General features: G+C 43.6%; 47 protein-coding genes (1 of these 47 running past the window's edge). 37 read left to right on the top strand and 10 right to left on the bottom strand.

Annotated elements, in window-relative coordinates; translation table 11 throughout:
* Positions 1-1,094, top strand: the 3' portion of a protein-coding gene (locus tag AC58PV_RS25205; RefSeq protein WP_497435490.1) for a nicotinate phosphoribosyltransferase. The gene continues 352 nt to the left of window position 1, outside the view; the window shows 1,094 of its 1,446 coding nt (coding positions 353-1,446); the start codon falls outside the window, past its left edge; it ends in the stop codon at positions 1,092-1,094.
* Between the two features lie 153 nt (positions 1,095-1,247).
* Positions 1,248-2,087: an aldo/keto reductase gene (locus AC58PV_RS25200; RefSeq protein WP_497435336.1), complete on the top strand. Its 840-nt coding sequence runs from the start codon at positions 1,248-1,250 to the stop codon at positions 2,085-2,087.
* A 508-nt stretch (positions 2,088-2,595) separates the two neighbouring features.
* Here AC58PV_RS25200 and AC58PV_RS25195 read toward each other — a convergent pair.
* Together AC58PV_RS25195 and AC58PV_RS25190 are read right to left on the bottom strand one after the other, a co-directional pair.
* Positions 2,596-3,387, bottom strand: coding sequence for a hypothetical protein (locus AC58PV_RS25195; protein WP_497435334.1), 792 nt, complete (start codon positions 3,385-3,387; stop codon positions 2,596-2,598).
* Between the two features lie 153 nt (positions 3,388-3,540).
* Entirely contained in the window at positions 3,541-3,753 is a 213-nt protein-coding gene (locus tag AC58PV_RS25190) for a hypothetical protein (RefSeq protein ID WP_157264600.1), read from the bottom strand.
* Between the two features lie 239 nt (positions 3,754-3,992).
* Between AC58PV_RS25190 and AC58PV_RS25185 the strand changes: the two genes are divergently transcribed.
* The 4 genes from AC58PV_RS25185 (at position 3,993) to AC58PV_RS25170 (ending at position 7,736) form a co-directional block, all read left to right on the top strand.
* Entirely contained in the window at positions 3,993-4,940 is a 948-nt protein-coding gene (locus tag AC58PV_RS25185; protein WP_497435333.1) for an ABC transporter ATP-binding protein, read from the top strand.
* A complete protein-coding gene (locus AC58PV_RS25180) occupies positions 4,937-6,040 on the top strand; it encodes an ABC transporter permease (RefSeq protein WP_497435332.1) in 1,104 nt (367 codons plus the stop codon). Before AC58PV_RS25185 ends, AC58PV_RS25180 begins: the two co-directional genes overlap by 4 nt.
* Before the next feature lie 156 nt (positions 6,041-6,196).
* Entirely contained in the window at positions 6,197-6,787 is a 591-nt protein-coding gene (locus tag AC58PV_RS25175) for a DUF1989 domain-containing protein (RefSeq protein WP_497435331.1), read from the top strand.
* A 175-nt stretch (positions 6,788-6,962) separates the two neighbouring features.
* Entirely contained in the window at positions 6,963-7,736 is a 774-nt protein-coding gene (locus AC58PV_RS25170; RefSeq protein ID WP_497435329.1) for a YqcI/YcgG family protein, read from the top strand.
* 94 nt (positions 7,737-7,830) lie between these two features.
* Here the strand turns inward: AC58PV_RS25170 and AC58PV_RS25165 are convergent, their stop codons facing one another.
* Entirely contained in the window at positions 7,831-8,469 is a 639-nt protein-coding gene (locus AC58PV_RS25165) for a spore coat protein (protein WP_497435328.1), read from the bottom strand.
* A gap of 195 nt (positions 8,470-8,664) precedes the next feature.
* Between AC58PV_RS25165 and AC58PV_RS25160 the strand changes: the two genes are divergently transcribed.
* Complete coding sequence (locus AC58PV_RS25160; protein WP_497435327.1) at positions 8,665-9,231, top strand: Uma2 family endonuclease; 567 nt, start codon at positions 8,665-8,667, stop codon at positions 9,229-9,231.
* 53 nt (positions 9,232-9,284) lie between these two features.
* Here AC58PV_RS25160 and AC58PV_RS25155 read toward each other — a convergent pair whose 3' ends face one another.
* Complete coding sequence (locus tag AC58PV_RS25155; RefSeq protein WP_497435326.1) at positions 9,285-9,461, bottom strand: YjfB family protein; 177 nt, start codon at positions 9,459-9,461, stop codon at positions 9,285-9,287.
* A 683-nt stretch (positions 9,462-10,144) separates the two neighbouring features.
* On the opposite strand from AC58PV_RS25155, the gene AC58PV_RS25150 reads away from it, so the two are divergent.
* From AC58PV_RS25150 to AC58PV_RS25120, 7 genes are all read left to right on the top strand, one after another.
* The gene (locus AC58PV_RS25150; RefSeq protein WP_497435324.1) at positions 10,145-10,492 is read left to right on the top strand and encodes a hypothetical protein; all 348 of its coding nucleotides are present in this window, start codon (positions 10,145-10,147) and stop codon (positions 10,490-10,492) included.
* A 37-nt stretch (positions 10,493-10,529) separates the two neighbouring features.
* Positions 10,530-10,904: a DUF4357 domain-containing protein gene (locus AC58PV_RS25145; protein WP_497435323.1), complete on the top strand. Its 375-nt coding sequence runs from the start codon at positions 10,530-10,532 to the stop codon at positions 10,902-10,904.
* A gap of 495 nt (positions 10,905-11,399) precedes the next feature.
* On the top strand, positions 11,400-13,052 hold the full coding sequence (locus AC58PV_RS25140) for a dynamin family protein (protein WP_497435322.1): 1,653 nt from the start codon (positions 11,400-11,402) through the stop codon (positions 13,050-13,052).
* Complete coding sequence (locus AC58PV_RS25135) at positions 13,036-15,006, top strand: dynamin family protein (protein WP_497435321.1); 1,971 nt, start codon at positions 13,036-13,038, stop codon at positions 15,004-15,006. The genes AC58PV_RS25140 and AC58PV_RS25135 overlap by 17 nt, the downstream gene beginning before the upstream one ends.
* Entirely contained in the window at positions 14,957-17,206 is a 2,250-nt protein-coding gene (locus tag AC58PV_RS25130) for a dynamin family protein (protein ID WP_497435319.1), read from the top strand. The genes AC58PV_RS25135 and AC58PV_RS25130 overlap by 50 nt, the downstream gene beginning before the upstream one ends.
* 208 nt (positions 17,207-17,414) lie before the next feature.
* Positions 17,415-18,176, top strand: coding sequence for a hypothetical protein (locus AC58PV_RS25125; RefSeq protein ID WP_497435318.1), 762 nt, complete (start codon positions 17,415-17,417; stop codon positions 18,174-18,176).
* Positions 18,177-18,194: 18 nt separating this feature from the next.
* Positions 18,195-19,379: a hypothetical protein gene (locus AC58PV_RS25120; RefSeq protein ID WP_497435317.1), complete on the top strand. Its 1,185-nt coding sequence runs from the start codon at positions 18,195-18,197 to the stop codon at positions 19,377-19,379.
* A 45-nt stretch (positions 19,380-19,424) separates the two neighbouring features.
* On the opposite strand, the gene AC58PV_RS25115 is transcribed toward AC58PV_RS25120, so the two are convergent.
* Positions 19,425-20,858: a SpoVR family protein gene (locus AC58PV_RS25115; RefSeq protein WP_497435316.1), complete on the bottom strand. Its 1,434-nt coding sequence runs from the start codon at positions 20,856-20,858 to the stop codon at positions 19,425-19,427.
* Entirely contained in the window at positions 20,855-22,012 is a 1,158-nt protein-coding gene (gene yhbH / locus AC58PV_RS25110) for a sporulation protein YhbH (RefSeq protein WP_068662927.1), read from the bottom strand. The genes AC58PV_RS25115 and yhbH overlap by 4 nt, the downstream gene beginning before the upstream one ends.
* Positions 22,013-22,198: 186 nt before the next feature.
* Between yhbH and AC58PV_RS25105 the strand changes: the two genes are divergently transcribed.
* The 11 genes from AC58PV_RS25105 (at position 22,199) to AC58PV_RS25055 (ending at position 41,708) form a co-directional block, all read left to right on the top strand.
* Entirely contained in the window at positions 22,199-22,765 is a 567-nt protein-coding gene (locus tag AC58PV_RS25105; RefSeq protein ID WP_497435314.1) for a Uma2 family endonuclease, read from the top strand.
* 300 nt (positions 22,766-23,065) lie between these two features.
* Positions 23,066-24,592 carry a replicative DNA helicase gene (locus AC58PV_RS25100; protein WP_497435313.1) on the top strand — a complete coding sequence of 509 codons (1,527 nt, stop codon included), beginning with the start codon at positions 23,066-23,068 and terminating at the stop codon, positions 24,590-24,592.
* Positions 24,576-25,337 carry a DUF6063 family protein gene (locus tag AC58PV_RS25095; RefSeq protein ID WP_497435312.1) on the top strand — a complete coding sequence of 254 codons (762 nt, stop codon included), beginning with the start codon at positions 24,576-24,578 and terminating at the stop codon, positions 25,335-25,337. The genes AC58PV_RS25100 and AC58PV_RS25095 overlap by 17 nt, the downstream gene beginning before the upstream one ends.
* On the top strand, positions 25,321-29,751 hold the full coding sequence (locus tag AC58PV_RS25090; protein ID WP_497435311.1) for a coiled-coil domain-containing protein: 4,431 nt from the start codon (positions 25,321-25,323) through the stop codon (positions 29,749-29,751). Before AC58PV_RS25095 ends, AC58PV_RS25090 begins: the two co-directional genes overlap by 17 nt.
* 38 nt (positions 29,752-29,789) lie before the next feature.
* Complete coding sequence (locus tag AC58PV_RS25085) at positions 29,790-30,818, top strand: DUF7309 domain-containing protein (RefSeq protein WP_497435309.1); 1,029 nt, start codon at positions 29,790-29,792, stop codon at positions 30,816-30,818.
* Between the two features lie 202 nt (positions 30,819-31,020).
* The gene (locus tag AC58PV_RS25080; protein WP_497435308.1) at positions 31,021-31,854 is read left to right on the top strand and encodes a (2Fe-2S)-binding protein; all 834 of its coding nucleotides are present in this window, start codon (positions 31,021-31,023) and stop codon (positions 31,852-31,854) included.
* A 76-nt stretch (positions 31,855-31,930) separates the two neighbouring features.
* Positions 31,931-34,576: a winged helix-turn-helix domain-containing protein gene (locus AC58PV_RS25075; protein ID WP_497435307.1), complete on the top strand. Its 2,646-nt coding sequence runs from the start codon at positions 31,931-31,933 to the stop codon at positions 34,574-34,576.
* Between the two features lie 113 nt (positions 34,577-34,689).
* Positions 34,690-35,937: an NAD(P)/FAD-dependent oxidoreductase gene (locus AC58PV_RS25070; protein WP_497435305.1), complete on the top strand. Its 1,248-nt coding sequence runs from the start codon at positions 34,690-34,692 to the stop codon at positions 35,935-35,937.
* Positions 35,938-36,018: 81 nt separating this feature from the next.
* On the top strand, positions 36,019-37,881 hold the full coding sequence (locus AC58PV_RS25065; RefSeq protein WP_497435304.1) for an FAD-dependent oxidoreductase: 1,863 nt from the start codon (positions 36,019-36,021) through the stop codon (positions 37,879-37,881).
* A 711-nt stretch (positions 37,882-38,592) separates the two neighbouring features.
* Positions 38,593-39,549, top strand: coding sequence for a 3'-5' exoribonuclease YhaM family protein (locus AC58PV_RS25060; RefSeq protein ID WP_497435302.1), 957 nt, complete (start codon positions 38,593-38,595; stop codon positions 39,547-39,549).
* Positions 39,550-39,800: 251 nt separating this feature from the next.
* The gene (locus AC58PV_RS25055) at positions 39,801-41,708 is read left to right on the top strand and encodes an ATP-binding protein (protein WP_497435301.1); all 1,908 of its coding nucleotides are present in this window, start codon (positions 39,801-39,803) and stop codon (positions 41,706-41,708) included.
* A 41-nt stretch (positions 41,709-41,749) separates the two neighbouring features.
* Here AC58PV_RS25055 and AC58PV_RS25050 read toward each other — a convergent pair whose 3' ends face one another.
* The 3 genes from AC58PV_RS25050 to AC58PV_RS25040 all read right to left on the bottom strand — a co-directional run bounded on the left by AC58PV_RS25050 (position 41,750) and on the right by AC58PV_RS25040 (position 45,284).
* Positions 41,750-41,989 carry an NHLP leader peptide family RiPP precursor gene (locus tag AC58PV_RS25050; protein WP_497435299.1) on the bottom strand — a complete coding sequence of 80 codons (240 nt, stop codon included), beginning with the start codon at positions 41,987-41,989 and terminating at the stop codon, positions 41,750-41,752.
* A gap of 74 nt (positions 41,990-42,063) precedes the next feature.
* Positions 42,064-43,002, bottom strand: a complete 939-nt coding sequence (locus tag AC58PV_RS25045; protein ID WP_497435298.1) for a hypothetical protein — start codon at positions 43,000-43,002, stop codon at positions 42,064-42,066.
* Positions 43,002-45,284 carry an AraC family transcriptional regulator gene (locus AC58PV_RS25040; RefSeq protein WP_497435297.1) on the bottom strand — a complete coding sequence of 761 codons (2,283 nt, stop codon included), beginning with the start codon at positions 45,282-45,284 and terminating at the stop codon, positions 43,002-43,004. The genes AC58PV_RS25045 and AC58PV_RS25040 overlap by 1 nt, the downstream gene beginning before the upstream one ends.
* A 273-nt stretch (positions 45,285-45,557) precedes the next feature.
* Between AC58PV_RS25040 and AC58PV_RS25035 the strand changes: the two genes are divergently transcribed.
* The 8 genes from AC58PV_RS25035 to AC58PV_RS25000 all read left to right on the top strand — a co-directional run bounded on the left by AC58PV_RS25035 (position 45,558) and on the right by AC58PV_RS25000 (position 53,370).
* Complete coding sequence (locus tag AC58PV_RS25035; protein WP_497435296.1) at positions 45,558-46,481, top strand: ABC transporter permease; 924 nt, start codon at positions 45,558-45,560, stop codon at positions 46,479-46,481.
* Between the two features lie 12 nt (positions 46,482-46,493).
* Positions 46,494-47,384, top strand: a complete 891-nt coding sequence (locus AC58PV_RS25030; RefSeq protein WP_068662913.1) for a carbohydrate ABC transporter permease — start codon at positions 46,494-46,496, stop codon at positions 47,382-47,384.
* Between the two features lie 75 nt (positions 47,385-47,459).
* Positions 47,460-49,058, top strand: a complete 1,599-nt coding sequence (locus tag AC58PV_RS25025; RefSeq protein ID WP_497435488.1) for an extracellular solute-binding protein — start codon at positions 47,460-47,462, stop codon at positions 49,056-49,058.
* Between the two features lie 135 nt (positions 49,059-49,193).
* Positions 49,194-49,634 carry a MarR family winged helix-turn-helix transcriptional regulator gene (locus AC58PV_RS25020; protein WP_497435294.1) on the top strand — a complete coding sequence of 147 codons (441 nt, stop codon included), beginning with the start codon at positions 49,194-49,196 and terminating at the stop codon, positions 49,632-49,634.
* 39 nt (positions 49,635-49,673) lie between these two features.
* The gene (locus AC58PV_RS25015) at positions 49,674-50,594 is read left to right on the top strand and encodes an AEC family transporter (RefSeq protein WP_497435293.1); all 921 of its coding nucleotides are present in this window, start codon (positions 49,674-49,676) and stop codon (positions 50,592-50,594) included.
* A gap of 99 nt (positions 50,595-50,693) precedes the next feature.
* A complete protein-coding gene (locus AC58PV_RS25010) occupies positions 50,694-50,996 on the top strand; it encodes a hypothetical protein (protein WP_497435292.1) in 303 nt (100 codons plus the stop codon).
* 35 nt (positions 50,997-51,031) lie between these two features.
* Entirely contained in the window at positions 51,032-51,400 is a 369-nt protein-coding gene (locus AC58PV_RS25005; RefSeq protein ID WP_497435487.1) for a DUF423 domain-containing protein, read from the top strand.
* 110 nt (positions 51,401-51,510) lie between these two features.
* Positions 51,511-53,370: a putative bifunctional diguanylate cyclase/phosphodiesterase gene (locus AC58PV_RS25000; RefSeq protein WP_497435290.1), complete on the top strand. Its 1,860-nt coding sequence runs from the start codon at positions 51,511-51,513 to the stop codon at positions 53,368-53,370.
* 45 nt (positions 53,371-53,415) lie between these two features.
* On the opposite strand, the gene AC58PV_RS24995 is transcribed toward AC58PV_RS25000, so the two are convergent.
* Complete coding sequence (locus AC58PV_RS24995) at positions 53,416-53,910, bottom strand: hypothetical protein (protein ID WP_497435289.1); 495 nt, start codon at positions 53,908-53,910, stop codon at positions 53,416-53,418.
* Between the two features lie 588 nt (positions 53,911-54,498).
* Between AC58PV_RS24995 and AC58PV_RS24990 the strand changes: the two genes are divergently transcribed.
* The 4 genes from AC58PV_RS24990 to AC58PV_RS24975 all read left to right on the top strand — a co-directional run bounded on the left by AC58PV_RS24990 (position 54,499) and on the right by AC58PV_RS24975 (position 57,280).
* Positions 54,499-54,801: a YunC family protein gene (locus AC58PV_RS24990; protein WP_056624253.1), complete on the top strand. Its 303-nt coding sequence runs from the start codon at positions 54,499-54,501 to the stop codon at positions 54,799-54,801.
* Positions 54,802-55,075: 274 nt separating this feature from the next.
* Entirely contained in the window at positions 55,076-55,816 is a 741-nt protein-coding gene (locus tag AC58PV_RS24985; protein ID WP_497435486.1) for a basic amino acid ABC transporter substrate-binding protein, read from the top strand.
* A gap of 83 nt (positions 55,817-55,899) precedes the next feature.
* Positions 55,900-56,547 carry an amino acid ABC transporter permease gene (locus tag AC58PV_RS24980; protein WP_497435288.1) on the top strand — a complete coding sequence of 216 codons (648 nt, stop codon included), beginning with the start codon at positions 55,900-55,902 and terminating at the stop codon, positions 56,545-56,547.
* Between the two features lies 1 nt (position 56,548).
* Positions 56,549-57,280 (top strand): amino acid ABC transporter ATP-binding protein, encoded by a 732-nt coding sequence (locus AC58PV_RS24975; protein WP_497435287.1) that lies wholly within the window; start codon positions 56,549-56,551, stop codon positions 57,278-57,280.
* Positions 57,281-57,671: the final 391 nt, after the last annotated feature.

Raw genomic sequence — 57,671 nt, 5'->3', positions numbered from 1 at the left:
GTATCTTCGAAGCGCAGCTTGTTGAGACGGCGATTCTCAACTTCGTGAACTTCCAGACACTCATCGCGACGAAAGCTTCGCGGATGAAAGGAGTTGCTCCGCACGATGTGCTGATGGAGTTCGGCACACGCCGTGCCCAGGAGGCAGACGCGGCCATCTGGGGCGCAAGAGCTGCCTATATCGCGGGATTCCACGCGACATCGAACCTCAGAGCCGGGATGCTGTTCGGCATCCCGACCAAAGGCACGCACGCGCACGCGTGGGTGCAGGCCCACGACACGGAAGCGGACGCCTTCCGTGCGTACGCGGAGGCCCTGCCCGAGCAGGTCACGCTGCTCGTGGACACCTACGACACGCTGCGCAGCGGCGTGCCGAATGCGATTGAGACAGCGCGGCAGCTCGCGAGCCGCGGCAAGCGCTTGAACGCCATTCGCCTCGACAGCGGCGATTTGGCGTATCTGTCCCAGCAGGCGCGGCGCCTGCTGGATGAGGCGGGCTTTCCGGAGGTGAAGATTGTGGCATCCAATGACTTGGATGAACACATCATCGCCGGGCTGAAAGCCCAAGGGGCCAAGATCGACAGCTGGGGCATTGGCACCCAGCTGATTACAGCCGCCGACCAGCCGGCGCTGGGCGGGGTGTATAAGCTTGTTGCCCGTGAGAAGGACGGCACGCTGGTGCCGGTCATTAAGATTTCGGGCAACCCCGAGAAAGTGACGAATCCTGGCTTCAAGGAAGCCTACCGGATTATGAATAAGGCGACGGGCAAAGCGGAAGCGGATTATTTGGCTTTGCAGGATGAGGTGGATATTCGGAAAGGGCAGCGGATTAAGTTATTCGATCCCATCCATCCCTACCTGTTCAAATTTATCGAGAATTATGAGGCGGTTCCGTTGTTGAAACCGATTTTCGAAGGCGGGAAGTTGGTGTATGAGCTCCCTACCTTGGAAAGCATACGTGACTACCATGCCGAGCAAATGCAAACGGTTTGGCCGCAATATTTGCGCATGTTGAATCCCGAGGTATATCGCGTTAATTTGAGTGCTGCCTTGTGGCAGCTGAAAATGGATTTGATCCATGCGCATCAAGACTAGCTAACTATAAGAAGTGCGAGTCTTTCCACTTGCAGTTCCAGCCGTCAGCAGAGCGCAACATTTGGGAATATCCGACTTCAATGGTATGATTAATAGGAGCTACACGGTAAAGATGCGCTCATTCTAATCTTATTCCGATGGAGGTTATTGCGAATGTCTACGAAAGCGAATCAAGCATTGACGGCTGGGGTTACACTCAACAATGGTATTCATATGCCTTGGCTAGGTCTCGGTGTTTATAAAACCAAGGAAGGCCAAGAGGTTATCGGGGCGGTTCAAACCGCTTTGCAATTAGGTTATAGAAGCATTGATACAGCTGCAGTTTATCGCAACGAAGAAGGCGTTGGTCAAGGTCTGCGTCAAAGCGGTATACCGCGTGACGAGATTTTCGTAACCACGAAGGTGTGGAACGCGGATCAAGGTTACGAGTCTACGCTGCAAGCGTTTGAAGCAAGCCGCAAACGGCTTGGTCTGGAAACGATTGATCTCTACTTAGTGCACTGGGCCGTCTCCGCAACGTACCGTGAAACGTGGAAAGCGTTGGTTCACCTTTACAAAGAAGGCCATGTTCGTGCGATTGGTGTGAGTAATTTCCAGATCTCTCATTTGGAGCATGTGATTGAAGACACGGGTGTAGTGCCCGCAGTTAATCAAGTCGAGTATCATCCGGAGTTGTCTCAAAAGGAATTGCTCGCATTTACGCGTGAACATGGTATTCAATTGGAAGCGTGGAGCCCGCTTATGCAGGGCAGACTGGATCAGCCCGTATTGGCGCAGCTTGCGGCTAAATACGGCAAATCTCCCGCACAAATTGTGCTGCGTTGGGATATTCAGCAGGGTGTCGTTACGATTCCGAAGTCTGTGACGGAACATCGTATTCGCGAGAATGCGGACATTTTCGATTTTGAGCTAAGCGCTGAGGATATAGCTTTGGTGGATGCTTTGAATATCAACAAGCGTATCGGTCCGGATCCTGATCACGTGACGTTCTAGGATTGTTTCAATTGGCAAGAGGAAACGCCTGTAAGTTGGGGGTTTCCTCTTTTTATGTTTTGTTATGATTGATTATCGGTGTTGGAGTTGCGTCGGTTCGGCTATAGGTGCACTCATGGAATCTCGCTTAAATGGATTTTATGTAGCTAATTTTGCTGATTTGCTCCCGTTACGAGCAATAAATGGATTTCCTGCAGTTAATTTCAGCGAAAACCTACTAAACAGAAAAAGTCGTCAAGATTAGCTGTACTTTTTCCATCTAATCGCAAAATCACAGGTGAAATGGGGATTTTAGCTGTAGATTTTACAGTTAATTGAAGGCTAGCTACTTAACTGACTCTCCTTCTGCTTCTACTCATTCAACTGCTACTGTCACTTCTACTTCTGCTAATTCAACTGCCACTTCAATTAATCTTCTTCAGTGGTGCTAAGAGCAAACTAAATAACTGGAAAATATACAGTTATTGGGATCGCAACGCGTGTAGAGTGTCTGCTGACCTCCCTCCACTCACTTCAATAAAGCGATCATCTGGTACACCTCGCGGTGGTCACCGGGCAGCAAGAAATTCGCGACCTTGAGCTGAGAAGAACCATCGCCGTCCAGGAAAAGCCCATCGACTAGCTGCTTCTCGCCTACCTGCTCTTGCACAGCTGTACGGAATTCTTCGCCTGTGCATGGGGTAGGTGCTACGACCAGATACACGTTGTTCATTCGATCATACACAATGCCGGAGCGCATGCGCTTCTCGTTAATGACAGGCATTTCTTCGGAAATGGCCTGCTCGGCCCACCCCGATGGATTCGTGAGCCCCATGCTCACGCCTCCCTGCGCCCAATACCGGGTGCGATCTTGCACCTGTAGTTCACTCGCATTTTCGACAACTTGGACGGTAAAGGTTTGCGCCTTCTCATCCCACACAAGTGTTCCACGTTTCCGATCCGTGTTGTACCATCCCGAGCCGTAGTCGCCAGGTTGCCCCTTCACTGGGAGATCATTGGTCACGGCAATGCTTAGCAAATACCCCTGCCAGAAAAACCCGCCATTAATCCCATTGTCCTGTCGGTCGGTCACATTGGCCGTAATGGCTTTTAGCCCGATATTCTCAGGTGTGGTTTGGATAACATGAAGAAGTACGCCGTTCGTAGCGGGTTTGATACTATACTTGGCACTTGTTTGTGGAAGCGGCCCTGTGGTGGTGTGAAGTCCCCAAATTAAGGTCCAGACGAAACTGATGATCACGATAAGGAGATAGATTAGTAGCTGAGCAGCATGTGCTTTGAATAAGCGAATAAGGTACATTGATTTCTCCATCCCAGCTGTAGTGATCTTATTTCTATTAGTCTATGAAAAAATAGTAGGGATATGCCTATTTATCTACGAAAAAAAACGCTTACGAAGGAATCTGCCATTCGTAGGCGTTAGTCACGCAACATCTATGTTACACATTTAAAATTAGAAAATCGGAATACGTGCTTTATTTCCATCCTTGGCATATAAAATCGCTTCTGAGCTGAATAAATCTACTCGCTCTAACGAATTAACTAAATTCATGACGGTGAATTTGTTATGGCGAAGTGCGTTGATCAAAGAGGGAATTAACTTATGGTCCGTACCGACGAAATTAACGGAAATCGGCTTCTTATTGAATAAAATATTCATTCTCACTTCAACACATCTCCTTCTGGTTTTGTTTATTTAGTAGATATTAAGATTATCATAGCTTTCTCAATAAGTTCGTCGATTGACGTTGTCGGAATTCCACTAGTTCTGTCAGTTGATATGTTTATTCTATTAAGTTGCTATAGGTGACCATTGGCGCTTGCGACCCTGGATGGACGGTGTAGACGTTTATTTTGTATGATAGGGTGGGTTACGTAAAATTTGGAAGCGAAGGGGCTAACTTGATGGAGTCTTCTCATATCGTGATTGAAGCGGATGGTTTAATTAAGAATTATGGATCCTTCCAGGCAGTGCGAGGCGTTAATTTCCAAGTCTATCAAGGCGAGGTATTCGGTCTGCTCGGACCTAATGGTGCCGGGAAAACGACTACGATGGAAATGATCGAAGGGCTGCGGAAGCCTGACGGTGGTCGAGCTATTGTCGCTGGATTTGATACGCAGAAGGATTTGGGCAAGGTGAAGGAAGTTATTGGTGTTCAATTGCAATCAACATCGTTATTTGAGTTATTGACGGTTGAGGAAATTATGCGGATGTATGCTAGTTTCTACCCTAGCTCTGTTCCGATTGGTCCACTGTTAGAAGATATGACGTTAGTTGATAAAAGGAATGGCCGCGTCAAGCATCTATCCGGTGGGCAAAAGCAGAGGCTTGCCATTGGTCTTGCGCTGCTGAATGATCCTAAGGTCATCTTCTTGGATGAGCCTACGACAGGGTTAGATCCGACAGCAAGACGTACCCTATGGGAGATTATTTTGAAACTGAAGGAGCGAGGCAAAACAATTGTGCTATCCACGCATTATATGGAGGAAGCGCACGTGCTTTGTGATCGTATCTGTTTAATGGATCAAGGGAAAGTCGTCGCCTTGGATACGCCTCGTAAACTAGTAAGCTCCTTGCAATCAGATAGCGCGATTGAATTTCGGCTGCAAGACTTGGCAGAAGCGGACCAAACCGCTGTCCTACAAGAGCTCCGCGATATTCGTGAAGTTAAGGGCATCGACGTGCGTAAGGATGTGTTCGTTCTTTATACGGATAAGCTGCAGGAGTCACTCATTGATCTCGCTCAGAAAAGCGCTGGCGGCAGATGGCAATTGGCTGACTTGCAAACACGAACGGCTACGCTGGAAGATGTGTTTATTTCCATGACGGGAAGGAGCTTGAAAGCAGAATGAATGCCTATATTCAACTGACGTTAAGCCAGCTTCGGTTTTTTGTTCGTAATCGACAAGTGCTCGTGTTCACCTTGTTCATGCCGCTTTTCTTCATGATTATGCTCGGCTCCTTTCTCGGCAAAGGAAATGATATCATCGTCGATGGCGTCGTCATTGATCAGGATCAAAGTGTGGAATCGAGAGTCATGGTGGAGGCGCTGCAAGCGAATCCTATTTTGAAGCTAAAGCCTGCAGAGGATATGGATAAGTCACTCCAGCAGCTCAAGCACGGGGATCAGAAGTTAGTTGTCGTTATTCAGAAAAATTACGGTGAAGCTGTTGCGAAAAAAGGAGCGGACAGCTCGAAGGCAAGCTTCTTGCAGGTATATTACGATCAGACGAACCAGCAGAGTGCACAGATCGGTCTGCAAACGATAGGTCAAGTGGCCGATGGCGTTTCTAAGCAAATGTCCAATTACATGCCTATTGTCAAAGTTGAGCCAGTTGGCGTGCAAGCTCTGCAGCTTCGCTACATTGATTTCCTTGTACCGGGCATTCTGGCGATGATGATCATGACCAACAACTTAAATGGCGTCTCGGGACAAATAGCTTCATGGCGTGAGCGCGGTGTGCTGCGACGTATGCAAAGTACACCACTGAAGGCATCGACATTTATCGCCGCGCAGATTACTGCACGCCTTGTGATGAACACGGCGCAAGCCTTAATCGTGCTGCTTGTCGGTGCTTTGATTTTCGGCACACAGGTGAATGGCTCATGGTGGCTACTCTTGTTGTTCGTTGTCATGGGGACATTGACGTTCATGTCGATTGGTTTCATCATTGCTGGTTTAGCCAAAACCCCAGAGAGTGTAGGGCCGATTTCTGGATTGATCTCATTTCCCCTCATGTTCTTGGGCGGTGTGTTCTTCTCGATCTCCAGCATGCCAGAGTTCTTGCAGCCCATCGTGAAATCGATTCCGATCACCCAGCTCAGTACTGCCCTTCGGCAGATTATGAATGTCGGCGCGGGCATTGGGGATCTGTGGCAGGAAGGGCTGTTTCTGGCCATCTGGCTAGTCGTATCGTTCATTGTGGCGACATTTACGTTTAAGTGGGAGTAGGCGAAACGGGCTGCCTGCGAAGAGAAAGTTCAATCTCTCTGAGGTTGGGCTTTCTCTTTTTGTCACCGAAGGACTTAAGATAGAAGTTTTTCTCATAAATCCACAAATGATATGCCATACTGTATGGTGAACTTACCTATGAGCAGGAGGACTTGAATGAGCAAACAGCATTGGCAAATCCCAGCTACAGAGGGTCTCGGTCTCCATCTCAAGAAGGGCCAAGTGATTCGGGTTACGGATGTAGAGGGAGAACAAGTTGCCGACTTTGTAGCTTATCGTGCGGATGATAGCAGTGAGCGGCTTGACCCGAGTGTTACCATGGACGCCTTACATACAATGAAAGTAAAGCCCGGGGATACCATCTACTCCAATAAATATACACCCATGCTCACGATTATTAAGGATACAGTGGGGCAGCATGACTGGATTAACTCGGCTTGTCGGCCGGAAATGTACGAGCTGCTTTACAATAAGCAAGGCCACTCCAGCTGTTATATGAACTTAAATGCTGCACTGGCACCCTTTGAGATCCCTGCCCCCGATCAACATTATGCGTTTAATATATTTATGAACACTGTTATTCAGCCTTCTGGACAAATTAGTGTTGAGAAACCGCTGTCTAAAGCTGGAGATTATATTGATCTTCGTGCAGAAATGGACCTTATTGTAGCGATATCGGCATGTCCATGCTCAGAAAGTCTTTGCAATGGGTACAATTGTACACCTATTCACGTTGATATCTTATGAGATCTTTCTAACGAACTTGAGCAGCTCATACAACCTATCGGTCGAATTAAGCAGCTAACTAGATAACCAAAGGTCAATACGCCATTTAGCTTCATCTACCTCCAAACCGCGATACTCACCCATCTAACCTCCTTCGCATAGTATGCTTCGTACTCACGAAGGAGGTTATCTCGACATGGCTGATCTCTACGCCAAAGATTGGCTTGATGCACATATAAACACCCTTGCCCCATGGGAACAGGATGCTTTCCGTCAATTCGGCACTATGATTGCCGATTCAGGCAATACGTATCCTTGTATTCCCGGACGTCAAGGATTTCTTACCAACAACCTGCGCTTTGGCTTCGCAGCGGATCCAAGATCAGAACAAGCTGCGCTTGACGTATTGGAGCTCCTGCAAGCATATGGCCGTTGCTCAAGGGAAACGGGGAAATTTGCTTCACTGGTTATCTTTTTCCACACACCTACAGACATGCTGAATAGCTTCTCAGTAGAAGACTATGAGGAGCTATTTTGGTCTGTTCTAAGTGATGTCAGCGCCAAAGATGAGGTACCATGGCCTGCGCATATTTCGAAGGATCCTTCGCACCATTCTTGGGAATTTTGCTGTGATGGGGAGCCTTATTTTTCTTTTTGCGGAACACCTGCCCACATGGTAAGAAAGAGCCGCATGTTTCCGCATTTCCTCATTGCCTTCCAACCGCGATGGGTTTTTGAAGAAATCAATGATTCGACCCCTTTTGGACGCCAATTAAAGAAGCGCATTCGCCAGAAGTTAGAGGCATACGACGGAATCCCGGCACATCCTTCTCTGAAATGGTACGGGCAAGAGGACAACCACGAATGGAAGCAATACTTTTTACGTGATAATGAAAGCGTCCCATCTAAATGTCCTTACACGTATATGAAAAACAAACTAAAAGCCGTAGGTGTGCTTTTTCATAAATAGATATCGTTATGTAAGTTCTTCATTTCTCTAGCTAAAATATGAAAAAGCCCAAACAGCGGCCTTAAGGCCGCTACTGGGCTTCATAAGCTGCTAACTAGTGCACAGACGATGCCCCTCTGTTATTAGGTGGCATTTGTGGTGCTCCCGTTGCAGGAACGAAAGTTGTCAGCATGCTTTGCATATCCGAAGCGCCTAATTGTGGCACCTGATAATAAGCCAGTCTATTTTGATATAGGAAGATTTCATAAGCCATTTCTATGAAATTTTGCACCTGAGAAGCTAATACACGCCGAACAACGGGATTCGTCACTTCTACAGCTGTCATGGTTAGCAATGAGGCATGTGTTTTGACCAGACCAAGCATATGCCCGCTTATTCCTGCATCTTTCACATCAGCGAGCGACTGATTTGGCTTTTTCGGTTGGGATGGCTGAATGCCATAGATCGGATCCGATAAGTTCCGAATCATATACGTAGACGTTTCTTGGCTTGGCTTTTGTCCAGTGGTGAAACACTCAGCAGTTAAATTGTACTGAGCCAGTGTGAACTGGTATTGGCGATCCAGAATATCCAGCAGCTCGCTGTCTTGTACAAACTGTCTGAACATCATGAATTGATCCAGCACATTAATGGTACAGGCCAACACTTCATGTAAATCAAAAAGCTCATGCCCCCCATGGTTGGTAGGCGGCGAAGTTTGCGTTGGATAATTGGGCTGTATTTGCTGTTGCATAACGAAGTCTCCTTTGATGTTGAGGTGATGTAACTTCGTTAATGTTGGTTTTAGTTCGTTGGTTTATGCATGGTTGCGATATCTGAAGGCAATGCTCAGAAATATAGGGGCCCCGAGTGTGAAAATTGGCAACTGCTTACTTGATCGTGCTACAATTAGTACACGATAAACATAATCAGAAGGAGGCCCAACATCGTGTCAAATCCAGATGAGAAGAAATTTCACACCTATCAAGATTGGCTGACATGGGACGGAGCATGGGAGTTAATTAATGGCAAAGCCTATAACATGTCACCGGCTCCGACATCATTGCATCAATACATTGTAGGAGAGCTTTATTATGCTCTACGGACTTTTTTACAGAATCGGAATTGCTTCGTTTTTGTGGCTCCATTCGATGTTTTTTTTAGCGAAAGTGAAGAATATGAGTCGCCTGATCATGTCGCTCAACCCGATCTCTCGGTCGTTTGCTCGAAGGATCAAATTGCAAAAAATGGCTGCCAAGGTGCTCCAACTTTAATCATTGAAGTGCTGTCCCCATCTACGGCATTGAAAGACTTTAATGAGAAGTTCAATTTATATCAGAAATATGGCGTACAGGAGTATTGGATTGTCGATCCAGGAAATCGAACAGTTCACGTATACTGGCTGAAGGATGGCAGCTACCAGGTACAGCATTTATATACAGAAGGGGATACAATCCATTCCTTCATATTTAAAGATTTGCAGATGCCGCTAAATACGTTATTTAGCCTAGAATAAGGAGAAATAAGGGATCTACATCGCCGAAGGCGAACGTAGATCCCTTATTTGTTTTAAACTTTTATATCAAGATTGCCACCTAAGTTCGGCTGTACACTGCGTTCAATTAATTGGACCATTTGCTGGCCTTGTTCCGTCATTTGTTCTTTCGCCATTTTCATTACGCTTATTCCAACAGCTTGGGATAAATTGTTTTGGGCAAATGACATTGACATAGCTGGAATGTCCATGAGGTTCCTCCTTAATTTCTGAGTATCTGACCATTCCTATATCGGAATATTGGTTTGGTATTTTTAGTGAAACTAATTGTATACTTGTAGTTACTTTGAATACAGACACAACTCAAAGAGCGTGCCCTTTGCCATTTTCATGGCTTATGCGACACCCTCTTCGTTATTGACCCATACATAATATAATGACTTCCCGCGATATAACTGGATTTTCTCCATCTATTTGAAACGGATAGAGCGAATTCGGATGATTAACTGTATTTCTTGTAGTTAAATTTCTCTAATTGTATCCATTTTTCAAATTTCATAGAATTTACCTGTAGTTTTTCCATCTAATCACGAAAATACCTCAATTTCGAGCACATTAGCTGTAGTTTTTACATCTAAAAGTGATCCGGCAGTGAGACAGGCTCTTCTCTCACAGGAACCGTCGATGATGCTTCTTCCCATCAAAACTAAACAACACCGGCTTATCCTCCACCATCGTATGAATATGAATGATCTTACCCCACAGCTTGTGAAAATACGGCAGGAAGCCCAGTCTTCGTTGAGCTTAAGTACTTATGATGTCAATCACATGATATTTCAAAAAGAAAAATAATTTCTTTGAAGAAATAATTGTTGATTATATTTCATAAATGAAATATAATTTCTTAAGGAAAACTGTTGGGGGTGAGTTAATCGTGGCGAAATCTTGGAATGGCACAACAGAATACCAAGCACTATTAAACGAAATTAGAAGACATCCAACCGGAACCTCTTCCAAAGTCATTTTCGAGGAGATGCTTCCAGAAACGAGAAGTTTGCTTGATGAAGCTGGAAGAACTGGTGGCAAGACGGGGGAATGGTCCGTATACAGGCAAATTTGCAAGATGAATCAAACCATTGCAGCACCAACGCCTGACACTGTCACGATTGGTAAAGTTCTGGATCAAATAGCTGTTTTGGAAAGCCAATTACAGCAATTGAAAATCAACCTGGAATATCTTATGATGAACGCCGAACTGAACGAACAAGAAGAAGCGGAATAATTAATACTATCCAAAACTTACTTAGGAGGACTTATATATGTATCGTCTTTATGATCCACAAACTCATGGTTTTGCACTTGCTGAATATAATCCGAATGCTAAAAGCAAACATCAGCACATTACGATCCAACCCGGATCACAGCTTGCTGCACACGATGTAGATCCTGGATTTATTGCAAATCAACGTGTTAAATTACTGGAAGCCGGTAATATTGTACTTAGGAACAATTTTTACGTTGTGCTAAACGAAATCTCGTTCACACTAAGCGGCAGCGCTGCTATCGTAATGGCAAGAAACCCTGGAAGTGGTGCAGATCGTTGGGAGCATGTTCAAACTGGCAAATCATTGAGATCGGTATTGAACGAACAAGGACAAGATGTCGAAGAAGATGGAAAGGAAGAGTTAGAGTAGAAGTAGAAGTAGAAGTAGAAGTAGAAGTAGAAGTAGAAGTAGAAGGCAATATATATAGTAAGATAGCAGGAGAAAGAAAATAGAACTTTCGGTAATACAATTAAAATAGTTGTAAGTCATTCAGTTTATGACCTACGACTATTTTTGTTTTTCACACGAACAAGTTTATAGATCATAAGAACTATATGTGGTATAGCTATTTTGGGTTTTTGGTAATAAGTCTGATGGACTATTCATGTTCCTGAAATGGAGGAATTCGGTAAATCTATGTCGAAATAGGTTAAATTCCTGTGATGGAAAGCTTTTTCGTATATTTTTTAAGTTATTGTATGATATATATTAAATTTTTGGGTCTTTCTTCACTAGGTTTTAGCTCGACGGCCGGAAATACTTTGATACGTTCTTTCGTTACGTGGTACTTAGCGCTACTGGATATGAAATGTAGACCTTCGGTGGTGCTCAACACAAATAAAATGATAGAAGGAGTAGATTAGCATGAATTACCGTGAAAATCTAATAAGTTTACTGGAACAAGTGAAAGAAAAGGGATTGAAAAATCAAGTAGCTCCCCACATTCTGGAGCAAAACGAATCAACTGAAGCTGAAATTATTAATTTTCGTATTCTCGTTCCATTAATCGGTACTTTTAACGCTGGTAAAAGTACGTTACTTAATACTTTCCTGCAGCGTGATGTGCTGCCAACCGACTTCTTGCCCGAGACTGCAATTGCTGCCGAATTGCGCTATGGTACGCACGAGCATATCGTAGGTTTTAAGAAAAACGGAGAGATGGAATCGTTTGAGCTGGGGTCTATCAAATCAATTACATCAAAAGATTTCTCCCATATTCACGTCTATTTGCGTTCTGATGCTCTTCAAGAGCTGAACAACATCGTGCTTGTCGATATGCCTGGCATTGACTCCGCTTTGCAAGAACACAATAATGCCATATTGTCATATATTCGGAATGGCGTCTACTATGTCGTCCTCACTGAATCGGAATATGGCTTGAAGGACTCGGTGCTTGATTTTCTTAAGGAGTTAAACGTGTATGAGATGGATTGCTCCATCCTCATTTCTAAATCGGACCAGAAGTTACCTTCTGATTTGGAAAGTATTGTAAAGTTGGCCGCACAAACTGCAGAAAATCTTGCTGGATATACGATAGATGTAGGACATGTTTCTGCGAAAACCGGGGATATTGATTTTTTTCACCACACTCTTGCATCTTTGAATCAGCCGGTGTTGCTAGTTAAGCATTTGGAGCCGAAAGCGCTTGAAGTGGTAGACCGCGTGTATCGCGATCTTCAGATCCGTTATAAGCACCACACGCTCGACATTGCCGAGATTGAGGAGAAAATTAAACGATTTGAACGAAGCTTGATACAACTGGAAAACGAAGTAGAAGCCGAGTCCCGCAACATCGCTCAGACTTTTGGATATCAGACCGTGACGGAAATACAAGATGATGTCCGTCTTGCGCTAATGGATAATTTGGAGACCTTGACCCGTTCGGTCAAAGGCGGTGAAGAGTCATTTAAGAAGACATTGAACCAAATTTTGCGTCCAGTACTCGTTCATTCCATCGAAAGCCGAGTGAGCGCTGTGCTTAGCAATAGTTACGATAAGATTAACCGAAAGAACATTGAAATTGAAGAATTACTAGAACTTTCTTCGTTTGAGCAATCGGAAGGTCATTACCTGGAGAAATTCGTAGATACGATTTCTAATCCTGCATTCCGGGCGATGATCGGTGGTGTAGCGATCCTGACAGCGATCGTAGCTCCTTGGCTGGAGGTATTGCTTTTCTTCGCACCTGATATTATCAAGCTGTTTATAAATCAGGAGAAGCGGATTCGTGAGCACCTGGAAACTAACGTCATCCCGGAAATTCTAGAGAAGCTGCAACCGGAAGTTATTCGTTCGTTGGAGGATGTCAATCAACAGTTCATGCAGCAACTGCAGAGTGATCTCGCAAAGCGGCAGATTGATATTAAAGCGTCTCTCGAACAAGCCAAGCAGGACAAGTTGGAAGCTAAAGAGAATGACAATCAATTCCTCAATAATTTGAAGGAAACGATTGAAGAGTTAGAAGCGATTCGAAAACAGATCGTAGAGAAGAGGAATAATCTTGTCCATATGGGATGAACTTGATGATCTAGAGGAATTCGATCCTCAAAACCGATATATCTCTGATCAGGACTTAGGAATCCGGCTTATCTCTGAATTGGTAAACCGATCTGATCAACAAACAGCGATTCAGCAGGCTTATCTTAATTTCAAAGAGCGGCTGCAGTGGCAATTTCTGCAAGAATTCCGGACATATTCATATCCCGTCTGTGAGGGGGTCTATCCCCAGCTCCTGGAGCTATGCGAACGTCTCGGCCAGTGGATCGAGGTGCCAGAAGTGGCGGGGAAATTGTTGGTGGCAATCGGTGGCGGCTTCAGCGCGGGTAAATCGCATTTAATTAATTCCATTATCGGTCAGGATATTCTTCCTGTTGATACGACACCAACAACATCGGTACCCACCTATATTATGTCCGACAGTCGCACGATCTGTAAGATAGTCAATGTTTATGGTAGTACAGCCATTTTGGATGAGGAGGCTGTAGGGGCTCTTACGCATGCTTTCGCTAAAAAGTACCGTTTGAATCTGGCTCCGTTGATTCAACATTTACTGATCAGGGCTAAGATAGACAAAGGTTTTCCTTATGTGGTGCTAGACACGCCGGGATACTCTAGATCCGATCAACATAAAAGTGAAGCTGATCGTGACGAGTCAGTTGCCCGCGCTGCATTAAACCTTGCTGATGCGATTATCTGGGTTATCGATATTGATAAGGGTGTCATTCCTGAAGACGATATCCGATTTCTTCAGAGCTTGGAGCCGAAGAGCGAGCTATTTATCGTCTTGAACAAAGCTGATGTCAAGCTGCCGGAAGAGATCAAGCGGGTAATTAGCACTGTCAAAAAAACGCTCAAGGATCGTGGTATCGCCTACAGTGGTGTGGCGGCGTATTCTTCTAAGCTCAAAAAGGAATACGCTCCTGATAAATTGGGAGCACATTTGAAAAAATTAGCGAAGAGTAAAAAACGTATTGTTGATTGGACAGGTGAATTCCGGGAGTTGGCAGACATATATAAAAAGGCTGCTAATGATACCGTGATGACAGCAAGGCAGTCATTGGCGGAACTAAACCATCGTGCAGTTTTCTCTTCTAACCATACAGAGAGAGAGCTGCTTGCCCGTCTAATCACGGAGCAGAGGGCATTGATTGCCATGCATACTAATAATGTCAGTGCATTTAACGATAGACTTGAGCCGTATGTGGTCATGTTGACAGGCATCCAGATGATGATTAAGGCACCTCTTCTAATTAATAAGCTTATTCAAGAGGAGAAGACGGCGTATCGGAAGACATTCATTTTACGTTTTCTGGAACTCCAAACAGAGCCGTTGCTTGAACAGGATATCCAACCTCTCATCGACCGAATGGAGACTGGGGAACTACCAGTTAAGCTAGAGCTCCAGGAGCAATTGTTAAGCCAGATAGAGCATATGTTTTCCCGAAAAAAAACCACGGCGAGTTTATTCGAGAGCTATCGCTCCCAACTGGAAGAGATGCTTAAGATTCGCAGCTATCCGATTGATGCTAGAGATATGAGTGTGGCATTCAGAAGTCAATCAAACTTGTTGGCCGAATCCATCCGCGAAGCTGTCTTGAAGCGGATAGATAGAGTATCAATGGAGCTGTTTTCTGAAATTCCAACCTACCCGGTTGGACCAGAGACTCGTCTTCTTTTGCACGAAGAGCTCAAGCTATTGACCAACATCATGAAGGAATCTATATTGACCACAAGAGAGCCTACTTACGAGCTTTGCCTTCCTCCTGAACTCTTACAGAATAACCTGCCGGTGCAAGGGTTGTCGTTACTTCAGCACTTATTTCGTAAAGAGCTGCGGACTTACGCCGCCAAAACTGCCGCGGCACTTGATGACGATTGTAGATTGGCTTTGTTAGAACAATTATCTATCGAGGAGACTGAACGTGAAAACTCAAAACATAGAGACAATCAGCAAGTATATTCGGCTGTTTGAAAATATTACAGACAAATACAAGGTGCACCAGGATGTGCTCGGATTTGATCATTATCATACCATATCCGAATTCTCGAGTTCTTTTCGTAAAGATGCGGAGTATGTGCTTGAGGAGAATAGGAAGCTGAAAATTGGTGTTGTCGGTCAGATTAAGGCGGGTAAATCCTCCTTTCTTAACGCGCTGCTCTTCGATGGAAAGGATGTCTTACCAAAAGCATCCACACCGATGACAGCAGCTCTTACCGTCATTACCTATGCCGAATCCCCTAGAGCGGAGATTGAGTTTTTCACCCGGGAAGAGTGGGACGTTATTCACAGCAAGGCTAAGAAGCTCCAAGAGCTAATTGACCGAATGAAGGAAAAGCTGTCTGAAGAGCCGACTGGGGGCATAGCGAAGATTGGCAGAAGAGTTAAGGAAATGACAATGAAAAAGGAACGAAAGCTATCGCACCAGGAAATCATTGCAATGTTGAATGCGCCCGACGAGCTTAAGGCTGCTTATGAGCTTGTGCTGTCTGTTCAACAAAGCGGGCTACGGATTAATGATTATCTAGGAACAACTATAGAGCTCGCCGAAATGCAAGAGACTAGTCAACTTATTGGTGAGCTTCAACAATATGTCGGGGCGGAAGGGAATTTTACGCCAATTGTAAAAAGCACCATACTCTACATCCCTGACGAATCACTCCAACACATGGATATTGTAGATACACCGGGGATTAATGATCCCATTCTGTCGCGTGGGCAGCGGACAAGGGAATACTTAGGGCAGTGTGATGTTGTATTCCTTTTAAGTTATACGTCACAGTTCATGGACTCGGTAGATGTGGAGCTATTAACCCAGAATATTCCAGACAAGGGAATAGTCAATATTTTGCTTGTAGGCAGCAAATTCGATCTTGTCTTGTATGGCGATGGCAATAAATATCCGTCTCTTCGGCATGCTTTAAAATACATTACGGATAAATTGCAATCTCAAGCTGAGAACACAATAATGCCTATGATTCGAATGTATCCGGACAATCCAATTATGCAGAGTTTGCGAAACAGCATGCCGCCGATCTTTGTGTCTTCCATGGCGTATACAATTGGGAAGCATATGCAGGATCTGTCAAACGAGCAACAGCATGTGCTGAAGTTGCTGCAGGGTACGTTCGCCACTGACAAGCTTACACCAGAACTGCTCATCGGGTTGTCCAATATCGAGCAGATACGCGATATTCGTATTCCAGAGGTACAAAGTCGGAAGGAAGAGATCTTAAAGAATCGCTTTGGCCATCTGCTCATGGCACAGAAGGATGCATTTATTAAGCAACTATCGAATTTGATGGATGAATTGCGGAATGACCTGAGATTAATAAGTGAATCCACGGGTGAGGATATCGAAAAAACATATAAGACTGTTGTAATGACGATGGAACGGGCCCGTAAAGAAGTGGATTTGATTTTTGATAACTTTATTACTAAGGTCAAAAAGAAATTCAACGAACTTCAAACCGAATTCAAGAGCATTGCGCAAAATTATCGTCGATTCCAAGAGTCCAAGGAGTCTCGACGCGAATTCGTCAAGTCAGAAAGATATGGATTTCTATGGCTCAAGAGTCGTGATGTTTACGAAAACCGAACTTATTCCTATGCGAACGTCCACCAAACTATAGATCAGGTGGCAGATTTTGCGATCGAATTGGAGAAAGGCTTGAAAAGTTCTTATGATGAGATCATGAACCTGGAGAAGCTCGTCAATGATCTGAAAACGACTATGTTGCGGATCCATGATCTTTCGGACGAAAGCTTCGATTTCAATGAAGTCATCGTACCGGTTCAGAAGACAATCAATAAGATATCACTGCCTACTTTTGATCTGGACAGTGGTGTTTACCGGAAGCGAATTACAGATAAATTCGGTATGGGTAAGGTAGAAGGCGGTGACGTCGAGAAACTGAAACAGTTATTCTATGAGCAAACAGATGTGATACTGAAGGATACAACAGATAAAATGAATCTTAAGCTGCGCGAGGTGGAGCAATCCCTACATGAAATCAGCTCAGATTTCATCAACGATGTGCTGAAGGAGTCGGAAGCGAAGCGTAACAAACTGCAGAAGAGCATTCAGAACCGGGATCAGGAAATGCGAGAATACGAAGAGGTGCTGGTTCTTCTTAAGCAAGATATCGAGACTTTTAATAAAATGGCTATTTAATATCATAAAAATAGAATGAGAGAGCCTTCTTTTCTTATGGAACTGAAGACTCTTTTGTTGCTATTTTCTTGAGAACAGACTTTGTTAAAGGAGCTGCCCTATGAATGTGCACCAAAAAAGAAGAATCCGAAGATTTGAGTTAGACTTACCTTCAGTTGACAGAACATTTGCTCCACTGGATGTAGGCTTGACTATTGGAAGCCATTCAATGGCTCAGTGGATGGCCCAGGAATTCAACCATAACTTTGACGCATATGACAAAGCAATTGATTCTGTTTATAATTCCACCCATATCGGCGGCTCACAGTACCATCACTTGTTGGACGGACAACATAGTTTCTTAGGCTCTTTACAAGCAGTGAAAGATGTTAGCTCGGATGATTCGTTTGTTACTGAACTTTCACAGGCAGCGGAACATCTCCTTCGGGATACTGCATCTGTAAGTGGGATTAATCCTTTTTTCTCTTTTACACAGCATCAGTTCGATCAGATAGCCCATTCCTTACAGCAGATAGGAATCTCCAAGCCGTTCCTTGTTGATGCCCTGACAGTTAACAGTCCTGAGCTATTGGGTGGATCTATTGCTTTATTGGGGAGTCTGATATTAGGGAAAAAAGGGGATCCGAGCCGTATGTCTAACTTGGCGGGGTCTTATCTTGTTTCGTCCATTGCCTCGGCTAATCCAGTTCTATTGCCAATTGCTGCAGGTGGACTTGTTTATTCTTTATACAAGTCAGAGGACAAGAAGAAAAGTCTTATTCAAGCAGGAAAGGGAACGATTGTTTCCGGGACTGCTCTAGCAATGGGCACATTAATTGGAGGTCCTATTTGGATCGGCTGTTTAGCAGCAATTGGTACAGCTGTAGCAGTGAAGTATACGATTGATAATCCTGATAAAGCGTTCCAACGAGTACAGGAATTAGTCGCGCCCGCTAAACGAACACTTCGACACATGATTATACAACCTTAAAGCTGGAGGCGCTAACTAATGAGTAAATTTCGGATACTAGAGCCGATTGTAAAATTGGATGCGTTTCAAGATACTTTTCGTCAATTAAAAAGAATAGATGAAAGCCTAACGATCAATATTGAACAATCCTTAAAAGCAGCTATTGATAAGTTTCACATCATTCTTGCAGATCCGAAATCCCATACACAGCAAAAACTCGTAGTTTTGCTGCAAGAGCAAATTACAATTCAAGCTAAGGCAAGCCAATATTTAAACATCTGTGAGCAGATGACTTTACGGGAGAAACATTTGTGGCAATACGTTCCGGAAAGCGTTGAGTCCTTTTTTGATCGTTTATATGAGAAAATGGATGTTTATTTCTTGTCCAAGGAAAAATCCATGTGCAAAGAAATTGAAAAAGATGGTGAATGGTACACAGGTATACGCGATACCGCTAAAAAAGCGGGTAGTGTAGTTAATTGGGTTGTTAAGAAGGCGAATGAAGCAAGTAAAGATTTAACTGGGTCAAAATTATCGCAACACGATGCGGTCATAGATGACCGAACCGTGGTAGAGAGAGTTATGGAACGACACTTAAAGCCTGATCAAGTTGGCAAAGAAATAAGCGTTCTCATGTCGCAGGCAGGAGCGCAGTATCAGGAAGATTGGAAAACCCATATCCAAAGTCAGGTGCCAGACATAGAGCGACTTTCTGCTTTTAATTTGGCTAAGCAGGCCAATGATTCTATACATATTGATTTTAAAATGGGTGTCTCTGAACAAGCTTTTATGGTAGGCATGGGGTCGGCTGTGGTTGGAACACTAGGGTTGGCAGCGGGGTGGCATACAATAACCTACGCTTTAATAAACGTTTTTCCACCAATCGCTATATTTGCTGTTGCGGCAACGGTCCTACTTGGTGTATTAACGAAACAGCACGCCATTGAACAGCGTAAGAAGCAGGTTCGGGAAGCAGTCAAACAGTACCAACGATATTTTATGATGCAATTTAACGTGGTGCCGTTGCCGAACGTAAATGGTATGACACTGAGGAAATATATGATACATGTGAGTGAGAAAATCGTTAAGCAAACCTTAGAACAATGGGAGAAAGGTTTGCTCGGTCAATTCAAAATGGAGCATTACCGTTTGCTAGTGTCTGCCTTTTCAAAACATTTATTAATGATTCAAGAGGCAATCGATATGTTGGATAACCATTCCTAGATACAACACCCCAAAAGCCCAACCCTTCACGGGTTGGGCTTTCTCTCACAAAAATCTCCGATGATGCTTCTTCCCATCAAAACTAAACAACACCGGCTTATCCTCCACGATCGTGTGCATATGAATGGTCTTACCCCACAGCTTGTAAATATACGGCAGCGTTCGCTCCACATATTTCAGATCCAGCTCCACGCCTTCAAAAGCATGCTTCAGATACAACTCGCCGTTGCGCTGATAATCGCCATCTTCCACGACGATGTAGGGGAAACCGCCATTTACTCTGGAGTAAATGAGCTGATCCCGTGTATTTTCCCACGTTTTGTCTGTGATTTTCCATTCAGGGCCTTTTTTCTCAAATACGTATAGATCTAGTTCTTCAACTAGCGGCTTATTCAAATAGTTGCGGATAAACGAGGTATCTGACTCGTATTCGCGAACTTCGAAGATTTTCTTTCTGCCTTGCCCAGGTACACGACCGAATCTGCGGATTTCCTCTTCTGTTGGAGCATCCCAGTGTTTCTCGATGTCCTCGAATATTTTGACACCTAGATAATATGGATTTAAGGAATGGCGAGAGGGAACGACGACGGAGGAGTTCAGCTTGGAGTATTCGATCGTTTCTTCCTCGGTCAAATCCATTTCACGCAGGATATGTTGATGCCAGTACGAAGCCCAGCCTTCGTTCATGATTTTGGTTTCGAGCTGCGGCCAGAAGTAGAGCATTTCATCACGCAGCATGGTCAGGATATCCCGTTGCCAATCTTCCATATAAGGGGCATTTTCCTCTATAAAAAGAAGGAGATCCTTCTCCGGTTTCGGTGGAAAACGCTTCGTATCTTCTTTATCCAAGGAGACAATAGGCTTGTTTCGACTATCTAAGTCCCATAAATCCTCATACCCGTATGTGGCTTCGCCTCGAACGGTTGGTGTAGCTGCCTTGTTATTTTCTTGGCGTTTGCGAGTCTGACCGTACGTTAGCGTTAGTACAGGGTCAATGTGCTCTTGGATGGCGAGAACGGCATCTATGAATTGTTCGACCTCATCGATTCCATGCTCAATTTCATATTGGCGGATGCGTTCAGCCGTAGCGGACATGCTCTCGACCATGTTGCGATTCGTTTTGGAGAAGCGTGCGTTATTTTTGAAAAAGTCGCAGTGGGCAAGCACGTGCGCGACAATGAGTTTATTCTGAATCAGCGAGTTTCCGTCTAAAAGGAAGGCGTAGCACGGGTCCGAATTGATGACCAATTCGTAAATTTTACTAAGTCCGAAATCGTACTGCGTTTTCATGCGATGAAAATTTTTACCAAAGCTCCAATGACTATAGCGTGTCGGCATCCCGTAGGCACCGAAGGTATAGATAATTTCTGCGGGGCAGATTTCGTACCGCATGGGAAAGAAGTCGAGCCCAAAGCCTTTCGCGATCTCCGTGATTTCATCAATGGCATATTCCAGCTTCTGGATTTCGGATTTACTCACTGTGCAGGCACTCCTTCCTTTTTGGTAAAAAAGGTTTTCAACGCTTTATACACTTCACCTTTTTCACGGATGACATAGTGTAGGAACTTCGGATTGTTGATATGGCGGAACGCGGACATGAGTGTAGAACTGCGGTTATATTGATTCACTTCCCCGTATCCGAACATGTTCGAGCGTTCCATTAATTGTGTAATCAGCTTCACACAGCGCTCGTTATCGGAGGTTAAATTATCGCCATCCGAGAAGTGGAACGGATAAATATTGAACTGAGAAGGGGGGTATCTTTTATCGATAATATCAATGGCAGTTTGATAAGCTGAGGAGCAGATGGTGCCGCCGCTCTCGCCTTTTGTGAAGAACTCTTCTTCTGTCACTTCCTTGGCCTCGGTGTGATGCGCGATGAAAACAATCTCGACATTCTCATATTTGGTGCGCAGGAAGCGGGTCATCCAGAAGAAGAAGCTGCGGGCTATGTATTTCTCGAAGGAGCCCATGGAACCAGAGGTATCCATCATAGCGATAATAAGCGCATTGGAATGCGGCTTCTCGATTTCTTCCCATGTTTTGAATCGCAGATCATCCGGCGAAATATGATGAATACCCGGTGAGCTGCCTCGCGAATTGCGGCGCATATTTTCAAGAATCGTCCGCTTCTTATCGATGTTGGACATGATTCCTTTTTTGCGGATATCGTTAAAAATAACTTCAGTGGACGTCATATTCCGCTTCTCTTTTTGCTGCAAATTCGGCAGTTCCAGCTCAGAGAATAGCATCGCTTGCAGCTCTTCCATACTCACTTCGGCTTCGTAGTAATCATCCCCAGCTTGATCGCCTGCGCCTTCTCCTTTTCCGGGACCTTGTGCAGGCTGCGGATCTGTGCCTAGTACATCGCCAACCTGCGAATCGCCGTCGCCTTGACCGACATGCTTGCCTTTGTTGAAGTTGTAGCGGAAACGGTATTCGTCTAAGCTTTTTATCGGCACCTTCACGACTTGTTTCCCATTGGACATGACAATACTTTCGTCTGTAACGAGATCAGGAAGGTTCTGTTTAATGGCATCTTTGACCTTCTCTTGATGTCTGGTTTGATCCTGGTATCCTTTGCGGTGGAGTGACCAATCCTCTTTGGAAACGATAAATAAGGGTTCTGTCATGGGGACACCTCCTTGGCGTTTATGATAAGCGGCAGCGCTAATCAGACATAGGAAAATAAAGCTTGTTATTAAATATATTCAAGTGCGCGGGGGATATGTGGTTGTGTGAGGATTTTCTCTTTAACTTCGACTTTGCATCTAACTGTGTTAAAATAAGGGGAATATAGTAGAGAGTGAGGAACTTTCATGAAAATGCCTGAACAAGATCATCGTTATAGATTTCAAGATCTACTTGAATGGGAAGGTAGATGGGAGATAATTAATGGAGTTCCTTATAACATGACACCTGCTCCATCTACGACACATCAGAGAATCTTAAGAAGTATTTTTCTTGAACTTCATTCATTTCTCCAAAGTTCAGTATGCGAGGTTTTCATTGCTCCGTTCGATGTAAGATTAAGTGAAACGGAAGAATACGACAATCCGGATACCGTGTGTCAGCCAGATCTATCGGTTATATGTAATCCTTCTCAAATCGATGATCGAGGAGCGAAAGGCGCCCCTAAACTTATTGTTGAGATATTATCTCCAGCTACTGCGATAAAAGATAGAAATCAAAAATTTAAAACATATGAAAAGTTTGGTGTTATGGAATACTGGATCGTTGATCCGACTCATCAAACGATAGAGGTTTATGGATTAGAACAAGGATCATTTCAAAAACGTGAGGTTTTCGGAAGAGATGACAAGTTGCGTTCTTTTGTTTTTCAGGAGTGTATCTTTGATTTGAAAAATATATTTGTGATCGCATAATAGATATGTTACTACTAAAACAGTGAGAGGGCAGTAGCACGACATGGCATAATACAACTATAAAAGTCTGCCTAATCTCCCGCGGCTACGCATCGGAGATCATGCAGGCTTTTTACTTAATTTTGGAAGTCAGTAAAGATCATTGGTTTGAACGGACATAATCGGTTATGATGTAAGGTGGAAATATGATCAATCGGGAACATATGATCTTGAATTCTAACTCTATCATTTGTACATATAGGTAAGGATTTCTTTTCTATTACCAACACACGAGCTTTGCAAGATTTGGAGGCACACGGCATGGACTACGTAGAAATTGGTCAAGTAATTTCCGGGTTTCGGGAACGCATGACCAAGCTAGCGCTTTTTGATCCGCTTTATGAGCTGCAGCGTAAGCGGCAAACCGATCGACAAAACAAACCGCTCGACTTTATGGAACTAGGGCTGCTCACGCTGCTTTATTTTTTTGAGCAGAAGTTAATGCGCAATAACAAGGCAGGCGTCAAAGACTTAGCAGAGTTTCTTCAAAAGGTGACGGGGATCTTCATTGATCTGGACGAGGATGGATTTGAAGATCTGGCTAGGCAGATCACGCAGGTGTTTCGCCCGACGACAGGGAAGAAACGGGATTTTACATTTATGAACTGGGAATCGGGGCAGACAGAGCATATATACATATCGATACTGAAAGCGAATGCCTTCGATTTAAAAACGAATACGCAGTACTACACGCTCGACGAAGATGGGTTGGAGCTTATTTTTGCGACCAAAGAATTTTATACGGAATTTCAATTATCGATTCATCAGTTGGTATTGCGTAAACAGTTGGAGAAAGGCGAGTTCGAAGGTGCCTTACGACAAATTAATGAAATGCGGATCGACGTGGAAGCTTTACAGGAGCGGATGGTCAAGCTCGAGCATGAATTGAAAAGAAATATTGTTTCAGAGGAAACATTCGGACGATATAAAGGCCTGCTAGAAGACATTTATTTGCGTTTGCACATGGAGAATGAGGAATTTGAAGAATTGCGTGAATTCGTCAAAGAAACCAAGGATCGCGTTCAGGCACAGACCGTTAGGCAGGCAGACCAGCGACCTTATGAGTTAATTTTACGAATATCCAATGAGCTGGAGAAGGTGCATGGGGAGCATTCCGTTCTTTTTCATCAGAGTATGGTGCTCAAATCGCATGCCTTGGGCGCTGCGCAAGAATCTTTATATTATACCGGGCTGGATTCCTTTAATTTCGATCAGGATATTGCTTCTCTTATCTTCAGTACGCCGTTGCCGCCAGAGACGATGAAAGGTGTAATAGCCCCATTCTTACCGGTGCAAGAGACGAAGATGTGGTCGCTTTTGACAGTGTGGGCCGAGCAAAATTTGCTGGAAGACAGCAGTGGCCAAGAGCGAGATGATACGTTTCTAGAAATTGGTGGGGAGGGCGATGAATATCGCTATCAGACGATGCAGAGAAAGTTGTACAAGCATTTGATGGAGCACCTTCTGCACATGATGGAAGAGCAGGATTATGTTGAGGTGAACGAATTTATCCAACAATTCAAAGAACATGAACAGGCTAAATTGCTAGATGAGAGAGCTTTCTATGATTTTTGGATCTATCTGCATCAAAGAAGTCCATTGCAGGCAGTGGATTTGGATACAGAGCAAAATGAGGAGCAGGGAACGTTGCTGGAAGATATGTATGCACTTCTGGGAAATCGCTGTTTGGTCATTATTGAACAACAGGACATTATTCAGGTTAATGATAGATTTAGTCTACAGAATATGTTGATTACATGGGGAGAACAGGATGACAACCGGACTTGACAATGGAACAGTAATGAAAGCTTTTCGGATTTATACGTTTCTCGCGCGTGATAATGAGGTCGGGAAGGAATGGCTTCAAGCCTATATGGCGGATGACGTGGTACGCGGGCTTGTGGATCAATTTGCCCGAGAAGTGGATTGTGTCACGATTATTGCTGGCGAGCATCTGTATATGATTCCGGAGACGAGGCTATCGCCTTTTCATATGAATAACGAAGTGATCAAAAGGACTTATCTACGAGCGAATGCGGTGAATGCGGATCTTTACCTGATGTATGTCAGCATTATTGTGCTCATTGGTGCCTTTTATGATAGTTATCAAACGATGGAGCCCACGAGAAGTTTTATCGGGATTGAAGAGTGGACGGCGCTGGTGAACGAGCGAATTGAGTTGCTAAAAACACATCCAGAAGCGGAATTAGTAGAGATGGAGAAGGAATTCTCTTATAACTGGACAGCTTTGATCGAAAAATGGAGCGCCATGGACGATATTAAGGAAACGGCCGCGAAGCAAAGCGGGAATACGATTAGCCGGGTTAGCTTCATGGATGCTGTCCGTAAGTTTCTAATCGCTCAGGAATTGGTGGTCGATATTGGCAATCAGGAAATTACGTTGACCGAAAAAGCCAAAGTGGTTGTGCAGCGTTATTTTATGGAGCTCGAGTATAACCGCGGTATTTTGGAGTTTTTGTATCAAAGCCATGCGTTTGAGGGGGAGGGAAGCGAACATGCCAGCGATCTCTAGAATACGGTTTACGAATGTCGTCTACGAGGATGGAAATAAGCGTTACAACGACGAAATGTTTCATTTTGATGGCCATAACGGTGCGATTTTGCTCGAAAATGGTGGAGGCAAGACGGTTTTCATCCAGTCCGCCATGCAAGCTATACTACCGCACGAGGAGTTAGCGGGACGTAAAATCAAAGATACGTTGAGTCTTGAAAATGGTCCTGCACACATCGCGATCGAGTGGATTCTGAGTGAAAGACCTCGAAGATATGTCGTGACCTGCATTAGTTTGTTTCTGACAGCAACAGGGATTGATTCGTATCGGTATGTGTATGATTATCCCGTGCTTGATCCCGATGCGATTGATCGGATTCCTTTTGTTAAGGGGAATGCAGGCCATATTCGAGCAGCGGATAAAGGCGAAATTCATGATTACTACCACGGGATGACTGTGAAAAAAATGAATGCGAAGCTACCTTCTACGATGAAAGAATATAAAAAAATATTAGAAAACGACTACCATATCATCGCCTCAGAATGGGAACGGATTGCGAAGATTAATAGCTCCGAGGGTGGTGTAGAGAGCTTCTTTGATGATTGCAAGACGACGGGCCAATTGTTTGATCGTTTGTTGATTCCAACGGTAGAAGATGCCATGGGGGGCTATGAACAAGGCGAATTCGCGAACAATTTCGAAATGCACAGGGACAGCTTCAAAAAATATAAAGAGTTAAAAGAAAAAATCGAAGAAAACAAAAAGATACTTGTTGAATTGGACCAGTATGTGCTCCGCTATGCAACAATGGATACGAAGCAGGCAGCTTATGCCGCTGCTCAAGCGGAAACGAAGGCTTATTGGTTGCTCGTTGGTGGGCAGAAGAATGAGGAAACCGCGAAACTTTCGCAGTGGCATCAGATGATGGCAGCATGCGATGAGCAGTTGGCGGGATTAGCAAGGAAGAAGGAATCGCTTCATATCGCGAAGCAAAGGCAGGATCTATCCGTTACGGAAACGAAGCTTAGCTTAATCGAGGAAGACGTTGAGTTCAAAGAAAAGCTCGTTCGGAGTGCCAAAGAGAACTACTATTCGTTGCGATTGGCTGATTACAGACAGCAATGGACCTCGGCGGAGGAACGTATGAACTATGTGCAACGCGAACTTGAACATTTCGGTCATACCCAAGAAGAGGATGCTCTGCGGAAAGCATGGGTTCAGAATGGCGGGCAAATTCGCAGTATTTACAGCAAGATGGAACAGCAGTGGCAAGTTGAAGAAGAGAACCTCCATCAGGAAGCTTCCGCTCATCAGAATAGGTTGAACCTTGAAGAAACCATTCTACAAGAGCTTTCAAGTGAATTAGAGCTATTAAACAAACAACTGATTGAACATAGATCCCTTGTACAAGCCCGTGAGAAAGATCGAGACGAGCTGAAAGCAACTAGTTTAGCCAATCCAGCCATAGAGAGCATGGAAGGTAGTATGGCGGACTGGATGCATCGTTATCAGAAGTTGGAAGAAGACAATGTTCTCCTCGTGCAGAAGAACAAGGTGTTGGGAGCAGGTAAAGAGGAAAGTGAGAAACAACTGGTTGGCGTGAGTGGAAACCTCAAGACCGCCTTCGTGGAGCGTGCTAACGCAGAGCATAGGCTCGAATTAGTTAGAGGATTGCATCAATCCATGCTGGAAGAAATCGCTTCGTACAGGCCTTCTTGGGGGAGACTCTCTTCCATTTATGAGAAACAGAGTTCGATTGAAGAGCGACTTCGTGAAGATATAGAAAAGCTGCTGGTTGAGAAGGAAGATTACCTGCTGAAAGAGCGTCTTGCTTTCCGCTATATTGATGATTATAGTGCTCAGCGTACGTTTTTCGCAGATGTCTATGTGATGGGTTTAGTGGACAAATGGAGAAATCAGTTCGACTTATTGGAGACAGGTATTCAATATTTGCAGAGTTTGCAGTTAACTGAGCGAGCGATCACGCACCCTCTTTGGTCTGTCACGTTGATTACAACCGAAGGCGAAGTTAGGTTAGTTACAAGCAAGCTGCGACAGTATGCCGAAGATATGCAGTTCCCGATTCAAGTGATCTCCTCACAGGAAGCAGCGCGTCTTGCTAAAGAAGATATTCCAGTGACAGCGAAGGACAGCGCATGGGTTGAACCACAGCATTGGCGTGACAATGCGGAGGATATGGAATTCATTAGCTGGAAGCATATGATCTCCCAAAAAGGTGAAGAAGTTCGGACAGCACGCAAAGAAAAGGAAAATGAGCTTCAGCGAACTTCGGATCTTCAGACGGCTTTAAGCCGATTTCTGCTGGAATACCCCCTTGAAGTTGTGCAAGAAATGGAGCGGAGAGTTGGACTTACACGCGAAACGGTACGTGAGCTAGAAGGTCAAGAAGATGCCATCCAGAAATCCATTCGCCAGGTTGAGCAGACGATTTCTCACCATCATGCCGTCATGGACAAGCACAAGGAGGAAATGGTACAACTCCAGCAATGGATTGAAAAAGGGCGGAAATATGTCGAGTTAGGTAAAGAAATCATTGCGTTGAACAGTGCCATCGATCAAGTTGTCCAGCAGTCTGATGACCAGCAACATAAACTGGAGGGCAGGCGGCGCTCGATGGAGCAAGCGAAGCTGCAGAGCGAAGCTGTGAAGAGCAGAATGAACGCCTTGCGAACGGAGAAAGCGAGTCTTCAAAGCCAAGATCTGTATATGGAACTAGGGGATGTACAGCCAATAGAAGGGAATCATAGCTTAGATTGGTTGAAAACGGAAAGAAAAGATTTGCATCTCAAGCTCAATCATATTTCGCAAGGACGCCAACAGCTTGAAGCGGAGTTGAAGCATGCTCAAGCTAGCAGAACAACTTTAGAGCGGGAAATGAGCAAGCTGCGCTTGGAACAAGCTGACCTGAATTTGAACGAGGAGCTTCCGTTTTCTGTGACGAGTGAAGATCAGATGTCACAGCTGTTATCTGAGCTCAAGGAACACGAATTACGCTTAACGCGCGATAAGGAAGAGTATGCGAGGGTCGACAAGCAATATAGCGAACTGACAGCGAGAATTAAGTTGCTCGTTGAGCAGTATCGTAGTTCACATGAGAGTGAAGAACCCTTGACCTTTGCAGAGTCGCTGAGCGCTGTGGATATACAAGTCCAAAGTGAAGATACACGTCTTAAGCAGCATAAATTGGGCTTACAGCAGCAACATACGCAAATCCAAGTGCAATTAAGTAAAATTGAAGAGGGAATTCAATACTTAAATCAATATAAAATTGTGCACGGATTTGAGAATCAACTCATTCCAGTAGCTCTTATCTCGCAGGAACAAATAGTGGAGTTTCCGATGGATAGAATGAAATGGGTGCGGAAATCTGTGGCGACGCTAACCGCCTTAATGAAAGAGTTAGAAGCAGAAGAGTCGGCGGTGAAGAAAGCTAAACTTCATTTTATTGATTTTTGCCGGAAACAAATTAAAGATATCAAGATGAGAGATATGGCTGAGCAAGGTGTTGAGAATAAGACCAACTATCAAGAATTAACACAATTTCAGCATAAAATGCACAGTCGCATTGAACGCGTCAATCATGTTGCAGAAGAAACGATGCGCACACACAATCAACAGCTTGAACAGTATATTATCCATGTACACAGCCATTTGAAGCTGATCGCATCTGAACTACGAGATATCCCGAATAAAACGAGAGTTAAAGTCGAAGAGCAGTGGAAGCTAATTTTCTCTTTTCTCATCCCAGAATGGGATGAACTTGAAGCGAAGGAACATCTGCGTAAGCATCTGGAATGGATTTTGACCGAACTTGAAAAAGGCTATTACCGCGATGACAACGATCAAGAAGTTAAGTCTACGGTTCGTAAGGAGCTTGAAAAATGGCTGGACACTAAGCAGCTTCTCCAGATTGTTCTGCAAGAGAAAGTCATGAAAGTCTCGTGCCGTAAAGTAACTAATGAGAATAACGTAACGAAAGCTTCCTTCTCCTGGGAACAGTCTAATAATTGGTCTGGCGGGGAAAAATGGAGCAAGAATATGACGTTATTCTTAGGGTTATTGAACTATGTTGCTGAAAAACGCCAGCATATTCAGGCGAACATGAAGCGGCATCGCACTGTAATTCTAGATAATCCGTTCGGGAAAGCATCGAGTGACCATGTATTAAGTCCTGTGTTTTTTATTGCTGAACAGCTTGGCTTCCAGATCATCGCACTGACTGCACATGCGGAAGGCAAATTCCTCAAGGATTATTTCCCGGTCGTCTTTAGTTGTAGACTTAGACAATCAACCAATGGAAGCAAGCTGGTGATGACCAAGGAAAAGGAAATCAATCAAGCTTATTTCCGAGATCATGCGCCGATTTCACTGGAAAGATTAGGGGACGTTAAGCAGATGGAGTTGTTTATATGAGGAGGCCGAAATAGGCCACGATGGGAGCTGAAGAAAAAATGAATAAGAAAAGTTCGACTACGGAGCAATGGCAAGGGCTTTATGAAGCAGCGGCAGCGTTTAAAAAGGCGGAATGTTGGAATTATTTTGAGAATGTTCATGTTTTTGGTGTGGAGAATCCATTGAATGGAGACATAGGCTATTGTTGCATTATGGGAAATGGAGGCGAGTTGTATGGTCTGGCTGTCTATTTGGGAACAGAAGGCCTAGAGACTTTGCTGGGCATGTTGAGTGGGCAAGAGGATATAGATCCGATGTTCTCGCAACATTGCTTAATGCTTTCATTCGACAGTAGAGATGAGTTGTATCCCGCCGAACTCAAACAAATAAAAGAGCTTGGATTGAAATTCCGCGGAGCAAATGCTTGGCCGACTTTCAGATTATATGAACCTGGGTTTGTTCCATGGCCAATTCAGAATGAGGGAGATTTAACTTTTTTAAGTATAGCGCTCCAACAAGCAATCGAAGTTGTCCAAGCATTTAAAGGCAATCCAGATGACCTTATGGAAGGAGAGGACAATGCTTTCCTAACAAGAGTATCGAATAGAAATGTGCAGAACTTGGTTTGGTCAGATCAATGGATAGTACCGAAGCCTCCAGGTCATGTTCATATTTTAGAAGCAAGTGCAATCGATGAATTACGCCTGGCTAAAGCCAAAAAGACGCTTAAAGGGTATGTAGGGATTTGGGAAATAGATTCCAGTTATGCACCTATGCCAATTAACGAAGGGAATCGACCGTACTACCCAATGATGGGATTGATAGTTGATCAGGAGTCGAATCAGATCCTAGGGTTCGGTTTGTCAGACAAATCTGAAGCTCCAGATAAGATCGTCGGACTCCTGCTGGACATTATTGAGAAAGTACATGTCGTTCCTAAAGAAATATGGATTTGTAGTGAAGACCTTTTTCATTACTTGAAGCAAATTCTAGTTGCGTTTGAAATTGAAGTGTACTTGACAAGTGAACTTCCCTCTTTAGACGAAGCTAAAGACGAGATGATGGATCACTTAACTGGCGGGAGATAGTGATTAGTATCAATTAGCTACCGTTGAAATACATTGAAACAGCCTGTCTAATCGATCTCATTCAGTCGGAGATCGAGCAGGCTTTTTTCGCTGTCATGAAAATAATTTTTCTTGCTATTAATAATGATTGTCATTATCGATGGTGGTATAATCAAGTGAGAATTCTAATGGGGGAACTACGTAACGACAAGGAGAGTGGAACATGAGCATATCAGTTCAGACATATATAGCGGAAAATTACGGAGTTACAACGGATTCCCACCCAAACCCGATAATCACAATAGAAGGAACACATCTATTGACCGAAAAAGGGATGGAGGAGCTATTGCATGTTTACGCACCATTGATGAAGGCGCTTGAACCTGCAGCTGCTGGCGCCTATTTGATCAGCCGTCTCGGAAGTCTGAATGCGGCAATGCAATATATGGTGACACATGATGAGTTATTGGATCTGTCTCCTTCGTTATGGGCGCTGCAAATGTATCGAAGTGAGAAGGGATTTATAGATTTCCGAATTGTGCTGCAAGAAATAAGAAAGCTTAGCGGTCCGCCCTGTGGAGGTCGCAGTGAATGGCGTGAAGAACACTTATCCTGCTGGTATGCAGGGACGATTCGGCCAATTGTTGAAGCAATAGCTGCCGCCGCGGATATGGATATTATGCATTTGTGGAAAATCGTACCTATGCGCCTTCGGTTTATATTCGCTCAATGGAAAGAAGCAAGCGTATCAGATGAATGGCACGCACGTTATGAAGAAGATCATGTATTCGTTACCAAGCAGTTAAAAGGGGAGGTATTCGGTCGCCTTCGCAATCCTTTGTATGTGAAAATTGTGAATTTGGATTACCCTGGTAAACCCGGCGAGCCTGATACGACCATCAAAATGAAGACGGCCTGTTGTATGTATTACCGGACAGAAGGTGGGCAATATTGCTACACGTGTCCACGGATGAAACCGCAAGAGCGCGAAGAGCGCAAAGAACGATTGCGAGCTCAATTTGCTGAAGAAGCAACTGCCAAGATGGCTGCGAATTAACGTACGTATATAAGTCGACTACAGTAATTCCCTGTATATATGAATGGGGAGGAATCCGCCAAAGGAGGACCTGTGTGTGCGAGGTCAGAAACCTAATGATGAATTAAACACTCCTTTATTCGACGACTATTCCTTGCTTGCTACGAAATTATATATGCCGCATCAACCTGTTTATCTTGTAGCGCGGGAACACTTGATGGAGAAGATGTCTAAGGCGATGCATTGCAAAGTGACCGTAGTCACTTCTCCTCCTGGTTTTGGAAAGACAACGATGGTAAGTCAGTGGATCTTACAAGGGCAACAACCCGTAAGTTGGGTCTCGTTAGATCAAGGCGAGAATGATTTGCTTCGATTTTGGACATATGTCATTGCAGCATTGAATCGAATATGTCCTAGTGTTGGCCATAAGTCGTTTTCTTTGCTCAAAGTCATATCGTTTTCACCTGAACAAATGATATCATGGCTAATCAACGATTTATTTAGCATTCCGGATCCAATCCTGCTAGTCTTAGACGATTATCATCTAATTGAATCCGATGAGGTCCATCGATTGGTTGCTTTTTTTATAGAGCGAATGCCCTCCCAAATTCACTTGTGTATCCTCAGTCGTAAACAACCTCCCATTGCTCTTGGGCAATTACGTGTTCAAGGGCAACTCAATGAAATCAATCTCGCAGAATTAAGATTTACAGAAAAGGAAATTGCGACATTTTGGCATCGGCAGACTGGTGTCTCACCTAATGAAACATCGCTTCAACTGTTATCTGATCGAACGGAAGGATGGGTTGCAGGCATTCAACTCGCCGTATTATCCCATTTATCAGGACAACAAGATGCCTTGCAACAATTCAAGGGAGATCATCGCTATGTTGTTGATTATTTAATGGAGGAAGTTTTCGATCATTTGCCCGAGGAAATTCGTTCATTTTTATTGAAAACATCCCTTCTCCAAAGGATGAATGCGGAGCTCTGCGCAGAGTTAACGGGGGAAGCAGCTTATCATGGACGATTGCAAGAGATGGAGAAATCCAACTTGTTTATCATTCCTTTGGATGCGGAGGGGAGATGGTTTCGATACCATCATTTATTTGCTGATTTCCTACGCTGTCGTCTTCAACAACATCCTTCGAGGGAAGTCATTTCCTTACACATGGCAGCTTGCGAATGGTTTGAACGGCATAGCTATGTAGGTGAAGCCATTGATCATGCCCTACAAGCAGGGGCGTACGATAAAGCCTCTGAGCTCATACTTACTATTGCGACTGAATTGTTGAAAAGAAGGGAACTAACGACATTGCATCGTTGGTTGCTTCAATTACCTGTGGCGAACCGAGAACGTCCAGCCATACTTATCATTCAAATATGGACGGAGCTGTTCATGGGTCACCAAGAGCAGATGGATAAGCATGTGCAAACGTTGCAAAAAGAGCTTCACGCATCGAGTGATAGGAAGGATTCGCAATATATCGGAATACGTGAAGATATGAAAGTTGTTACAAACTTTCAGGCCATGCTGCATGGTGATTATAAGCGATGTTATGCCTTGTTGCAGGACATGTACGAGGATGAGCATCTACCCAATATTAATGGACTGCCGATGCTGTTTGGGCTTGGTATGGAACTGAATGACGGGACCATTCCACTCATCCGCAGTTATTATGGTTTCAGTGGTCAAATGAAAAAGGCAGATCGATATCACCGATTTTATGGCGATTTTATTGATAAGAATGGGTTTCACGCGTTTCCGTTCACGGCATATCAGCGGGCAGCTCTGTGTGAGGTATGTTATGAGAAAAATCAATTACCTTCAGCTTTGCAACTAGCAGAGGATGCCATCCGGATCGCCAAACGGAATCATGTAATTGGGGCTTATGTGCCCGCGATCATCATACAAGCGAAAGTGCTTTGGGAGAGGGATGGGAGAGAAGAAGCAGTAGCCATCATTCACGAAGCACTGGATTATCTTAAATTAACTCATCATCTTCATTCGCATTGGAATGGTCTATTGCATGCTTTTCTCACTCGTTGTCGACTAGAGAACTGTGAGATGGATGCGGTAGATGCCTGGATGAGATCGTCGCCTTGGAGCAGGCGTATAGAAATTATTGGCGACCAAGACTTTGAACTCTTAATTTATATACAGGCGCTATTAGCTAAAGAAAACTGGGAAGAAGCACTCTCTTGGTGCGAGCAACTTCTAAAGAAAGCCAGAATGTCCAACCGACTCATGACGGAGCTAGAAGTTCTCTTGGTACTATCGGAGATACAAGGGAGAATGAACAACTCGCATACAAGCATGCTTCATCTACATCAAGCGTTAATTCTTGGTGAGCGCGAGGGCTATCTCCGTATTTTTATCGATAGGAATATCGAACATTTGTTGCAGCAATATGCGGATGTGCGGAAGAACAAATACATGGTCGAAGTACAAACAGAGGGGGTTTCTCTCCACTTTCTTCAAGTCGTATTATCTTCTTGCATGGAGAAGAGTCGAGCCATACGAGATTGTTATCGTGAATCATCTTCTGTATTTATGCTGACGATTCGTGAAAAAGAAGTGCTCCAGCTCCTAGTAGACGGATTGTCTAATAAGGATATTGCTGAGAAATTAGGACTTGTTCAAGGGACAGTGAAGCTACATCTTCATCGGGTGTACAGCAAGCTCCAAGTGAACGGGAGAACGCAAGCGATTCAGAAAGCGAATCAACACCGGTTACTGTAAGCACGAAGGTACAACGCATACAAAGATATAACCATCGTATATATCCTTCGTTAGATGGCTCCTTCCTTTCCTTCTGATAAGCTGAGAGCATTCAGAGTTAGAGGAGGAAGAAAATGTCAAAAACGAACTATGATGTTATTATTATCGGTGCGCGGGTAGCTGGTTCCACGCTGGCTTATGAGTTGTCTAAGGCCGGTTACGAGGTGCTGCTTGTAGATCGAAGTACATTTCCCAGCGATATCCTGTCCACACATAATTTCTTTAACAATTCAGTAGCTATGCTCCGCGAAATGGGGGTATTAGAGCAATTGCTTCAGACAGGTACTCCCTTGTACAAACGGGCCTTTATTCAAATGGATGATATGGTTGTGGATGGGGAATTTCCCGAAGTTGAGGGGGAGAAATATTGTTTATGTGTGCGACGCAAATATTTGGATCAGGTGCTTTTCCAGCATGCATGTAACCAGGAGCGCGTTACCGCTATAGAGGGATTCCGAGTCACGGAGTTGCTGTATCTGGGAGATACAGTGTCGGGGGTCATAGGTATGAATCGCGATGGCAGGGCAGAGCAGTTTACTGCTAAGCTTGTTGTTGGTGCTGACGGCCGTAATTCTACGATACGCAGATTGGTGAACAGTGAAAGGAAATTAGCAGTTCCAACGGACTTCGCTTCGTATGTGGGGTACTTTTCTAATTATCATCAAGAGGGCGAACCCTGTGTGGAATTTTATAAAATCAAAGACAAAATCGCTATTGTTTTTCCTACAACCGATAATCTCTTTGTCATTGGGGTTATGTTTCCTTTGGAGAATAAGGAATGGATTGAGAGATTTCGCAACCATCCAGAAGCAGGCATGCGTGAGTTGGTTGATATAGGGTTCCGTAGCACGACTTTCCCGGAGAGACTCCGAGAATCTTCACTAGCAGAGCCTATAAAAGGGCTGCTCGGCTATGACAATGATTGGTTCCAGGGTATGGGGCCAGGATGGGCTCTCGTGGGGGATAGCCTTTCATTCAAGGATCCTGCGGTTGGGCAGGGGATGCATGATGCGATTTATGGAGCTCGATTATTACGGGATACCTTAGCAGAAACAAGCAAATGGGAAACGAACTGGAGCCAAATGGCAGATCAATACCAGGCAGCAATGGAATCCAAAATGATGTCTCGCTATCACCTAGCGTGCCAAACGACGAAGAATACCCCTGTTACAACGGAACAAACATTGGTCAATCAATTAATAGGCAGCAATTCTGAGGCATCTCGAGCGTTTCTTGGTATTTACAATTATGCCAATGAACCGGAACTGTTACAAATGACAATTATGCAATTGCTTCAGGCTGGGGTTACCTTAGAAGAATAAACCAATTTCCTGTTGGTTTTTTCCTGTAATATGCATACAATAAGGGAAAGTACTTATTCGATGCAGCAGGGTGATGAACTTTTGGAAAAATGGCTAGTGAGTCATATGAAATCGGCATTGATTTCCGGCATTCTCGTTCTTATTACGATCGTTGGCGGAGTGCTCGGCTACTTTGGGTTGCTTCGAGACAGTGATGGGGGATTTACCTTACATACGCATTCGACCTTTGAGCCCGATGTGGTTGTTATGGGAACAGAACTAGAAGGTATGTATCTTGCTCAAAAGGCGAAAAAGGAAGGACTCGACGTATTAATCCTTGAAACGAAAGAGCGACTTGGCGGACAGCTCATTCAGGGAGAGATGCTCTATCTCGATGGGACCTACGATGATGAGGGTACTCCGCTTATGCAAGGCGGGATGAAGGAGCTTTTTCAACAGTACACAGAAGGAAGTATCCGTACGAAAACGGATTTTGCCCATTATTTTCACAAGCTTATTGAAGGCATTCCTGTTGAGAAAAACATCGTGCTAGAAGACTTGAAGGTTTCAGATAAGAAGGTCATTTCACTTGCCTATCAAGACGGTGATGGGAAAAAGAGAATGGTGAAGCCTTCTTATCTTGTTGATAATTCGGATGACGCCGCGTTAATTCGTAAGCTCGATGTACAGCCGCTTCCAGGTTTGGAAGCGCTGTATGGGAGCAAGGAACGCGAATATATGAGTGGCACGTACATGATGAAATTTAAGGGAGTCGATTGGGAGAAATTCCAAAGTCAGTTTTGGAAAATGACGAAGATCGAACGTGCGCATACATTCGGACCCGAAAGTTACGTGAATTCGCACATTGCTTACGGGTTTCCGCCAATAGTATCGGCTTATGAACTGCACAACAAGAATGAGCTTAATCTCCGAGGGTTGAATATTCTGAATCAAGGCAATGGCGAGATCATAATTAACGCGCTTCAAGTATATGGCATCGATCCAAGCCGACAGGAAACAATTGATCGGGGGATGCAGCTCGCCAAAGAGGAAATGCCCTTTATCCGCGATCATTTACGTAAACATATGGCAGGCTTCGAGAGATTGGAACTAAGCGGAGAACCGAATGACTTGTACATCCGTGAGTTTAACCATTATCCAACAGAGTATGTGCTGCAAGCATCTGATGTAATGAGCGGCCGGATGTTCTGGGATAACGTTAGCGTCGGAGGCTATTTCATGGACATTCAAGGTTCGCGCTCCAATCGGGAAGGACTAGCTATTGGGCGCCCGGATAAATATGGCATGCCGCTGCGAAGCTATTTGCTTCAAGATTATGACAACATCGTCACAGCGGGGAAGCTGGTTGGTGCATCTGCTGTAGCATACGGTAGCGCAAGAATTCAGCCGAATGGCGCAATGGCTGGCGAGTCTATAGGCGTGTTGATGGCGCAGATGCAGGGGAGAAGCCTGAAGTCGACGACTCCAGAGGAAATGGCCCAACTGTATAAGCGGATGGAGCAGACTTATCAGATCAAGTTGAACGACCAAGTCGCGAAGAACAAGATTGCTCATCTCTCAGAAGGGGAACGCGCAGAGTTAGACAGCGGAAGGATTACCTTGCTGAAAGGCAATAAAATCGCGCATCATTTGCCTTTTATCCGTATCAGGAATGAAGATCAAACGATCACGTACAATGGGATCAAGCCCATAGTCATCGGGGGCATCCCTTGGGTACCACTCAGTCAAACGTTCCAGAAGCTAGGTCAAGGTGATGCTACGTATGACGAAGAGAATAAGCGCATCCAATACACATTCATGGGTAGGAATGGAACGATTCCTTCGGCAGATGTGCAAGTGCTGAACAATTTCGTACTTGTAAGCTGGGCGAAACTTGCGGAAGAATTAGGCTTCCAGTGGGATTGGAATGAGGCACGTAATGAGGTAATTGTGAGGCGGTTGTGAGAAGGGAAATCAAACTTTGGATTTCTACTTAAAGTTATTGTAGTGTTTGAAAGCCTGCCTGAGCCTCAGCTCAAGCAGGCTTTTTTGGCATTCCTGAAGTCGGTGTCGAGCGGCTTGGGCATGAATAACTGGAATTCCTACAGCTAATTCAAGCGGAATCTTAGCATTTTGTAAAATAACTGGATTTCCTCCCGTTATTTCAACTCATTTTCGGCAAATGGGACTTGTTGAGTCAAATTAGATGTAGGAAATCCATTTAAATGCCCAAAGGGCTAGTTTTACTCGGAAATAGATGTAGGAAATCCAGTTAATCTCAAAACTACTTGCTGAATGTTCAAGACCTAAGCCCACACCAACCCCATCCATAAGCAATAGTCTATTCTATATGGTGTTTGGGAGTGTGTACACAGATGAACATATACAGAACGGATGAATAAGCTGCTGCGCCATTAATACACAGAATGCGACTTGGTTAAATCAATTGATTCGAAGAACAGTAACTAGTCGGAGATTAGTTTCCGTCGAGATTGATTTCTCTGGCTTTTTCCTAGGGTTCAAATATCCAAGAAGTAAGTATGTGTATTTGAACGAAGTTTTTCGTGAGTATGTGATGTGAGCAAGTAGTCAGAAACATAAATTTCTAAATAGACCACTAATCAACTGGGAGCATTTCGTAGTATAATGTTCCTATTGATTATTGGAGGCACACACATGACATTAATTAAACAGTTACAAGCACCAGATGAATTTACAGGTTTCTACTTAATTAAAGAGCTGGAAGTTAAACAAACGAATACAACGCCTGCCAAGGATTTTATGGATATTGTGCTCTGTGATGCGACTGGACAAGTATCTGCTAAAATGTGGGACGTAAGTAGCGCGGATAAAGAGACTTTTTTCCCGATGACTTTGGTCAAAGTACAGGGTCTTGTTCAATTGTATCGTGAACGCTTGCAAGTGAAAATTGCCAAGATTCGCAAAGCACGGCCTGAAGATGGCGTGCAGATTACGGATTTTATCCGTTCAGCACCGATCAGTCCAACTGATTTGATTCATACGATCAACGGCGTGTTGGCGAGTATTACGAATCCAACGATCCAGTCAATCGTTGCATTTTGCGTGGCGAAGGTGGGGGATAAGCTGGACCACTATCCAGCGGCTAAGACACACCATCACGCGTATTTTGCAGGCCTTGCCTATCATATCGTGCGGATGCTTGAGCTTGGTGAGTTTATTTGCAAACAGCGACCATTTCTCAATGCGGACTTGATCAAAGCAGGTATTATCCTTCATGACATTGCCAAACCAGAAGAAATGATTGCTCAGCTTGGTATCGTTTCTGACTATAGTGTGCAAGGGAAGCTTCTTGGTCACATTTCCATGGCGTCCAATTGGATTACGGAGGCTGCGCTGCACCTTGGGTTAGATCTTCAATCCGACCTCGTCATCGGGTTGCAACATATTGTGCTATCTCACCACAACTTGCCGGAGTGGGGAAGTCCAGTGCTGCCGCAGCTGCCGGAGGCAGTTGCACTTCATTACATTGATTCGATGGATGCGAAGCTCCAAATGGTTGAGGATACACTGCTTGTCACACCCGAGTCCGATTCATGGACGCCGATGATTCGCGGTTTAGAAAACAAAGCGATGTATCGCTTGAAGCTATAAGTTCGTGGCGGAAGCCGTTTTCAAGAAGAGTGATCTCCTTGGAAATGGCTTTTTGCATTTATGGTGAAATTTGGAAATCATCCAGAGGTAAAGAAATAGTCCCACGATTAAGCATCGCTTACCAGTTGAAATGTGCGGATCGTTTCATTTTGTTTGTATAATGTTTACTCGGCTAAGAAGGAAAGCACTTCACCCCGTCGAATTCATTTAATGTAAATAACTTACAGTGCATGCGAGGGGAAGGTGAATACATGCAACAATGGCTTCAACAGCATCATCTGCGCTGGAAAATAGGGTTAGTTATCATCCTTGGCTTATTATTTATGGCGAATTATGTGATGGCGGAGCAGCCCGATGGCGTGAAAACGATTCCAAACTGGGAGATGAAGTGGGGGGGGCCCAATGATACAATTCAGGATATCCTATCTTCGAAACAGGAAAATGGATGGATAACGATAGAAAATGGAACTGAGATGCCAGATAAACCAGATAAGGTATCTACGGCTTGGATTCGTATTCAACTACCGAATCAGCTTCCGAAAGATTATGGCATGTTTATTGACGGTATTTATGCACAACAGGTATCGGTTTACATAGGTGATAGATTGCTTAACGAGGTGAAATTTAACTTTCCATACGACGAACAGCGGAGTTTGCTGCCTATTAGTATGGAGGATGGTGGAGGGGATGTCTATTTAAAACTTCAGACGAGCATGGACCGATTAGGCATACATTCCGATATCCGATTAGATCATTATACCTCGCTAACTCGTACATTCATATTTCGTGATTTGCAGAATATTATTCTTGGATTTGCTTTTCTATTCATTGCTGTTATTATGCTAATTTGCTCCCTCTTTCTCAAACAGAAACAACGGACAAGCTGGATCTCACTTAGTCTGATCATTCTCACCTTAGGTACAATCTTTCTCACCTACTCCCCTTTTCTTTATGCGAATTTCACATCTTTGGGTGCTCTAATCGTAAATACTTTTGATGTTTCCTTAGCCGTATTTTTACCATCACTTATTTATTTTTTTGAGAAAATATTCGATAATGGCAAATTTAAATGGATTCGCATGTTCCGGAAATTTCAGATAGGGTATTCAGCATTCTGCCTTATTCTAATGGTACTTAATCAGCTCAATCACTATCAATTTTTAAAAGTATATATGTTTTTCTCACTCACTCTGTTAAGTGTGATTATGATTCTCCAATTTATATTAATTATTGGTTTGTCTATCGTTTATGTGATTCGAGGAAACCGAGAGGCAGTTATTTTCTCTTCAGGCTTCGCTATATTTGCACTCATGGGTGTCTTTGATCTCATACTCTATTACACGAATAATCAAAAGTATCAGTTCTTCTTATGGAAATTTGGTGTGGTTGGATTTATCATTGCACTTATTGTGATCTTGGGCAGGCGTTTCGCTATGAATCAGGAGCAGATGTCGAACTATTCCAAAGAGCTGGAATTCTATAACCATCAATTGCAGCTATCCGAGAAAATGGAGATGATTAGTTCCTTAGCAGCATCGGTCGCCCATGAAGTAAGGAATCCATTACAGGTTACTCGAGGTTTTCTACAACTTGTTGCCGCAAGAACGGATGATAAGAACAAAGAATATATGACGATTGCCATCGAAGAATTAGATCGGGCTTCAGTCATTATTACAGATTTTCTAACATTTGCGAAGCCGCAGCTCGATGAATTAGTAGAATTAAATGTAAGTAAGGAAATTAGTCAGATAGAAGGTATTATCGTCCCTTTAGCAACGCTGAATGGTGGACGAATAATAGTCAATGTTCCTTCTGATTTACACATATGTGGGAATTCATCGAAGCTTAAGCAAATCCTGATCAACATTATTAAGAATAGTATTGAGGCGTTTCAAGCTGATGGACAAATACATATCTGGGCTTATGAGAAGAATGAAGAGGTATTCATACATATCAAGGATAATGGCGAGGGAATTGAGCCCATGCAGCTGAGGAAGTTAGGCGAGCCTTATTACTCAACGAAGTCAAAAGGGACGGGGCTAGGGTTAATGGTGACGTTTCGTTTGATCGAGATCATGAAGGGGCATATCGAGTTTAAAAGCCAAAGATACCAAGGTACAGAAGTGATTATACGTTTCCCCAATGTGACAATAAATTAAGAAAAGGTGTTCCGCTGATTGCGCGGGACACCTTTATTATTTTACCAAACTACTTGGACTGCATTAGAGGCAACAAGAACTTTTGCTGGATTTGTAGGGATTACTAAAACGAATTCTGTCGAAGTTTCTTCAACAGCTTTAACCTTGATGTCTTCAGGTAGTGTAATGTTAAATGCTTGCTTCAGCGCTGCTTTCGGGTTGGCTAGAAGTTGTTGTTTGAACGCTTCATCTTCCCAAGCTTTTTGAATAATTTTGGCCTTAACGCTTTCATTTGTGGACATTTGTAATCACTCCTAGTCATTTGGGTAATTTTTCCTACAAATACAAGTATAGCATATTTAATTCTAATAATCTATCAAATTCTATCAGAATTAGACAAGAAATAGTAGAATCCACCAGAGACTAAAGTCGCTCTTCGTTCTTTGATTTCCTCGGTCTCACGATGAATATTCTGCACGAGTGAGTCATGGAAGGCGAGCAATTGCTCCATCCCTGCGGACAGGCTTAGCAGATGCTCATGATGGGAATCAGCTGTCTTCCCATAATCAGCGAAGAAATCATGGACATAGAGCTGCTGCTTGACCATGTCGTGGGTGAGAATATCGGCAGGTGAAAGACACAAGTGCTTACGGATAGAAGCTAATAAGCAATTATACGATCCATCGACTAGATCCTCTTCCCAGTCAGCCCAATCATCCAACATCTGGAGAGTTACTAGTGTCTGTTCAACGGCTTCCGTCACTACAGGGATGAGATCAGCTTGATTCGCAAGGAGCAGCGCTCCTGTGCTTGCATTTTTAACTGGACTAGCTTTCTTGGCAATTTGAAATTTGTCCCCATGGAAGTAATCCGATTGAAGCTCATTCGTTACACTTTTAGACCACTCAAAGATGTAAGTTTCGTAATAAGCCCAGAAAGGGGAATTAGAAGGAAATAGCTCGCGATAAATGGACAGAAATTGGACATGAAATAAATTTGCGAGCGGTAACTTACTGGCGTGTTCGCCTTTGCTAGCGTCCATAATATCGTCTTGAATGAAGTAATACAGCATGACGAAGATATTCGCGAGAGATAGTTTGTTAAACGACTCTGCAGGCAACTTGCAGATATCTTTCATCCAATACGGAAGAAGATAACATATGTAATTCTTGCTGCTACCTTCGTGCGTAGGGTCAAACTTAGCAAGATAGGCAAGCCCTAGCTGGTCTAAAGGTGAAGGAAATTGGCCTACAGCATCCTTTGCTTCGGCGAAAATTAGATGTAATTGATTCTTGTGGTCATGGAGCCAATGCATTATTCTTCAATCCCTTTCTGTTGGAGAGTAATTTCGTATTTGAGCTGTTTGCGGAAGTCATTCGGCGTAATCCCATTATATTTCTTAAATAAGCGATAGAAATAGGAGTCGCTGGTGAATCCTGTCTTCTCCGCAATATCAGCAACAGATAGCGATGAGTTTAAAAGCAGATCTTTGGACTTGTTCATCCGTACATCTTGAATCACATCGGTAATGGCAGCCATCGTATGCTGCTTATACAAACGACTAATATAGATGGAGGACATGGCGAGCTCATCTGCAATTGAGTTAAGGGACAAGTTCTGATTCGCATAATCCCGATCAATGATATCGTTCATTTTCTTGATCAGCTCGACATGCTTAGAGCTTCGCTTCTCATCCAGCTTTTTCTGAAGCTGCTTGAATACGTCAATGAACTGCACGTTAATTTCTTCGATAATTTCGACATGGGTCAGTGAAGCAACATCGGCATCCAAGTAGAGGGGGAAGGCCAGTGCATGATTCTTGTTGATTGTTGTTAGTACATTATTAACGGTTAAGGTGAGGTGGGAAATGGCCAAATGGACGACCGTGTAAGGGTATAGCGATGTTTCATTCACAATGTCTGTATAAAGCAGTTCGGCCTCCTCGGAATCGCCGGTCATGAGGCAATCGACGAGTTGTTTTTCCTTTTGAGATGGAAATTTGTACTCCTTGGTGCGATACGCGATGATCTCGTCTGACCAAATGATACAACCATGACCTCGAAACAAACGGTGGTAGGATGCCTCCAGCAATTGCTTGTAGAGCTGGAAACACGGTATCGTTTCATCCTGCAACGGGCTTACGGTAATTGAAACGGATAATTTAATGAAGGAAGAGATCGATGATTGCATATTGTGAAGCAACGCAGTGAAAGCAACGGGATCCCATTTGAAATCGGCTTCTTTCGCAGACAGGAGCATAAGGATTTGATCATCCCCCATATCGATGCCTTCCGCGTGAAAGGTGGAAGAGCTGACTTCAGTACCGATATTCATGATGGCATAACGTAACAAGGTAAGTTGATCTTTATACGTGCGAAGGCTTTCTTCATATTTATCAATTTTGATCATAAGAAGCAAAGAAGGATGGTCAATGGCAATTTTGGAACCGAAATAGGTCAATTTCGATTTCAAAGCTTGAGGGTGGTAGGCATCTCGACCTAGCATAATATTTCTCAAGAAATTTTGTCGTAAAATTTGAAGGTTATCTCGCTTTTCGATTTCTAATGTCTTTAAGCTTCGAATGACCTTATCAATGGGACCGAATAATCGCTTGGACATAAAGAACGAAATAAGCAGCCCGACTAGAAGAATACTAAGCGAGATATAAATCGTTTTGAGACGCATGTCTCGGATCTCTTTTGTAATGATGGTGTAAGGAGTTGTTCGAACGTAACGCCATCCTAGGGAATCAGGCGCTGTATACGAAATTAAAGATGGATTGTCATTGACGTTATCGACCAAATAACCAGGCGAAGAAGCATTGGCGATAATCTTCTGGATGTAACTCCTATCCGAATAATTGGAAAGTACAGGATTGGAGCCATCGGTGGAAATCAGAACGCCTTCTTTAGTAATAATAAATTCGTTGCTGGCCCGATTGTTGGCGATTTTTTTCAAAGATTTATTGAAGAATGATTCTGAGATATTCACGACAACGGCAGAGTTCAAGGAATTGTTCAAATTGATCGCATCATAGCACAAATAGGAATAAATCCCGACAGTCGTTGTTTGAAGTGAACTTACATTGGTTGACTTGAAGGTTCTTGGAATTGGCAAGAAAGGAATGTAATCCTGAAAGTGATCGAGGATATCGACCATGCCAGGGTCACCAAGGTTCGCTTTTGTTTGGATACCGCTCTGAAAGTTGTTTGAACTCACGTAGAAAAGCTCTGAGGTTCCGTTATACACATAAATGGAATCGATAAATGGCATCGCTAGCCGGTATAAATTCAATTGGGCCATGCTGCCTTGGACATCATAAATATCAGGTTTATCGTAAAATAACAATTTACTGATTACGAAATCACGATAAATTTGGAAAGATAGGGAAGTTGCGGTTTCCGTAATGGTTCGAATTTCTTGACTCGTTTGGAGCAAGGAGTTGGAATCGGATTCGTACACTTGTTTCAGCGCAATATTGTCGAAGTTGAAATAAAGAATTGTAGAGGAGACAAGCAAGGTAATGACGATGGATAAAACAATACTGAGAAGTATGTTGCGGTACATGAATTTGCTTTCTTGATTTCGAAGTATCAAGCTATCCGTCCCCCCCTTTGGTAAAAAAAGTATATCCCAACTTGATTCGGCTTGCAATGGAATCAGATGGCCCTAGGGCTGAAAATGCACTAGAAACGCCGAATTCTCCATGAAAGTTTACATTGTGCATATGCCGTTAAGGCCGTTATGGGTGGGTTCGTTCATAAATGTTAGTGGATCTTCAGTATCCTTGATGGAATAATTCTGTCTATAATTCGAGTATGGCAACTGACAAGATCAACAAGACATATTAACGCAGGGAGGTTTACCAGCATGATCCGAAAGAAAGGATTTTTCTACGAGTTACACAAAAATAAATTGTTGTTTCTCATGATAGCGCCAACATTAATTTTCTTCTTTATTAATTCGTACGTACCGATGGTTGGGATCTACTTTGCATTTACCCGGTTTGATTTTAATGGAGGACTTTTCGGAAGTCCCTTTGTAGGACTAGCGAATTTCGAATTCTTATGGAAATCAGGCGTGCTGTGGACGCTAACGCGGAATACGGTTGCCTACAACCTGGCATTCATCGTCTTTTTAAATGCGACAGCCATCTTTTGTGCCATTCTATTAAGTGAAATGACAGGAAAGTTCTTTAAGAAACTTACGCAATCCGTGATGTTCTTACCTTATTTTATTTCATTTGTTCTGCTGAATGCAATCGCTTACAACATGTTTAATTATGATACTGGCTTCGTGAATACAACGCTGAAATCCTGGGGATCTAACCCGGTGGACATTTATAACACACCTTCTTCATGGGTTTTCCTGCTGATTATGTTCTATGTTTGGAAAAATGTAGGTTATACCATGGTCATCTATCTTGCTACGATAACGGGGATTAGTGATGAGTATTACGAAGCTGCGACGATTGACGGCGCGAACATTTTTCAGCGGATTTGGTATATTACGGTTCCGATGTTGAAGCCAACCTTCATTATATTGCTTTTATTTGCACTGGGCAGCATTATGAAAGGTCAATTTGATCTCTTCTACCAATTAATTGGGAATAACGGTATCTTGTATAATGCAACCGACATTTTGGATACCTACGTTTTCCGCTCCTTGAAAGTAACGTTTGATATCGGGATGGCGACTTCAGCAGGATTGTTCCAATCGATCTTCGGGTTCGTTCTCATTATGACCGTCAATTATCTGATTAAAAAATCCAACGATGAATATGCACTTTTCTAGGAGGTGAAGCACATGCGTACTAGAGGAATTGATTCAGTTACGTTTAACATTATTGCTTATCTTGTCATTATCGCGTTTTCTGTGATCTGCTTGTTTCCTTTCCTTCTCATCATTTCTGGTTCTCTAACGGACAATGAATCCATTATTAAAGACGGATATCACCTCATACCGAGCGTTTTTTCATTGACAGCTTACAAGGCGGTGCTAACATTCCCTGAGAAAGTTCTGACTGCTTACGGGGTCACGATTTTTGTGACGGTAGTAGGGACGGCGCTCGGGCTGTTCATGATGACGATGGCGGGCTATGTGCTGCAAAGGAAAGATTTTAAATATCGGAATAAGCTTTCCTTCTATATTTACTTTACGACGCTCTTCGGTGGTGGTCTTGTCCCTTGGTACATCATGATGACGAAATATCTGCAGTTAACTGACACGTACGCAGCACTGATATTCCCGGGACTCATGTCTCCCTTTCTTATTATATTAATGCGCAGTTTCATTAAGTCATCGATTCCTGAAGAGTTAACCGAGTCTTCCAAGATTGACGGGGCGAATGATTTCACGATATATTACCGAGTCGTTCTTCCTTTAGCCATGCCCGGGATTGCTACTGTTGGATTATTCCTGGCCTTACATTATTGGAACAGCTGGTTTTCGACATCGCTCTTCATTAATGATCAGAACAAATACGAGCTGCAGTATTTCTTGTATAACATCATTAACACAGCAGCTGCGGTTTCACAGCTCGGGGTCTCTACGGGCGTAACGATGAGTCAGGACATTCCATCCGAATCAACCAAACTTGCGATGGCCATTATCGTAACAGGGCCGATATTATTCCTGTATCCATTCGTTCAACGATTCTTCGTGAAAGGCTTAACCATAGGCGCTGTGAAAGGTTAGAACTGTTACGGAGTTGTTCCGTCAGCTAACATAGATGGTTTCATCCAATTTGATATGAGTACAAATAAAGGGAGGATTCACATGAAAAGTAATGCGAAGAAGATGTACAGTGTGTCAATGGCGTTAGCGCTTGCCGGTTCCGTTGTAGCCGGGTGCAGCAGTTCCACATCCACAAGCTCGCCAAGTCCTTCCGCAGCCCCGGCAACGAAAGCGCCAGAGACTACAGCAGCAGCGACTACAGCTAAGCCAGCAGGATTAGATACTTCGAAGAAAGTGGAATTGCAATTCTACATGTTAGGACCTGCACCGAAAGATCTTCCGATCATTGAAGAAGAAATTAACAAGCTGGCCTTGAAAGATTTGAATGCAACGGTCAAATTCAATTTCACAACATGGACGGATTGGGATCAGAAATATAAGCTGTTATTGTCATCCGGCCAAGCGGTGGATTTGATCTTCACAGCAGAATGGACACAATACCAGTCCTATGCCAAAAAAGGGGCTTTCCTAGCGCTGGATGAATTGCTTCCCAAAGCCGCACCGAAATTAAATAGCTTCGTACCGAAGGATATGTGGGAAGCGGTCAAAATCGATGGCAAAATCTACACGGTTCCTGCTACGTACAAAGAGTATGTAACAACTGGCTTCATCTGGCGTGAAGATCTCAGAGAGAAATTCAATTTACCGAAACCGGATTCCCTTGCTAATTTCGAAGCGTATTTAGCAGGTATTAAGAAGAATGTGCCTGATATGGTGCCGCTGGCAGCGAATAGTGACGTAAAAGGCAGCCTCTCTGATCAATACAAGAATCTGACGATCGATCCGATTGGAGCTGTTCCATATGGCTTGAACATCGGGTATAAGACGCCATCAGAGGTTAGCTTGTATTGGGGTTCAACAGAGCACTTAAATGAGTTGAAAGCCATGAAGAAATGGCAGGATGCTGGCTATATTACGAAGAACGTTCTGAACACGAAAGATGCAATGACAGATCTAATTACGAGTGGTAAAGCAGCAGCGAACTTAGGAGATAACCCTAGCCGTTTCAATGATCAAAAGTTGAAAATTGCATCTACCCACCCAGATTGGAAGCTTGAGTACTACCCTGCGCCAATGATTAAAGGCCATGCCGAGCCCGTTCACCCGATTCACAATGGCTTCGCGATTCCAAAAAGCTCTAAAAATGCGGAGCGTGCACTTGCTTTTTACGAAAAAATGGTAACGGACAAAACGTACAATCAATTGACTGAGTACGGAATCTTAGGCAAAAACTATACAGTAGATAATGGATACTACACCATGATCGGTGACACGAACAGCAATGGTTTCCCTAGAGAAGCTATGCAGGGTTGGGCTTGGAGAAATCCTGAGTTTATGTTATTCGATAAAGGATACGATGGCGTGAAGAAGATCTTCGCTGATCTAGATAAAATTGCAACACCTGATAAATACACAGGTTTCGCAGAAGATTATACGAGTTATCAAGCAGAAAGAGCAGCATTAGAGCAAGTGGAGAAACAATATCTGTATCCACTCGAAGCAGGACTCGTTGCGGATGTTGAAGGCGGACTGAAAACATTTATGGAAAAAGCAAAAGTGGCAGGACTTGATAAAATTCAAGCAGAGTATAAGAAACAATGGTTAGAGTACGTGAAAAGTCAAAATATTAAATAAGTAAACTTGTCAAACGCGGATGTGCGCCCTACGGATGGGAGCTCATCCGCGTTTTGTATTGACAGTCGGGCGCTTTTTGTTTAAATTGGAAGCAAATCGATTGTTTACAATACGACGGAAGGAAAGGAAACGACGATGAGCAGCAGTGAATTTTTGAAGCTGGAGAATCAGCTTTGTTTCAGTCTCTATGCCAGCTCCAGAGCGATTACCCGTATGTATCGCCCTCTTCTAGAGGAGCTTGGTATCACATATCCACAATACTTGGTACTGCTTGTGCTCTGGGAGCAAAAGGAGAGTACCGTGAAGGAGCTTAGTGAAAAGCTCGACCTGGATTCGGGTACATTGACTCCGATGCTCAAACGAATGGAAACGCAGAAGTTGCTTGTCCGGAACCGTTCGCAGGAAGATGAGCGGGTAGTTGTTATACGCATCACTGAAGCCGGTTTAGCTCTCTATGATCAGGCGTTATGCATTCCGCAAACATTGTTCGCTTCGAGCGGTCTATCGCCGGAAGAAATTGTAAATTTTAACGCACAATTGAAACGAATCATCACAAGTGTTAATGCCACCATGTAAGGAGCATCATGGGGATTCTCGATGAATTGAGGCTTGGAAATGAATTATTTCGCGTATATCTTAATTAATAATATTGTTCCGATTTGTATCATGATCGCGGTTGGCGTGACCATGTATCGCGCCTTTCAGATTGACATTCGAACACTCTCAAAGCTCAATTTCTATGTGTTTTCACCAGCGCTGGTTTTTGTAAAGCTGTATGAATCCGAAATGAGTCTCTCGATTCTCATGCAGGTACTCCTATTCTTTGTTATTTTCTTCAGCCTTCTATTTGCCACGATTGAAGTGATTATCCGCATTCAGAAGCTGCAGCGCGGGATGCGGATCGCCATGCGGAATAGCGTTATCTTCTATAATAGTGCGAATTATGCGCTGCCGCTTAATCAAACTGTATTCGCTGGCAATGCTTATACACTCGCTATCCAGATTGTTATTATGATTATGCAGACGCTCATCCCTAATACTTACGGGATATATACGTTAAATGCACATAAGGCTTCTTGGAAAGCAACTATGAAAACGATTCTTTCGTTACCCGTCATATATGCCATTCCAATTGCTCTCCTGTTGCGTTATTATCATGTGCCAGTACCATCTTCGATCAACATTCCGCTGAACTACATTGCAAATGCCTTTATGGCCACAGCGCTGTTGACGTTAGGTGTACAGCTTGGCGCCATGAAATGGACATTTCAGTTCTCAAATGTCTTATTGTCGAATATGTTGCGGTTGGCAATCGGTCCACTGTTAGGGTTTCTGGTTGTATGGATGTTGGGGATTGAAGGATTGACCGCGAAGGCGTTGGTTCTGTCCTGCGCAGTTCCTACTTCATTAAGTAGTGTACTCCTTGCCATTGAGTATGAGAATGAGGCTGAGTTTTCTTCGCAAGCCGTGTTTACTTCGACATTATTCAGCATGGTTACGATACCGATTGTCATCTATTTATTGGATTTTATGTGAACATGATGGGGAATCATAAAAAATAGCAGGAATATCGACATTTTTTGGCGAATGGGTACATATACCTAAACACATCCAATCCAAGGGGGAGTTTTTACGATGAGATACCAATTTTGCCAGTACGTTACGATTGTCGATATGAATGATGAGATTATGTCCGAGGTAGTATTTGAACATGGAGAATTTGAATCCAACGCTGTCTCGATTGGTTCTTCCGTTCTGATTCACCAGCTAGGTTTAAAGCAGTTTGACGTTGTTTATGACAAGCGTGAAGGCAAGACAATTCGTTATAAGATTGAAGATATTGAAGTGAATTTGATCGAGCAGCCTACCGTTACGCGTGTTTTCTTGGAGCCGGTTCGTTTAATTGTAGGTCAACATGATATTGGTGAAGTCGAGTAGTTCATCACAGCAAGGAAAGGAAATGTAGTCTCATGATGAAATTGTTTTTGATTCTCGGAAGCTTGAATGCTTTCCTATCTGTCGCGTTAGGTGCATTTGGTGCCCATATTCTAAAAGCCAAAATTCCCGATAAGATCGATGTATTTCAAACAGGCGTTCATTATCACATGATTCACGCGATTGGTTTACTCGTGATCGCACTGCTCTCGGACAAGCTAGGAAATACTTCGTTGGTGAATGCCTCTGGATGGGCAATCTTCATCGGCATTATCTTGTTCTCTGGCAGTTTGTATGGGTTAAGCTTGACGGGGATTAAGGCCTTCGGTCCCATAACGCCACTAGGTGGATTAAGCTTTCTTGTCGGCTGGATCCTGCTTGCTATTGCAGCTTTTAAAATAAATTAGCAAAATGAGCCGGAGAAATCTGGCTCTTTTTCGCATTTCATGGCAAGTTAGCAGGAAATGGCACAACCATTGTAGAAATTGAACATACACGTATAGAAGGGGGCGAATTCGTGAACAATCGGCTCTATATTGGCGTATATGTCGTCGTAGCCATATGTGCTAGCATTTTCGTAAAGCCGTACGCCCCATGGATTTGTCTCTTGGGTGCACTCGCATTGCTTTATACATTGCGTACTAAGCAATCGCTGCGCCAACCGTACATATCTAAGGAACTTCCGAGAGATCATGCGTATCTGAGTGTACTGGATTCGCTATTTGAACATAACCCCAATGCGATTGGGATTTTCAATGATGAGGGTAAATTCATTCGCATGAATCAAGCGGCGGAATCGATTTTGGGATACCCGGTTGCAGATTTATTGCATCAACCTTTTACGAAGATTGTAACGGAAGAACAATTGGAGCATACCAAGCGGCAATTGCAGCAAAGTCGCGATGGCGTTCCGTACACGTTTGATACCGCGGTGCTGCACCAGCGGGGATATCGCGTCGATTTGCATGTAACAGCGGTTCCTGTCGATATTCATCACCATGCCAAAGGGAACATTTTGATTTGTCAGGACATTACAGAACGTAAACGTGGTGATGAGCAAGTCCGATATATGGCCTATTATGACGACATGACGGGACTGCCGAATCGACGCTTGTTTAAAGATCATTTGAACGAGCGGCTTCGTTTGTGTAAAGAGGATGGACATAAGGTCGCAGTATTTTATCTGGATATTGATCGCTTCAAACTTGTCAACGATAGCTTTGGGCATGACTATGGCAACATGCTGCTGCTGCAACTCGCAGAGCGGTTCACCCGTTGTTTAACCACTGAAGATTTCCTCGCGCGTACGGAAGGTGACGAGTTTGCCTTTTTTTATCCCAATGTGGAAGATGGGAATGATGTGATGACCGTCATCGCCGAAATTAATCGTGTCCTCGAGAAACCATTTCTGCTTGAACAATATGAGTTGCATGTCACGGCAAGCATTGGTGTCGCCATTTCCTCGGAGGATACAACCGAGGCAGATGATTTGATGAAATATGCGGATATTGCCTTAGCTAGGGCCAAAGAGAAGGGGAGAAACGATTTTCAGATCTTCAATTCGGACATGAAGTCGGTTTCTCTTAATCGTTTGAAGCTGGAGAATGAGCTGCGCAGAGCGTTAGCCAATGAAGAATTCGTCCTGTACTATCAACCGCAGGTGGACATAGGCTCGGGGCGGATTGTAGGTGTGGAAGCATTAATCCGGTGGAATCACCCAGATAAAGGGATGGTTATGCCTTCTCATTTTATCCCATTAGCGGAAGAAAGTGGATTGATCGTTCCCATTGGGGAGTGGGTACTCCGCGCAGCATGTAAACAAAATAAAACTTGGCAGACCGAAGGGTATGACCCTATTCCGATTTCTGTGAACTTATCCATGAGACAATTTTTCCAGCATAATTTAATTGGGAAAATAAGCCGCGTGCTTGAACAGACAGAGCTTGACCCGCAATATTTGGAGTTGGAAATAACCGAAAGTATGACGATGGATGTGGATTATGCGATTCAATCCCTTCTTGAACTGAAAGAGCTTGGTGTGAATGTGAGTATCGACGACTTCGGTACAGGCTATAGCTCGCTTTATTATCTCAAAAAATTTCCGATAGATAAGCTGAAGATTGACCGCTCCTTCGTTCGCGATATCATGATAGATCCGAATGATGCTGCTATTGTCGCGACCATTATCGCCATGACACACCATTTAAATTTGAAGGTAATTGCAGAAGGTGTAGAGACCGAAGATCAGTTGGAGTTCTTGTATCAGAATCGATGCTATGAAGTCCAGGGCTATTGGTTTAGTCCTCCAGTCGATCGCATAGAGCTGGAATATATGCTAAAGCATGGCATATCTGTTGCAGCGGCATCAAGCGAATAGAAAAAGGTACCCAAGCAGATGGTTAGCAAGGGTACCTTTATTTTTTTAAGTTGTTGCCACGTAATCGTCGATTTCATTTAACTTAAACAGATAGACCTTTTTTTCATCAACATGATAGACAGTCACATTCTGGCTGCTTGCGTCGAAATTGAGGATGCGACAAGGGAGGTTCAGCTTAATACCTTGCGCTTTGACTACCGTCAAACGGATCAAGGTATTGTTCGTTTTGAATCTCTCTAGCTGCTCGACAATAGGATTGGCGGCTTCAGATTGATTCGTTCTGGCAGCAGCAGCAGGCGTAGGAACGACAGGCTTTTTATTTGTATGTAAGGAATCAGGAATTCCTTGTTTCTTATTTAATTCAATAAGTTGGCCTAGTTGTATGCCTTTAAGAATTTGATAATCTTTGACCGTGTCTACATTTAATAAATGAAGTAGCTTTTCCATTGCCAGGCCATTGGTTCCATCTTCTATTAAAATCTCTACGGTGAATAGATGTCCATTCTTCGGACTTGTGTTTGGATCCCGTGGGTTCATCATAGTCTCCTAACTGCACTGAAATCGCACTCAACATTACTATATCATGATATCATGAGCAAATGTAGCCTCGTTTTCGAGCAGAAAAAATAAATCGTTGTTGAGATTAAAATGGATCGAAGCAAAAGCCATTCTCAAAGAAGCAGAAGAGGAATATGAATGATTGGTACGTTAATAAAAATCCAGTATACTTAACAAATTTTGAAGAAGGCAGGGTGCGCTATGAAATGGATTGTCCTTGTTATCCTCCTATTGAGTGTGCTTCTTCTGGTGTATAGACTTACTTTCAAAATTAGAAATAAGGTTGAGACGACGAAGATCATTCAGATGTCCCTCTACGGGAAGAAAGTTTCCAAAGTGAACAAGCAATTGTGTTCATTTTGCCGAAAAAAGGAAAGAAAACTAAGTTTCTATTCAGATGAACAAGGAAGAGTTGTTGGCGTTTGTCAGGTATGCAGACCTCAAGCTGAGCGGAGAGCATTAATGAGGCTGTGAATAGAAAAACACATAGAATCTTTACAGTGACCTCACACCGTACTAGCCGCAGGCGCATATACTACCGTAAGACTGCGAAGAGGAGCTGTGCAGAGCATGATGCGCGTAGAACCCATTCTTCTTGAAGGACATACAGCAATCGCGATAGAGGTAAAATTGCCGAAAACGACCTTGCTAGTGGTGACGACGGATAAAGGTTATATTATGTGTGGCGCCCTCGATGTGGCGCTGCTCAACGAGCGATTAAGTGACAGGAATATTGTAGCGGCGCGAGCCACTGGGGTTCGAACGATCGAGGAGCTATTGGAAGCACCGCTTGAATCAGTAACCTATACGGCTGAAGACCTGGGCATTGTAGCTGGGATGACAGGAAGAGAAGCGATACTTAAAATGATGTAAGAGGGATGCATCAGCAAACACGAGCGCTTGGGTCTAAGACCTGAGCGTTTTTTTGTTTTAGGAAAAATCACAAAGCTATTTCAGCTATTTGTGCATGAAACTGAAAATGAAATTTATATCGCACTTCCTGCAATTTCCTAGCTTTTTTTATGCATAAAAGTGTTGTTATTTTATTGACCAAGTGTTAATATATGATTCGTCCAATACATAGAACGGGGGAAAAATGATGAAAAAGTTAATGATTTCTGTGGTAGCAGCAGCTTTAGTTTTAACTATGGCAGGTTGTGGCTCGAAAGATAGTGGTGGTACGAAAGTTAAATTTGCAACAGATGCAGCTTATGCACCGATGGAATATATGGATAAAGATAAGGTGGCAGGTTTCGATATTGACTTCCTTGCTGAAGTGATGAAAGAAGCGGGTCTATCATATAGTGTCACGAACACGGGTTGGGATACAATGTTGACGAGTGTTCAACAAGGTAAAGAATATCAAGCAGGTATTTCCAGCGTATCCATCACGGATGAGCGTAAACAAACGTATGATTATTCAGCTCCTTATTTCGAATCCACGAACATGATTCTTGTTAAAGAAGGCAGTCCGATCAAAACTGCACTGGATTTGAAAGATAAGAAAGTAGCGGTTCAAATCTCTACGACTGCGGATACGCTAATGACGAAAATTATGGGTGGGGATAATAAGTCCCTGAAACGTATGGATAACAACACACTTGCTCTGATGGAGCTTGAAAGTAATGGCGTTGACGCGGTTGTAGCGGATATTGCTATTATTCGTGAATATGTTAAAAATAATCCAAACAAAAAATTCGTTACGATCGCTGACGCGAAAAACTTCGAATCCGAATACTATGGTATCTTGCTTCCTAAAGGCAGTGATTTGAAAGCTAAGTTGGATCCAGCGATTAAGAAAGTAATTGAGAATGGCAAATATGCAACTGTGTACAAAAAATGGTTCGGTCAAGAGCCAGATACGAAGAAATTGCTCGATCAAAAATAAAAGTTCAAGGGCATGCGTGACTTAACCTTACGCATGCTTTTCTTCTGTGAGTAGCAAAATAATGAATGGAAAGGAAGTGTGGAATGGATTTTCGCTTTGATATCATTCTTGATTATGTCCCTTTACTGCTGAAAGGTACGCTATGGACAATTGGTATTTCCATTCTCTCCATCTGTTTCGGGTCTGTCTTGGGTCTTGCAGTTGGTTTAGGTAAAATGTCACACCGCGGCTATCTGAGATGGCCGACAAGTATATATGTTAACTTCTTCCGGGGCACGCCGTTGTTAGTTCAAATCTTGCTTGTCCATTTTGGCGTAGTGCCTTTATTCCTAGGGGAGACGAACCCGATTATCGCTTCAATTGTGGCATTGTCTCTGAATTCCGCGGGATATATGGCGGAGATTTTCCGTGCAGGTATACAATCCATTGATAAAGGTCAGACGGAAGCTGCTCATTCATTAGGCATGACGCACTTCCAAACGATGAAATCAGTTATTTTACCACAAGCGATCAAACGGATGATTCCACCTTTCGGGAATGAATTTATTGTACTTATCAAGGATTCCTCGTTGTTCGCCATTATCGCCGCACCTGAGTTGATGTATTGGTCGAATGCGATGCGAAGCCAATATTTCAAAGTGTGGGAGCCGTATTTGACAGCTGCACTTATTTATTTCATTCTTACTTACTCTCTTAGCAAGCTTCTTGGCTATATCGAAAGGAGAGTATAATATGACGGCACTAATTGAAGTAAAGAACCTGAAAAAAGCGTTCGGAGATAACGTTGTTCTTCGTGACATTAGTACGCAAATTCAGCACCAAGAGGTTTTGGTTGTCATTGGACCATCGGGTTCTGGGAAATCGACATTTCTACGATGCTTGAACTTATTGGAGCAGCCTAACGGTGGAACGATCACGATAGATGGCCGCAATCTCATGGATCCTGCTAACAAAATCAATGAGATCCGCATGGAACTAGGGATGGTCTTTCAGCGGTTTCATCTATTCCCGCACATGAAGGTTATTGATAATATTATGCTAGCACCGCTTCAGGTAAGGAAATGGCCGGAGGATAAAGCAAGGAAGAAAGCCTTGGAGCTATTGGCTAAGGTGGGACTCGCTGATAAAGCAAATGCGCTTCCGGATTCATTATCAGGTGGTCAGGCGCAGCGCGTTGCGATTGCACGTGCACTTGCGATGGAGCCGAAGATCATGCTGTTCGATGAACCGACATCGGCGCTTGATCCTGAGATGGTAGGCGAAGTGCTTGCGGTAATGAAACAGTTGGCCAAAGAAGGCATGACGATGGTTGTCGTGACCCATGAAATGGGATTCGCCCGTGAAGTGGGCGACCGCGTCATGTTCATGGAGCAAGGTGTTATAATCGAGGAAGGCAGCCCGCAACAAATTTTTGAGGCACCTACGCAGGAACGTACGAAGTCGTTTTTGTCCAAAGTACTATAGTGGTTATGTGAGTAGGCTCGCGCTTAGCGCGGGCTTTTTTGTAATTGTGGATGAAAATAGACAATAGAGCGGGGATGTTGGTGCGCGGGGGCTTGGTTTTGCAAATAAATGGATTTTATGTAGTATATTTGACGTATTTTCTGTTGAAATCGAGAATAGATGGAAAACCTACAGTTATTTTTAACCATTCTACTCAATCTGAGCAAAAGTGGCAGTATTAGCTACATATTTTACAGTTAATTCGAGTTAGCGAGTGATTTTCACGAAAATAACTGGATAATTTCAGGCTGTCGAGAAAGTCTCGGCAGCCTAAGTTTCTTCATCTATTTCACCACATTACCGCGTTAATTTGATATAATATAGGTATACTCTTGAAAGTGGTGATCTCTTT

The sequence above is a fragment of the Paenibacillus sp. J22FR83 genome, from assembly GCF_059691955.1.
Note: the sequence above shows the minus strand (reverse complement) of the source record. Positions and strands in the feature narration are given on the sequence as shown.

Bases quoted from the DNA above. Each gene is read 5' to 3' on its own strand.
- AC58PV_RS25165 (WP_497435328.1), bottom strand. From the start codon at position 8,469: ATGCAACAGCAAATACAGCCCAATTATCCAACGCAAACTTCGCCGCCT.
- AC58PV_RS25095 (WP_497435312.1), top strand. From the start codon at position 24,576: ATGACAACCGGACTTGACAATGGAACAGTAATGAAAGCTTTTCGGATT.
- AC58PV_RS25180 (WP_497435332.1), top strand. From the start codon at position 4,937: ATGAATGCCTATATTCAACTGACGTTAAGCCAGCTTCGGTTTTTTGTT.
- AC58PV_RS24990 (WP_056624253.1), top strand. From the start codon at position 54,499: ATGATGCGCGTAGAACCCATTCTTCTTGAAGGACATACAGCAATCGCG.
- AC58PV_RS25070 (WP_497435305.1), top strand. From the start codon at position 34,690: ATGTCAAAAACGAACTATGATGTTATTATTATCGGTGCGCGGGTAGCT.
- AC58PV_RS24975 (WP_497435287.1), top strand. From the start codon at position 56,549: ATGACGGCACTAATTGAAGTAAAGAACCTGAAAAAAGCGTTCGGAGAT.
- AC58PV_RS24980 (WP_497435288.1), top strand. From the start codon at position 55,900: ATGGATTTTCGCTTTGATATCATTCTTGATTATGTCCCTTTACTGCTG.
- AC58PV_RS25140 (WP_497435322.1), top strand. From the start codon at position 11,400: ATGAATTACCGTGAAAATCTAATAAGTTTACTGGAACAAGTGAAAGAA.
- AC58PV_RS25185 (WP_497435333.1), top strand. From the start codon at position 3,993: ATGGAGTCTTCTCATATCGTGATTGAAGCGGATGGTTTAATTAAGAAT.
- AC58PV_RS25200 (WP_497435336.1), top strand. From the start codon at position 1,248: ATGTCTACGAAAGCGAATCAAGCATTGACGGCTGGGGTTACACTCAAC.
- AC58PV_RS25030 (WP_068662913.1), top strand. From the start codon at position 46,494: ATGCGTACTAGAGGAATTGATTCAGTTACGTTTAACATTATTGCTTAT.
- AC58PV_RS25120 (WP_497435317.1), top strand. From the start codon at position 18,195: ATGAGTAAATTTCGGATACTAGAGCCGATTGTAAAATTGGATGCGTTT.
- AC58PV_RS25035 (WP_497435296.1), top strand. From the start codon at position 45,558: ATGATCCGAAAGAAAGGATTTTTCTACGAGTTACACAAAAATAAATTG.
- AC58PV_RS24995 (WP_497435289.1), bottom strand. From the start codon at position 53,910: ATGATGAACCCACGGGATCCAAACACAAGTCCGAAGAATGGACATCTA.
- AC58PV_RS25010 (WP_497435292.1), top strand. From the start codon at position 50,694: ATGAGATACCAATTTTGCCAGTACGTTACGATTGTCGATATGAATGAT.
- AC58PV_RS25175 (WP_497435331.1), top strand. From the start codon at position 6,197: ATGAGCAAACAGCATTGGCAAATCCCAGCTACAGAGGGTCTCGGTCTC.
- AC58PV_RS25145 (WP_497435323.1), top strand. From the start codon at position 10,530: ATGTATCGTCTTTATGATCCACAAACTCATGGTTTTGCACTTGCTGAA.
- AC58PV_RS25015 (WP_497435293.1), top strand. From the start codon at position 49,674: ATGAATTATTTCGCGTATATCTTAATTAATAATATTGTTCCGATTTGT.
- AC58PV_RS25195 (WP_497435334.1), bottom strand. From the start codon at position 3,387: ATGTACCTTATTCGCTTATTCAAAGCACATGCTGCTCAGCTACTAATC.
- AC58PV_RS25125 (WP_497435318.1), top strand. From the start codon at position 17,415: ATGGCTCAGTGGATGGCCCAGGAATTCAACCATAACTTTGACGCATAT.
- yhbH (WP_068662927.1), bottom strand. From the start codon at position 22,012: ATGACAGAACCCTTATTTATCGTTTCCAAAGAGGATTGGTCACTCCAC.
- AC58PV_RS25170 (WP_497435329.1), top strand. From the start codon at position 6,963: ATGGCTGATCTCTACGCCAAAGATTGGCTTGATGCACATATAAACACC.
- AC58PV_RS25080 (WP_497435308.1), top strand. From the start codon at position 31,021: ATGAGCATATCAGTTCAGACATATATAGCGGAAAATTACGGAGTTACA.
- AC58PV_RS25105 (WP_497435314.1), top strand. From the start codon at position 22,199: ATGAAAATGCCTGAACAAGATCATCGTTATAGATTTCAAGATCTACTT.
- AC58PV_RS25005 (WP_497435487.1), top strand. From the start codon at position 51,032: ATGAAATTGTTTTTGATTCTCGGAAGCTTGAATGCTTTCCTATCTGTC.
- AC58PV_RS25050 (WP_497435299.1), bottom strand. From the start codon at position 41,989: ATGTCCACAAATGAAAGCGTTAAGGCCAAAATTATTCAAAAAGCTTGG.
- AC58PV_RS25155 (WP_497435326.1), bottom strand. From the start codon at position 9,461: ATGGACATTCCAGCTATGTCAATGTCATTTGCCCAAAACAATTTATCC.
- AC58PV_RS25100 (WP_497435313.1), top strand. From the start codon at position 23,066: ATGGACTACGTAGAAATTGGTCAAGTAATTTCCGGGTTTCGGGAACGC.
- AC58PV_RS25090 (WP_497435311.1), top strand. From the start codon at position 25,321: ATGCCAGCGATCTCTAGAATACGGTTTACGAATGTCGTCTACGAGGAT.
- AC58PV_RS25055 (WP_497435301.1), top strand. From the start codon at position 39,801: ATGCAACAATGGCTTCAACAGCATCATCTGCGCTGGAAAATAGGGTTA.
- AC58PV_RS25085 (WP_497435309.1), top strand. From the start codon at position 29,790: ATGAATAAGAAAAGTTCGACTACGGAGCAATGGCAAGGGCTTTATGAA.
- AC58PV_RS25020 (WP_497435294.1), top strand. From the start codon at position 49,194: ATGAGCAGCAGTGAATTTTTGAAGCTGGAGAATCAGCTTTGTTTCAGT.
- AC58PV_RS25060 (WP_497435302.1), top strand. From the start codon at position 38,593: ATGACATTAATTAAACAGTTACAAGCACCAGATGAATTTACAGGTTTC.
- AC58PV_RS24985 (WP_497435486.1), top strand. From the start codon at position 55,076: ATGGCAGGTTGTGGCTCGAAAGATAGTGGTGGTACGAAAGTTAAATTT.
- AC58PV_RS25045 (WP_497435298.1), bottom strand. From the start codon at position 43,002: ATGCATTGGCTCCATGACCACAAGAATCAATTACATCTAATTTTCGCC.